Annotated in this window: 45 protein-coding genes; 23 read left to right on the top strand and 22 right to left on the bottom strand. The window is 71.5% G+C overall.

All coding sequences use genetic code 11. The features are described 5' to 3' along the window. Positions 1-92: 92 nt before the first annotated feature. On the bottom strand, positions 93-1340 hold the full coding sequence (locus AB0H86_RS40970; RefSeq protein ID WP_362450818.1) for a glycosyl hydrolase family 18 protein: 1248 nt from the start codon (positions 1338-1340) through the stop codon (positions 93-95). A 332-nt stretch (positions 1341-1672) separates the two neighbouring features. Here AB0H86_RS40970 and AB0H86_RS40975 point away from each other — a divergent pair, with 332 nt between their 5' ends. Continuing rightward, positions 1673-2845: an acyl-CoA dehydrogenase family protein gene (locus tag AB0H86_RS40975; RefSeq protein ID WP_362450820.1), complete on the top strand. Its 1173-nt coding sequence runs from the start codon at positions 1673-1675 to the stop codon at positions 2843-2845. 639 nt (positions 2846-3484) lie between these two features. Here the strand turns inward: AB0H86_RS40975 and AB0H86_RS40980 are convergent. Beyond that, entirely contained in the window at positions 3485-3919 is a 435-nt protein-coding gene (locus AB0H86_RS40980; protein WP_362450822.1) for a hypothetical protein, read from the bottom strand. Positions 3920-4191: 272 nt separating this feature from the next. Between AB0H86_RS40980 and AB0H86_RS40985 the strand changes: the two genes are divergently transcribed. The 4 genes from AB0H86_RS40985 to fxsA all read left to right on the top strand — a co-directional run bounded on the left by AB0H86_RS40985 (position 4192) and on the right by fxsA (position 8336). Continuing rightward, a complete protein-coding gene (locus AB0H86_RS40985) occupies positions 4192-4632 on the top strand; it encodes an Lrp/AsnC family transcriptional regulator (RefSeq protein ID WP_362450823.1) in 441 nt (146 codons plus the stop codon). A gap of 78 nt (positions 4633-4710) precedes the next feature. Beyond that, entirely contained in the window at positions 4711-6312 is a 1602-nt protein-coding gene (locus tag AB0H86_RS40990) for an amidohydrolase (RefSeq protein ID WP_362450825.1), read from the top strand. Positions 6313-6899: 587 nt separating this feature from the next. Next, positions 6900-7700, top strand: a complete 801-nt coding sequence (locus AB0H86_RS40995) for a polyprenol monophosphomannose synthase (RefSeq protein ID WP_362450827.1) — start codon at positions 6900-6902, stop codon at positions 7698-7700. A gap of 72 nt (positions 7701-7772) precedes the next feature. Further along, complete coding sequence (gene fxsA, locus AB0H86_RS41000; protein WP_362450829.1) at positions 7773-8336, top strand: FxsA family membrane protein; 564 nt, start codon at positions 7773-7775, stop codon at positions 8334-8336. 180 nt (positions 8337-8516) lie between these two features. Here the strand turns inward: fxsA and AB0H86_RS41005 are convergent, their stop codons facing one another. The 4 genes from AB0H86_RS41005 to AB0H86_RS41020 all read right to left on the bottom strand — a co-directional run bounded on the left by AB0H86_RS41005 (position 8517) and on the right by AB0H86_RS41020 (position 12000). Further along, complete coding sequence (locus AB0H86_RS41005; protein ID WP_003977404.1) at positions 8517-8891, bottom strand: RNA polymerase-binding protein RbpA; 375 nt, start codon at positions 8889-8891, stop codon at positions 8517-8519. A gap of 268 nt (positions 8892-9159) precedes the next feature. After that, positions 9160-10515 carry an MFS transporter gene (locus tag AB0H86_RS41010; protein ID WP_362450832.1) on the bottom strand — a complete coding sequence of 452 codons (1356 nt, stop codon included), beginning with the start codon at positions 10513-10515 and terminating at the stop codon, positions 9160-9162. A gap of 64 nt (positions 10516-10579) precedes the next feature. After that, complete coding sequence (locus AB0H86_RS41015) at positions 10580-11347, bottom strand: glycerophosphodiester phosphodiesterase (protein ID WP_362450835.1); 768 nt, start codon at positions 11345-11347, stop codon at positions 10580-10582. Further along, positions 11344-12000: a hypothetical protein gene (locus tag AB0H86_RS41020; RefSeq protein WP_362450837.1), complete on the bottom strand. Its 657-nt coding sequence runs from the start codon at positions 11998-12000 to the stop codon at positions 11344-11346. Before AB0H86_RS41020 ends, AB0H86_RS41015 begins: the two co-directional genes overlap by 4 nt. A 98-nt stretch (positions 12001-12098) precedes the next feature. On the opposite strand from AB0H86_RS41020, the gene AB0H86_RS41025 reads away from it, so the two are divergent. Beyond that, entirely contained in the window at positions 12099-13604 is a 1506-nt protein-coding gene (locus AB0H86_RS41025) for a PLP-dependent aminotransferase family protein (RefSeq protein ID WP_362450840.1), read from the top strand. 105 nt (positions 13605-13709) lie between these two features. On the opposite strand, the gene AB0H86_RS41030 is transcribed toward AB0H86_RS41025, so the two are convergent. Together AB0H86_RS41030 and AB0H86_RS41035 are read right to left on the bottom strand one after the other, a co-directional pair. Beyond that, positions 13710-15332: an ATP-binding protein gene (locus tag AB0H86_RS41030; RefSeq protein ID WP_362450843.1), complete on the bottom strand. Its 1623-nt coding sequence runs from the start codon at positions 15330-15332 to the stop codon at positions 13710-13712. 37 nt (positions 15333-15369) lie between these two features. After that, entirely contained in the window at positions 15370-15564 is a 195-nt protein-coding gene (locus AB0H86_RS41035; RefSeq protein WP_362450845.1) for a hypothetical protein, read from the bottom strand. 261 nt (positions 15565-15825) lie between these two features. Here AB0H86_RS41035 and AB0H86_RS41040 point away from each other — a divergent pair, with 261 nt between their 5' ends. The 5 genes from AB0H86_RS41040 to AB0H86_RS41060 all read left to right on the top strand — a co-directional run bounded on the left by AB0H86_RS41040 (position 15826) and on the right by AB0H86_RS41060 (position 21387). Next, positions 15826-16218 (top strand): ankyrin repeat domain-containing protein, encoded by a 393-nt coding sequence (locus AB0H86_RS41040; RefSeq protein WP_362450847.1) that lies wholly within the window; start codon positions 15826-15828, stop codon positions 16216-16218. A gap of 300 nt (positions 16219-16518) precedes the next feature. Next, positions 16519-17937, top strand: coding sequence for a HEAT repeat domain-containing protein (locus AB0H86_RS41045; RefSeq protein WP_362450849.1), 1419 nt, complete (start codon positions 16519-16521; stop codon positions 17935-17937). Positions 17938-18170: 233 nt separating this feature from the next. Further along, positions 18171-19304, top strand: coding sequence for a glycosyltransferase family 1 protein (locus tag AB0H86_RS41050; RefSeq protein WP_362450852.1), 1134 nt, complete (start codon positions 18171-18173; stop codon positions 19302-19304). Continuing rightward, positions 19301-20485 (top strand): glycosyltransferase, encoded by a 1185-nt coding sequence (locus AB0H86_RS41055; protein ID WP_362450854.1) that lies wholly within the window; start codon positions 19301-19303, stop codon positions 20483-20485. Before AB0H86_RS41050 ends, AB0H86_RS41055 begins: the two co-directional genes overlap by 4 nt. Continuing rightward, entirely contained in the window at positions 20482-21387 is a 906-nt protein-coding gene (locus AB0H86_RS41060; protein WP_362450856.1) for an SGNH/GDSL hydrolase family protein, read from the top strand. The genes AB0H86_RS41055 and AB0H86_RS41060 overlap by 4 nt, the downstream gene beginning before the upstream one ends. A gap of 88 nt (positions 21388-21475) precedes the next feature. Here the strand turns inward: AB0H86_RS41060 and AB0H86_RS41065 are convergent, their stop codons facing one another. The 5 genes from AB0H86_RS41065 to AB0H86_RS41085 are packed head-to-tail and all read right to left on the bottom strand — an operon-like array spanning position 21476 to position 25893. Next, entirely contained in the window at positions 21476-22345 is an 870-nt protein-coding gene (locus AB0H86_RS41065) for a biotin-dependent carboxyltransferase family protein (protein WP_362450857.1), read from the bottom strand. Beyond that, positions 22342-22959: a 5-oxoprolinase subunit PxpB gene (gene pxpB / locus AB0H86_RS41070; RefSeq protein ID WP_362450859.1), complete on the bottom strand. Its 618-nt coding sequence runs from the start codon at positions 22957-22959 to the stop codon at positions 22342-22344. The genes AB0H86_RS41065 and pxpB overlap by 4 nt, the downstream gene beginning before the upstream one ends. Further along, positions 22956-23714, bottom strand: coding sequence for a 5-oxoprolinase subunit PxpA (locus AB0H86_RS41075; protein ID WP_362450861.1), 759 nt, complete (start codon positions 23712-23714; stop codon positions 22956-22958). The genes pxpB and AB0H86_RS41075 overlap by 4 nt, the downstream gene beginning before the upstream one ends. A gap of 35 nt (positions 23715-23749) precedes the next feature. Beyond that, the gene (locus AB0H86_RS41080) at positions 23750-24571 is read right to left on the bottom strand and encodes a putative hydro-lyase (RefSeq protein ID WP_362450950.1); all 822 of its coding nucleotides are present in this window, start codon (positions 24569-24571) and stop codon (positions 23750-23752) included. 20 nt (positions 24572-24591) lie between these two features. Further along, positions 24592-25893 (bottom strand): MFS transporter, encoded by a 1302-nt coding sequence (locus tag AB0H86_RS41085; RefSeq protein WP_362450863.1) that lies wholly within the window; start codon positions 25891-25893, stop codon positions 24592-24594. A gap of 169 nt (positions 25894-26062) precedes the next feature. On the opposite strand from AB0H86_RS41085, the gene AB0H86_RS41090 reads away from it, so the two are divergent. The 5 genes from AB0H86_RS41090 to AB0H86_RS41110 all read left to right on the top strand — a co-directional run bounded on the left by AB0H86_RS41090 (position 26063) and on the right by AB0H86_RS41110 (position 34209). Further along, positions 26063-26758, top strand: a complete 696-nt coding sequence (locus AB0H86_RS41090; protein WP_362450865.1) for a GntR family transcriptional regulator — start codon at positions 26063-26065, stop codon at positions 26756-26758. 133 nt (positions 26759-26891) lie between these two features. After that, complete coding sequence (locus AB0H86_RS41095; RefSeq protein WP_362450867.1) at positions 26892-28418, top strand: hypothetical protein; 1527 nt, start codon at positions 26892-26894, stop codon at positions 28416-28418. A 2-nt stretch (positions 28419-28420) separates the two neighbouring features. After that, positions 28421-28678 carry a hypothetical protein gene (locus AB0H86_RS41100; protein ID WP_362450869.1) on the top strand — a complete coding sequence of 86 codons (258 nt, stop codon included), beginning with the start codon at positions 28421-28423 and terminating at the stop codon, positions 28676-28678. Beyond that, complete coding sequence (locus tag AB0H86_RS41105) at positions 28675-29565, top strand: hypothetical protein (RefSeq protein WP_362450871.1); 891 nt, start codon at positions 28675-28677, stop codon at positions 29563-29565. The genes AB0H86_RS41100 and AB0H86_RS41105 overlap by 4 nt, the downstream gene beginning before the upstream one ends. 36 nt (positions 29566-29601) lie before the next feature. Further along, the gene (locus tag AB0H86_RS41110; RefSeq protein ID WP_362450874.1) at positions 29602-34209 is read left to right on the top strand and encodes a hypothetical protein; all 4608 of its coding nucleotides are present in this window, start codon (positions 29602-29604) and stop codon (positions 34207-34209) included. Positions 34210-34319: 110 nt separating this feature from the next. Here AB0H86_RS41110 and AB0H86_RS41115 read toward each other — a convergent pair whose 3' ends face one another. From AB0H86_RS41115 to AB0H86_RS41150, 8 genes are all read right to left on the bottom strand, one after another. Continuing rightward, positions 34320-35870: a GMC oxidoreductase gene (locus AB0H86_RS41115; protein WP_362450877.1), complete on the bottom strand. Its 1551-nt coding sequence runs from the start codon at positions 35868-35870 to the stop codon at positions 34320-34322. A 35-nt stretch (positions 35871-35905) separates the two neighbouring features. Beyond that, positions 35906-37474: an amino acid permease gene (locus AB0H86_RS41120; RefSeq protein WP_362450880.1), complete on the bottom strand. Its 1569-nt coding sequence runs from the start codon at positions 37472-37474 to the stop codon at positions 35906-35908. 108 nt (positions 37475-37582) lie between these two features. Beyond that, positions 37583-39049 carry an aldehyde dehydrogenase family protein gene (locus AB0H86_RS41125; RefSeq protein WP_362450883.1) on the bottom strand — a complete coding sequence of 489 codons (1467 nt, stop codon included), beginning with the start codon at positions 39047-39049 and terminating at the stop codon, positions 37583-37585. Next, a complete protein-coding gene (locus tag AB0H86_RS41130; protein WP_362450885.1) occupies positions 39030-40172 on the bottom strand; it encodes an aromatic ring-hydroxylating dioxygenase subunit alpha in 1143 nt (380 codons plus the stop codon). Before AB0H86_RS41130 ends, AB0H86_RS41125 begins: the two co-directional genes overlap by 20 nt. A gap of 11 nt (positions 40173-40183) precedes the next feature. After that, positions 40184-41338 (bottom strand): N-methyl-L-tryptophan oxidase, encoded by a 1155-nt coding sequence (solA, locus tag AB0H86_RS41135; protein WP_362450888.1) that lies wholly within the window; start codon positions 41336-41338, stop codon positions 40184-40186. Positions 41339-41359: 21 nt separating this feature from the next. Beyond that, positions 41360-43870 (bottom strand): FAD-dependent oxidoreductase, encoded by a 2511-nt coding sequence (locus tag AB0H86_RS41140; protein ID WP_362450891.1) that lies wholly within the window; start codon positions 43868-43870, stop codon positions 41360-41362. Positions 43871-44074: 204 nt separating this feature from the next. Next, entirely contained in the window at positions 44075-45160 is a 1086-nt protein-coding gene (locus AB0H86_RS41145; RefSeq protein ID WP_362450894.1) for an S-(hydroxymethyl)mycothiol dehydrogenase, read from the bottom strand. A 215-nt stretch (positions 45161-45375) separates the two neighbouring features. Further along, positions 45376-46203 carry an IclR family transcriptional regulator gene (locus AB0H86_RS41150; protein WP_362450897.1) on the bottom strand — a complete coding sequence of 276 codons (828 nt, stop codon included), beginning with the start codon at positions 46201-46203 and terminating at the stop codon, positions 45376-45378. Positions 46204-46517: 314 nt separating this feature from the next. Between AB0H86_RS41150 and AB0H86_RS41155 the strand changes: the two genes are divergently transcribed. Beyond that, entirely contained in the window at positions 46518-46841 is a 324-nt protein-coding gene (locus tag AB0H86_RS41155; RefSeq protein ID WP_362450900.1) for a bifunctional 3-phenylpropionate/cinnamic acid dioxygenase ferredoxin subunit, read from the top strand. 91 nt (positions 46842-46932) lie between these two features. Then, positions 46933-48117 (top strand): FAD-dependent oxidoreductase, encoded by a 1185-nt coding sequence (locus AB0H86_RS41160; protein ID WP_362450903.1) that lies wholly within the window; start codon positions 46933-46935, stop codon positions 48115-48117. 143 nt (positions 48118-48260) lie between these two features. On the opposite strand, the gene AB0H86_RS41165 is transcribed toward AB0H86_RS41160, so the two are convergent. Next, complete coding sequence (locus tag AB0H86_RS41165; protein WP_362450952.1) at positions 48261-48896, bottom strand: hypothetical protein; 636 nt, start codon at positions 48894-48896, stop codon at positions 48261-48263. 418 nt (positions 48897-49314) lie between these two features. Here AB0H86_RS41165 and AB0H86_RS41170 point away from each other — a divergent pair, with 418 nt between their 5' ends. The 5 genes from AB0H86_RS41170 (at position 49315) to AB0H86_RS41190 (ending at position 57618) form a co-directional block, all read left to right on the top strand. Beyond that, entirely contained in the window at positions 49315-52302 is a 2988-nt protein-coding gene (locus tag AB0H86_RS41170; RefSeq protein ID WP_362450906.1) for a nitrate- and nitrite sensing domain-containing protein, read from the top strand. Further along, positions 52299-52736 (top strand): roadblock/LC7 domain-containing protein, encoded by a 438-nt coding sequence (locus AB0H86_RS41175; RefSeq protein ID WP_362450909.1) that lies wholly within the window; start codon positions 52299-52301, stop codon positions 52734-52736. Before AB0H86_RS41170 ends, AB0H86_RS41175 begins: the two co-directional genes overlap by 4 nt. Before the next feature lie 9 nt (positions 52737-52745). Then, positions 52746-53141, top strand: coding sequence for a DUF742 domain-containing protein (locus tag AB0H86_RS41180; RefSeq protein ID WP_362450912.1), 396 nt, complete (start codon positions 52746-52748; stop codon positions 53139-53141). A gap of 219 nt (positions 53142-53360) precedes the next feature. Next, complete coding sequence (locus tag AB0H86_RS41185) at positions 53361-57032, top strand: hydantoinase B/oxoprolinase family protein (protein ID WP_362450915.1); 3672 nt, start codon at positions 53361-53363, stop codon at positions 57030-57032. Further along, positions 57013-57618, top strand: coding sequence for an ATP/GTP-binding protein (locus AB0H86_RS41190; RefSeq protein ID WP_362450918.1), 606 nt, complete (start codon positions 57013-57015; stop codon positions 57616-57618). The genes AB0H86_RS41185 and AB0H86_RS41190 overlap by 20 nt, the downstream gene beginning before the upstream one ends. The last annotated feature ends 53 nt before the right edge of the window (positions 57619-57671 follow it).

The following is a 57671-nucleotide window of genomic DNA, read 5'->3' on the forward strand; positions in this document are numbered from 1 at the left end:
TCCTCCGCCTTGCAGCTGCACGCACCACACCCCGCTCACCGGCGCTTAGCAGGCACCGCCGATTTCCTGCGACTTGATCGGCCGGACAGGTCCTAGTTGATCGCCCTGATCAGCTCACCGTCGGCGGTGTCCCCGCTCAGCTCCCAGAAGAACGTGCCGCCCAGACCCTGCGCGTCCTTGTACTTCATCTTCCCCTTGATCGTCTTCGGGGTGTCGTAACTCCACCAGTCGCTGCCGCACTTGGCGTAGGCGGTTCCGCCCACGGTCCCGGTCGGCGGGCACGTGGTCTTCAGTACCTTGTAGTCCTCGCTGCCGGCCTCGTACGTACCCGCCGCCGGGCCGGTGGCCGTGCCGCCCGGCTTCGCCTGCGTGACGCCGGTCCAGCCACGCCCGTAGAAGCCGATGCCGAGCAGCAGCTTCGAGGACGGGATGCCAAGGCTCCGGAGCTCGGCGATGGTGGCGGCGGTGTCGTAGCCCGCCTGCGGGATGCCCGGGTAGGACGTCAGCGGGGAGTGCGGCGCCGTCGGGCCGGTGGCGGCCCAGGTGCCGAAGTAGTCGTACGTCATGGGGTTGTACCAGTTGACGTACCGTGCCGCGCCCGCGTAGTCGGCCGCGGCGATCTTGCCGCCGGGTGTGGCGTCGGCGGTGATCGCCGCGGTGACCAACTGCCGCTTGCCGAACTTGGCGCGCAGCGCGGCCATCACGTCCCGGAAAGCGTACCGACCGCTGGTGTCGCAGGTCAGGCCGCAGGCGTTCGGATACTCCCAGTCGATGTCGATGCCGTCGAAGACGTCCGCCCACTTCGAGTTCTCGACCAGGTCGTAGCAGGACTGGGCGAAGGCGGCCGGGTCCTTGGCCGCCTCGCCGAAGCCGCCCGACCAGCTCCAGCCGCCGAACGACCAGATGACCTTGAGGTCGGGGTGGAGCCTCTTCAGCTTGCGCAGCTGGTTGAGGTTGCCGCTGAGCGGCTGGTCCGCGGTGTCGGCGACGCCGTCGACGGACTCCTCGGCGGTGAACGGCTTGTCGGTGTCCGCCCAGGCGTCTCCGAGGGCACATTTGCCGTCGGTGACATTGCCGAACGCGTAGTTGATGTGGGTGAGTCTGTCGGCGGAGCCGGAGGTCTCGATGTTTTTGACGTAGTACTGGCGGTCGTAGATGCCCCAGTCGGTGAAGTAACCGACGACCTTTGAGCCGGCCGCGCCGGCCGAGGGGGCATCGGCGGCGTCGGGCGTGGCGGTGGCGGTGCCCGCACCGGCGAGCAGGGCCGCGCCGAGTGCGGCGCAGCACGAGGCGGACAGGAGGGCCCGGAGCCGGGCGCGGGAGTGGAGCGGGGTGGACATCGGGTGTCTCCTCGCAGGGGACAGGGAGGGGATCGCACGCCGATTGGCATGAACGCGGGGAAGCGTTGGAGCGAAACAGTAAGAGGACTAGACCAATCGGTCAATGGTTCATACCAATTTCGGGGGGTCAGGTGCGCCGGAATCTCTTGAAGTAAGCGGTCGTTAACTGGTGACGGGATGCCTCCGATCGGGCATACTCACAGCGCACAGCCGCTGGTCAGCAGCTTCCGCGACCCGGGAGTGCGAGCATCGGTCGGCACCCAGTGAGACCCGGCGAGCCGCCCCCACGACGGGTGAGTCCGCCAGATCCCGACAGGGAGGAGAGCGTCGCCATGCCCGACAGCGCCCCGCAGCCGGTGGAACGGCAACTGCCCACGGACGAGGCCCGGGACCTGATCTCGCTCGTGCGTGACATCGCACAGCACGAGATCGCCCCGAAGGCGGCCGAGGAGGAGGACACCGGGCGCTTCCCGCGCGAGGTCTTCACCCTGCTCTCCGCGTCCGGCCTGCTCGGCCTGCCGTACGACTCCGAGTACGGCGGCGGCGACCAGCCGTACGAGATCTACCTCCAGGTCCTCGAAGAACTCGCCGCCGCCCGCCTCACCGTCGGTCTCGGCGTCAGCGTGCACACCCTGGCCTCCTACGCGCTCGCCGCCTACGGCACCAAGGAGCAGCAGGTCGAGCACCTGCCCGCGATGCTCGGCGGCGGTCTGCTGGGCGCGTACTGCCTCTCCGAACCGTCCTCGGGTTCGGACGCGGCCTCACTGCGCACGAGAGCCGTACGGGACGGCGACCACTGGGTCATCACCGGAACCAAGGCCTGGATCACGCACGGTGGAGTCGCCGACTTCTACACGGTCATGGCGCGCACGGGCGAGGAGGGTCCGCGCGGGATCACCGCGTTCCTCGTGCCCGGCGACGCGGACGGTCTGAGCGCGGCGCAGCCCGAGAAGAAGATGGGCATGAAGGGCTCGCCGACCGCCCAGGTCCACCTCGACGGCGTGCGCGTGTCCGACGACCGGCGCATCGGCGACGAGGGGCAGGGCTTCGCGATCGCCCTGGCCGCGCTGGACTCGGGGCGGCTCGGCATCGCGGCCTGCGCGATCGGCCTGGCTCAGGCGGCACTGGACGAGGCGGTGGAGTACGCCACCGGGCGGCGGCAGTTCGGTCGGCCGATCGCCGACTTCCAGGGGCTGCGCTTCATGCTCGCCGACATGGCCACCCAGATCGAGGCCGGCCGGGCGCTGTACCTGACGGCGGCACGGTTGCGGGACACGGGCCGGCCGTTCGCCAAACAGGCGGCCATGGCCAAGCTGCACTGCACCGACACCGCGATGAGGGTGACCACCGACGCCGTCCAGATCCTCGGCGGGTACGGCTACACCGCCGACTTCCCGGCCGAGCGGTACATGCGTGAGGCCAAGGTCCTGCAGATCGTCGAGGGCACCAACCAGATCCAGCGGATGGTCATCGCCCGTCATCTAGCGGGTCCCGAGACCCGCTGAACTGGCCCGCGGTCACCTGGGGCGCCGCCAGCCGGACCCACTCCGGGTCGGGGCGCCCCGGCAGAGTGCGACCGCGGTCGGCCCAGGTGCGCAGCAGTTCGCGGTAGATGGGCGGGTCCTGAATCGGCGGCGGCGCCGGCGGAACCGATTCTGCGGCCCTGGCGACCGGGGCGGGAACGAAGAGCCGGCGCTGACGCCCGGTCGCTGTGTAGGTGGGGGGCATACCAGGGCAACGCGGAGGTCGGCGGACAGGTCACCGGTCCTGGGAATCGGGCGTGCGTTCACGGTCGTCCGGGGGGCGCGGCACGGGGGTGGACGAGGGGCTGAGGTGCTGTGTCCGACCTCGGACGAGGGCTTGATGTGGCCCTGGGGCTACGGGGCCTACGGGGCCGGGGCCTACAGGGCCTTCGGCTTAGGGCGGGTGCCTGGACGTTCGGTGCGCGGGTGCTCGGCGTGCACGGGTGCACGGGTGCACGGGTGCTCGGCGTGTCCGGGCGTTCCTGTGCCTGGGTGTTCGGATGCCCGGGGTTCGGATGTTCGCGTGTTCGCGATGCCCGGGCGCGCGCCGACGACCCCGCACCACGGCAGCCTGCGGGCCGAGGTGCGGGGTCGGGCACGGAGATGGGGCGGGCTGTGCGCTCAGGCGGCCTGGCGTCGCAAGACGGCCACCCGGATGGGGCGCGAGCCCGGGCCGCCGACGTGCGAGAAGGGCTGCGTCCGCCAGTCGAGTCCCTGAGGGAGCGTCAACAGGAGGGCGGTGTCCTGCTCCTGGAGCTCCTCCGACTCGTCCGCCGGCTCGGCGTCGGACGCCCTGCGGCCGGTTCCGGCGCAGACGGTGAGCCCGAACGGGTTCCACGGCGAGGCGCACAGCGCGTGCTCCGGCAGGACCTCCTCGTCCGCCAGCAGGGCGATGGGCTGCGCGCAGTCCGGGCAGATCACCCGGTACATCTCGAAGGTGTCGTAGGCGTCGAGTTCCTCGTCGAGGGCGTCGGGTTCAACGCCCTCCGGCTCGGGCTCGACGACCAGCTGCGGCCGCTTGGGTGCGGTACGACCAGGGCGCTTAAGACTCTGCAATGGATTCTCCCCCTCGGGCTGGGTCGTGCCGGCACTGCGGCCTCGACCACAGCAAGCACTTCCCGTCCCGTCTCGGCGGTAATCACGAGAACATCACGGAGCCTGTCCGTGGCGTGTGGTGTTCGTCACATGCCATCCGCAGGTGCCCGACGCGTTCGCTTTGTCCCCTCCCCAGGGGGCCCGCAGGCTGCTCCCGGCCACATCACGAACCGGGTATGACCTGCGCCGCTCAGGTATCCGAGGAGATCAGGAGCACTGTAGGTTCTTGCGCCATGGAGGAGCTCGACCGACAGATCGTGCAGCTGCTCGTCAAGGACGGGCGGATGAGTTACACAGACCTGGGCAAGTCCACCGGCCTGTCCACGTCGGCCGTGCACCAGCGGGTGCGCCGACTGGAACAGCGGGGCGTGATCCGCGGTTACGCCGCGGTCGTCGACCCCGAGGCCGTCGGGCTGCCGATGACCGCGTTCATCTCGGTGAAACCGTTCGACCCCAGCGCCCCCGACGACATCGCGGAACGCCTCGCCGGTGTCCCCGAGATCGAGGCCTGTCACAGCGTCGCGGGCGACGAGAACTACATCCTCAAGGTGCGCGTGTCCACACCGCACGAGCTGGAGGAACTGCTGGCGCGGCTGCGCTCGCTGGCGGGGGTGTCGACCCGGACGACGGTGGTGCTGTCGACGCCGTACGAGGCACGGCCGCCCCGCATCTGACCCGTCGGCGGGCCGGACGGCGCGCGCCGGGCCGACCTGGGTGCGAGGCGGCGCGCGTGAGGCGCGAAACTGTCCCTCATGAGTGAACGCACCGCCGAACCGACCACCGTCCTGCTGCGCCGAGGCGAGGTCCACAGCCCTGCCGACCCCTTCGCGACGGCGATGGTCGTGGAGCGGGGGTACGTCGCCTGGGTCGGCTCCGAGGGCGCCGCCGACGCCTTCGCCGACGGCGTCGACGAGGTGATCGACCTCGACGGCGCCCTCGTCACCCCGGCGTTCACCGACGCACATGTGCACACCACCTCCACCGGTCTGGCCCGCACCGGCCTGGACCTGTCCGAGGCCCTCTCCCTGGACGCGGCCCTCGCCCTTGTACGGGACTTCGCGACCGCGCGCCCACGCGATCGCGTCCTGCTCGGCCACGGCTGGGACGCCTCCCGCTGGCCGGACGGTCGCCCCCCGACACGTGCCGAGCTCGACGCGGCCACCGGTGGCCGAGCGCTCTACCTCAGCCGGATCGACGTCCACTCGGCGGTCGTCACGACGGCCCTGCTCGACCTGACTGGCGGCCTCGGCGCCGTGGACGGCCCGCTCACCGCCGACGCCCACCACGCGGTACGTGCTGCCGCCCTCGCCGCCGTCACACCCGAGCAGCGCACCGAGGCCCAGCGCACCGCCCTCGCCCGGGCGGCCTCCCTCGGCATCGGAACCGTTCACGAATGCGCAGGGCCGGAGATCTCCTCCGAGGACGACTTCACCGGGCTGCTGAGGCTCGCGGCCGAGGAACCCGGTCCGCGGGTGGTCGGTTACTGGGCCGAGCGGGACATCGAGAAGGCGCGGGAACTCGGCGCGGTCGGCGCGGCCGGAGACCTGTTCGTCGACGGCGCCCTCGGCTCGCACACCGCGTGTCTGCACCAGCCGTACGCCGACGCCGGCCACACCGGCACCGCCTACCTGGACGCGGCCGCCGTGGCCGCCCATGTCACCGCCTGCACCGAGGCGGGCCTCCAGGCGGGCTTCCACGCCATCGGGGACGCGGCCGTGACCGCGGTCGTCGAGGGCGTCCGCGCCGCCGCCGAGAAGGTCTCTCTCGCCCGCGTCCGCGCCGCCCGCCACCGTGTGGAGCACGCCGAGATGCTCACCCCGGAGACGATCGCCGCCTTCGCCGAACTCGGCCTGACCGCCTCCGTCCAACCCGGCTTCGACGCGCTGTGGGGCGGCGAGGACGGCATGTACGCCCACCGCCTGGGCGCCGACCGGGCTCGCACCCTGAACCCCTTCGCGGCCCTGCTGCGGGCCGGTGTCCCGCTCGCCTTCGGCTCGGACAGCCCGGTCACGCCCATGGACCCGTGGGGCACGGTCCGTGCGGCGGCCTTCCATCGCATCCCCGAGCACCGCGTCTCCGTGCGCGCCGCGTTCACCGCGCACACGCGGGGCGGCTGGCGGGCGGTCGGACGGGACGACGCGGGCGTCCTGGTGCCGGGAGCGCCCGCGGACTACGCCGTGTGGCACACGGGCGAACTGCTGGTCCAGGCCCCGGACGACCGGGTCGCCCGCTGGTCGACCGACCCCCGCTCCGGCACCCCCGGCCTGCCCGACCTGACCCCCGGCCACGACCTTCCGGTCTGCCTGCGTACCGTGGTGGGCGGACGGACAGTGTTCGTACGGCCGAGCGAGTGATCTCCGGGGGTGGCGCACCCCCGATCGGCCCGCGACGCGCCGTGGCGCGAGCTGCGCAGCCACCGCGCTGACCAGGGCATTGATGGAAGATGCGCAGGTCAAACGGCTGTTGACAGCCAACGGTTGCGTGCCGGTAGGTTCGGCCGAGTCCACCACCGGACGCCCGACCGGGGAACGTCCGCGCACGCGCCGTGGCGCCGCTGGGTCAGGGACGGTGTGCCGCACCGGGGCACCGTCACTGGGAGCCAGGCTCAGCGCCCGCGCCACGGCGAGGGAACGTTCCGGCCGGTCGGGAAGGTGTGACCCGGGTGGGGCCCGGGCGCTCAGTAGACAACGGCTTTCGGTCGACTCGCAGCCAGCGGGTCCCAGGTCGGCCCGAAGGGCGCCGGGCCCCCATCCGCAGTACCCACAGCCCCGGCACGCACAGCCCCAGTACGCACAGCCCCCGATACGGCACGCACCGTACGCAAAAGGCGATTCCTACCCCGCTTTTGTGGAAACAACACCACCATACGAACGTTCCGTCACGTCCTCCCAGGCCGTGGCCACTATGGTGGACCTCTGCGTACGGAGATGAAGGGGCAGCAGTGAACGACGGCGACGGGACCCTCGCGGCACAGGACCGGGGGAGGCGGTTCGGGCCGCTCGGTTCGGCTTTGGTGATCATCCCGACCTACAACGAGGCGGAGAACATCAAGGCGATCGTCGGCCGGGTTCGCAAGGCCGTCCCTCAGGCGCACGTGCTGGTCGCCGACGACAACAGTCCGGACGGCACGGGCAAGCTCGCCGACGAACTGGCCGCCGGTGACGACCAGGTCCAGGTGCTGCACCGCAAGGGCAAGGAGGGCCTCGGCGCCGCCTATCTGGCGGGCTTCCGCTGGGGCCTGGAGAAGGGCTACGGCGTCCTGGTCGAGATGGACGCCGACGGCTCCCACCAGCCCGAGGAACTGTCCCGCCTGCTGACCGCCCTGAAGGGCGCCGATCTGGTCCTCGGCTCCCGCTGGGTGCCCGGCGGCCGGGTCGTGAACTGGCCCAAGTCCCGCGAGTACATCTCCCGAGGCGGCAGCCTCTACTCCCGCATCGCCCTGGACCTGCCGCTGCGCGACATCACCGGCGGCTACCGCGCCTTCCGCCGCGAGACCCTCGAAGGCCTCGGCCTCGAAGAGGTCGCCTCCCAGGGCTACTGCTTCCAGGTCGACCTCGCCCGCCGCGCCGTCAGGGCCGGCTATCACGTCGTCGAGGTGCCCATCACCTTCGTCGAGCGCGAACTCGGCGACTCGAAGATGAGCCGGGACATCCTGGTGGAGGCGCTGTGGCGGGTTACCACCTGGGGTGTGGGGGAGCGGGTCGGCAGGATAGTGGGCCGCACGAAGCCGTCGGGGTCGTAGACCCGCGATCTCACAGCCGCGGTTGGTCGTCCCCTTATCCCGTGCTGAGCCGGTTCCAGGCACACTGGACGCATGACGACTGGCGCTCCGACCCCCACCTCTCCCACCCGGCCCCGGCGCTCGGGGCTGCGCACGTTCCTGCCGCTGGGCATCGCCGCCTGGCTCGTGCTGGAGATCTGGCTGCTCATCATGGTGGCGGGCGCGACGAGCGGGTTCACGGTCTTCCTGCTGCTGGTCGCCGGCTTCGTGCTCGGTTCGGTGGTCATCAAGCGGGCGGGCCGACGCGCCTTCCAGAACCTGAACGAGGCGCTGCAGCGCGGCGGAGCCCCGTCGGACTCGTCGAACGGCGGCGGCAACGGCCTGATGATGCTGGGCGGTCTGCTTCTGATGATCCCCGGCCTGATCTCCGACGCGGCAGGTCTGCTCCTGCTGGTCCCGCCGGTCCAGAAGGCACTCAGCCGCTACGCGGAGCGCACCGTCGAGCGCAAGCTCCGTGAGGCGGTCCCGGGCACCTTGGGGGACGCTTTCCAGCAGGCCCGTATGCGCCAGCCGGACGGAAAGGTGGTCCAGGGCGAGGTCATCAAGGACGGACCGGGAGACGCCCCGCGGGACTTGCGCCCGCCGCTGACGCCCTGAGCCGACGCTGGTGGCACCGCCCTCACAGCTCGCCGCCTCGGGCACGAATAGCACGGGCAGACGAACGGCACGGGCAGACAAAGAGCACGGGCACACGAAACCGCGGGCGCCGTACGTGAGTTTTCACGTACGGCGCCCGCGGTTACTTGTGTGTTGTATCCCGCTCAAACCTTGCCGGGATTATGCCGACTTCCGGCTGTCCCTCGGATGAACTGCGATGTTCATCGCGCCGGAGCGCAGAACGGCCAGGCGCTCCTCGAGGACCTCTTCGAGTTCCTCGCGGGTGCGCCGCTCCATCAGCATGTCCCAGTGTGTACGCGCGGGCTTGGCCTTCTTTTCCTCAGGGCCATCGCCGTCGACGAGGAGTGCCTGGGCCCCGCAGACCTTGCACTCCCACTCCGGCGGAATCTCCGCCTCGACCGAGAAGGGCATCTCAAACCGGTGCCCCTTCTCGCATGCGTACTCCACGGCCTGGCGCGGGGCCAGGTCGATACCGCGGTCCGTCTCGTAGCTGGTCACCACGAGGCGCGTGCCGCGAAGAGCTCGCTCACTCATGAATCGTGCCTCCCGGGCTTGTCGCCCACAGGACAGGTGTCGCTGTCGTCGTCATCCGGTCAACGTCCGGTCGGCGGTAAAGATTCCCGTTCCGCGTCCCGTTCCGGGTCGTGCGTCGCCCGTCGTAGCCGCCCCTTGTTGTACCCACCAGCGCCCGGTTTGTCACATCTGCTAGCAGATGTCACCCAGCGTTTCGGCATCTTTGACGCGCAGTAACGGTACGCCTGGCAGGCCAAACGCGTACACTACAGCGCTTTGCCTCGGAACGCTAAATCGTCTCCGGAACCGGATTGCCCGCGTCGCCGATCGCCCGCCGTACCGGAACCCTCGCGAGCAGCACGAACCCGATGACGAAGAAGGCCACCAGCGAGATGATCGCGTCCCGATAACTGCCGGTCACCTGGTAGGTGATCCCGAACAGAAGAGGGCCCAGCCAGCTCATGCCCCGGTCGCTCATCTCGTACGCCGAGAAGTACTCGGCCTCCTTGCCGGGCGGGACGAGATGCGAGAACAGTGACCGGGAGAGCGCCTGGCTGCCGCCGAGCACCAGCCCGATCCCGGCGGCCAGCACGAAGAACCACACCGGAGCCCCGGCCGGCAGGAAGTACCCGGCCGCCAGTGTCACCGTCCACGCGACCAGTGAGCCCAGGATCGTGCGCTTGGCCCCGTAGACCCGCGCCAGTCGCCCCATTCCCAGCGCTCCGGCCACCGCGAGCACCTGGACCAGCAGTATCGCGCCGATGAGGGTCGACTGTCCGAGGCCGAGTTCCTCGGAGCCGTAGACGGACGCCTGGGAGATCACGGTCTGGATGCCGTCGTTGTAGACGAGGTAGGCCAGCAGGAAGGCGAGGGTGAGCGGATGGCGGCGCATGTCGCGGACTGTCGCGGCGAGTTGCCTCAGGCCGGGAGCCGTGGTCGCCCCGTCGGACCGCGCGGTGGAGCGGCGGTCGCGCAGGCGCCGCAGCGGGACGAGGGTGAAGGCACCCCACCACAGACCGGCCGAGGCCAGGCAGATGCGGACCGCGGCGCTCTCCGAGAGGCCGAAGGACTCGTGGCCCGAGTAGAGGACGAGATTCGCGATCAGGACCAGCGAACCGGCCGCGTACCCGAAGGCCCAGCCCCGCGAGGACACCGCGTCGCGCTCCTCGGGCGGAGCGATCTGCGGCAGATAGGAGTTGTAGAGCATCATCGCCACGGACTGCGCCGCGTTCGCCACGATCAGCAGCAGACCGCCGAGGAGATAGCGGTCACCGTCGAGGAAGAACATGGCCGTCGTCGCCGCTGCCCCGGTGTAGGCGGCGGCCGCCAGAAGGGGCTTCTTGCGACCGGTGCGGTCGGCGGCGGCGCCCACCAGGGGCATCACCAGGACCGCCACGATCACCGACAGGGACACCGTGTACGCGAAGAAGGACCCGGCCCGCACCGGGATCCCCAGAGGATGCACGAATCCGTCCGGGCCCGCCGCCGACTTGGCGACCGAGGTCAGATAGGGGCCCAGGAACACGGTGAGCACGCTCGTCGAGTAGACGGAGCACGCCCAGTCGTAGAAGTACCAGCCGCGCTGCTCGCGCCGCCGTTCGCCGGCCTCGTCGGACGTGCCCGTGCGCACGGTGTCGGTGCCCACCCGTGCCCCTCGCTTCCCCGTGGAGGTGCCGCGCGAGGGCGGCGGGCGGGCGACGGCCCGGGTGTCAGACCCAGTCGCCCCGGTCCTCCATGACCTTGCGCAGTGTGTCGATGTGATCGGTCATGATGCCATCGACTCCCAGGTCCAGAAGCCGGTGCATGTGTTCGGGTTCGTTCACCGTCCACACGTGCACCTGGAGTCCGAGCGCGTGTGCGGTTCGCAGGAAGCGGTGATCCACCACCTGGATGCCGGACTGCGCCTGAGGCACCTGCGCGGCGACCGCGGACCGGCGCACCACGGCCGGCAGCCCCCAGGAACGCAGCCGCAGATTGAGCACACCACGGGTGCCGTACGACGTCGCCAGGCGCGGCCCGGCCAGCCGCTGGGCCCGGACCACGCGTGCCTCCGCGAAGGAGCCGAGGCAGATCCGGTCCCAGGAGCCGGTGCGCTCGATCAGCTCCAGGAAGGGGACAAGGGCCGGCTCCGCCTTGACGTCCACGTTCCAGCGCACCTCGGGGAAGGCCTCCAGGAGTTCCTCGAAGAGCGGCACCGGCTCCCTGCCCGCCACGCGCGCGTGCCGTACGTCCTTCCACGGCAGGTCCGCGATCCGGCCCGCCCCGTCCGTCATGCGGTCCAGGGTCGCGTCGTGGAACGCGACGAGCCTGCCGTCGGCGGTGGCGTGGACATCGGTCTCCAGGTAGCGGTAGCCGGCCTCGACCGCCCGCCGGAACTGCGGAGTGGTGTTCTCCAGGCCGTCGGCCGCACCGCCGCGATGGGCGAAGGCTATGGGGCCGGGATGGTCGAGGTAGGGGTGGCGTATCCGGGTGCTCACGGTCGCAGTATCGCTCGCCTCGGTGGCCCGGTGGCAACGACCGTGCTGCCGGATTCCGAGGGGACGGCGAACACCCGCAGGAAGAGCTGGGCGAGCGGGCCGATGGACACCGCGTACAGAAGCGTGCCGACGCCGATGGTGCCGCCCAGGAGAAACCCGGTCACCACCACCGCCACCTCCACGCCCGTCCGCATCAGCCGGATCGAACGGCCGGTGCGCCGGTGCAGGCCCGTCATCAGGCCGTCCCGGGGGCCAGGACCGAACCGGGCGGCGATGTAGAGACCGGTGGCCGCGCCGTTGAGCAGGATGCCGCCGAGGAGAAGGGGGATCCGTACCGACAGGGTGTGCGCCTCGGGGGCCAGGGCGAGGGTGCCGTCCATGGCGATGCCGACCACGAAGACGTTGGAGACCGTGCCCAGTCCGGGGCGCTGGCGCAACGGGATCCACAGGAGCAGCACCGTGGCGCCGACGATGATCGAGACCACCCCGATCGTCAGGCCGGTGAGCTCGGCCAGGCCCTGGTGCAGCACGTTCCAGGGCTCAAGGCCGAGGCCCGCCTCGACGAGGAGGGCGGAACTCGCCCCGTACAGCGCGAGACCGACATACAGCTGGATCAGTCGCCGCCCGACGCGGCCCGGGCTGTTCCTGGTCAAGTGGTCCCCCTGTGGTGGTAGTGGCCTGACTCATGACACCCTGTGGCTTGGGTGGAAACATCATCCATGGCCAATTCGGGGAAGGTGGACTGATTTCCATGGCGCAGTGGACCTCGGCGATGGGCGCGGTGCAGCTGGCCCGGCTGCTCAACTCCCAGCAGGACCGTCCGGCCGGCCCCGGCAGCCGGCGCCCGCCCGCCTACCGTGCGCTGGCCGACGGCATCCGGCTGCTGGTCCTCGAAGGACGGGTGCCGGTGGCCGCCCGGCTGCCCGCCGAGCGCGAACTGGCCCTGGCCCTGTCCGTCAGCCGTACGACGGTCGCCGCCGCCTACGAGGCGCTGCGCGCCGAGGGATTCCTCGAGTCCCGGCGCGGGGCCGGTAGTTGGACGGCGGTCCCGGCGGGCAACCCGCTGCCCGCCCGTGGCCTCGAACCCCTGCCGCCCGACGCCCTCGGCTCGATGATCGACCTCGGCTGCGCGGCCCTTCCCGCGCCCGAGCCATGGCTGACCCGTGCCGTCCAGGGCGCCCTGGAGGAGCTGCCGCCGTACGCCCACACGCACGGCGACTACCCGGCCGGGCTGCCCGCGCTGCGCTCGATGATCGCCGAGCGGTACACCGCGCGCGGGATCCCGACGATGCCCGAGCAGATCATGGTCACGACCGGAGCGATGGGCGCCATCGACGCGATCTGTCATCTGTTCGCGGGGCGTGGCGAGCGCATCGCCGTCGAGTCGCCGTCGTACGCCAACATCCTCCAGCTGATGCGGGAGGCGGGCGCCCGACTGGTGCCCGTCGCCATGGCCGAGGGGCTGACCGGATGGGACGTGGACCGCTGGCGGCAGGTCCTGCGGGACGCCGCGCCCCGGCTGGCGTACGTGGTCGCCGACTTCCACAATCCGACCGGAGCCCTCGCCGGCGAGGGCCAGCGGCGGCAGTTGGTGGAGGCGGCCCGGTCCGCGGGCACGGTGCTGGTCGCCGACGAGACCATGAGCGAGCTGTGGCTGGACGCGGACATCGCGGGCGTCATGCCCCCGCCGGTCTGTGCTTTCGACCCGGCAGGGTCCACGGTGATCACCGTCGGATCGGCCAGCAAGGCGTTCTGGGCGGGGATGCGGATCGGCTGGGTGCGGGCGGCGCCCGACGTCATCCGCAGCCTGGTCTCCGCGCGGGCCTACGCCGATATGGGCACTCCGGTGGTCGAACAGCTGGCCGTGAACTGGCTGTTCAGCACGGGCGGCTGGGCGAAGGCCGTGGACGTGCGGCGCGATCAGGCGCGGGAGAACCGGGACGCGTTGGTGGCGGCGGTGCGCAGGGAGCTGCCGACGTGGGAGTTCGAGGTGCCGAAGGGCGGGCTGACGTTGTGGGTGCGCGCCGGGGGGCTGTCGGGGTCGCGGCTCGCCGAGGTGGGGGAGCGGGTGGGCGTCCGGGTGCCGTCCGGGCCTCGCTTCGGGGTCGACGGGGCCTTCGAGGGGTATGTCCGGCTGCCGTTCACCGTGGGCGGTGCGCTCGCCGAGGAGGCGGCGGTGCGGTTGGCCGCGGCGGCGCGGCTGGTGGAGAGCGGGGTGTCCGGGGCCGGAGAGGCGCCTCGTACGTTCGTCGCGTGAGCGGGGTGGTTCTCGGCGGGCGGGCCTGACTCGCCCGCGCCGACGGGTGCCGCTGACCGTGGGCCGGGAACCGCCCCGGTGGCACGACACCTGCACCGGCGGCGGCTACGGCAGCTGGGCGGTCTTCGCTGCCAGGGGCTCCGCCGCCTCCGTCGGCAGTGTCTCCCCGTCCGCCGCTTCCGGCGACAGCGCCTCAGGGAGGTTCTCGCCGTCCGCCGGTGTCGTCCGCGGCGGCAGTAGCTCCAGCACCGCCTGCCGGTCCGCGTCGCTCGTCGCGTCGTCGTACGGGTCCGGGGTCGCCGGGACCTGGAGCCGATGGACGGGGCCGGCGCCCAGGCGGGCGTAGCCGCGGCCGGGCGGGACGTGGGCGACGGGGGTGGTGGCCGGGCGAACACCGAGGACGGCTTCCAGCTGGCTTCCCGTGGCCGGACCGAGGACCACGCGCGCGCGAGTGTGCTGTCGCACGGCGTCGCTGAGGGCGTCCGCGCTGTCGAACTGATCGGCCACCACCACCGTGACGTTCGCCGCACGGCCGTGCCGGAGCGGGACCTGGAGGAGCGACTGCGGGTCCTCGCGGCCGTCGGTGGCGGCGATGTGGGCGAACGCGCTCGGGCGGTCCAGGAGGATCCACAGCGGGCGCCTGGTGTCGTCCGGCAGTGGAAGGCCGGCCTGACGTGCGTTGTTCGCGGCGATCAGGCGGCGCTCGGTCTCCGTCGTCGCCCACTCCAGGCTGGCCAGCGCTCCGGCCAGCCCGCACTCGACCGCGAGGACGCCGTCCCGGCCGGTGAGGCAGGCGTACTCGCCGGTGCCGCCGCCCTCGACGATCACCACGTCGCCGTACCGCAGTGCCTGCAGGGCGATCGAGCGGAGGAGGGTGGAGGTGCCGCTGCCCGGCTGGCCCATGACCAGCAGGTGCGGCTCGGTGGAGCGGGGGCCCGTGCGCCAGACGACCGGGGGCACGTCACACTGCTCCTCACCGTAGGTGAGGGGGAGGGTGCGCTGGACCTCGGAGCGGTCGGTGATGCCGAGCACCGTCTCGCCGGGAGCGGTGACGAATCGCTGGGCGGCGATGTCGGTGGGCAGCGGCGGCAGCGCGGTGACCGAGAGCTGGTTGCCCTCCTCGTCCCAGGCGAAGTGGTACTCGCGGCCGCGGCCCGACTTGGCGGACAGCAACCGCTCGATGCGGGCCCGGGACTCGGCCTCGCCGTCGGTGAAGTACGCCGGGTAGCGGATCACGAGATGGGTCGTGCGGCACGTCCCGTCGAACTCGTAGGCGGGGAAGGCCGTCTCCCAGTCGCCGCCGTGCGCGTAGAGCGGGGCCGGGTCCTCGGCGCTCGAGAAGTACGGGACCAGGGCCTCGTACAACGACTGGAGCCGCTCGCTCTGGGACTCGTCGGGACCCTCGGGCTCCGCCGGTCCGCGATCCCGGCCCTGCCAGGCTGCCGCCGCCATCAGGGTGATGACGGCGAGCAGTGGGCCGTACGGAACGAGCGCCACGACCAGGACCACCGCCGCCACCAGGAAAAGCAGCGGCCCGCGCCTGTCCTTGGGGGTGTCGACCCATCTGCGCCGCCCGGCCGATGCCAGCCGGCGCAACCCGCGACTGATCGTGATCAGCGGGTGGAGGACGTCGGTGGCACTGTCGGCCGCCGTCCGGGCCAGCTCCCGGCTCCGGGCGATCTGTGCGCTGCCTGTGCTCAGGATGCGGGGGAGGGGGCGCCGGGCCACTGCTGTCTCCTGATGGTGCGTACGGGCGTGGGGAGCGTCAGAACTTGATTCCGCCCAGGAGGCCCGCGAGGCTCTCGCCGCCGGCCTTGATGCTCGGCGCGATGGCTGTACTCGCGAGGTAGAAGCCGAACAGGACCGAGACCATGGCGTGCGAGGCCTTGAGTCCGTCCTTGCGGAAGAAGAGGAAGACGATGATGCCGAGCAGGACCACGCCTGAGATGGACAGGATCATTTGGGATCTCCTGGTTGATGGGGACAGTCACCATGAGTACTTCCAGGATCACAGCATGTATCCATACTATAAAAGGTGCAACTGGGTGAATTCCTATTGATTTCGCCCAGGTGGCGGAGTGGTCTCGGCCTGGTTGAGCTGGGCTCTTGTGTCAGACCGGTTCTGCGGTGATCTTTGCCTCCGGCACATCGGGTCATGTGCGGCGCAAGCCAGTACCCTGGCGATTCACCTGAACGGTTGCATGGAGAGGCGGTCCGGCCGATGAGTGAAGCCCCCGACCCCGAGGTCGTGGAGCTCGCGACCAAGGTCTTCGATCTGGCCCGCCAGGGGCCGACCGAGGCGCTCGTGGCATATGTGGACGCCGGCGTTCCGGCCAACCTGACCAACGACCGCGGTGACTCCCTGCTGATGCTGGCCGCCTACCACGGTCACGCCGACGCCGTACGTGCCCTGCTCGCCCGGGGCGCCGAGGCCGACCGGATCAACGACCGGGGCCAGACCCCGCTCGCCGGGGCCGTCTTCAAGGGCGAGGAAGACGTCATCAAGGCCCTTCTGGAGGGCGGTGCCGACCCGGCGTCCGGCACACCGTCGGCCGTCGACACGGCACGGATGTTCGGTAAGACACATCTGCTCGAACTGTTCGGCACGCACTGACACATCTGCTCTGACCAGGGCAGACACAGAAAACGGGGGAGGCGGTAACCGGCCGCCGAAATTTCGGTCGCGGCGGATGGAACTGCCGGGTCATCATGACGTCGTGATTCACGGACGCGATGGCTGGGCAGGTGATGCCGCACCGCGCGGGCCGTGAGACGGTCCGCATGGGCCACTGACGAGAGGCAGAGGAAGATGGCTTACAGCAAGCAGGAAACGGCGGGCGCCCCGACGTGTTGTCACGCGGCCAGGTAATGCACGTCCCCGGTTGCGTCGACGCTTGATGTGAGGCTGTTTCCCATGTTCGATCCGGTCATAGCGCCCAGCGGTACGCTGCTCGGCCTGCTCCAGCGGGGCCGCGGCGACGGCACACTGCACGCGCTCACCGCACCGCGCGCCGAAGCGCTCGCGGCGCTGAACCACTGCGTGCTGCGCGATCCCCGCCACGACTGGCAGGTGGAGAACCGCTCCCTCTACTACGCCCGTCTCTTCCTCGACCTGAACGGCGAACTGGACGAGATCGAGGCCCATCTCCTCGACGTCGAGGACGTACTCGACCCCGAGGAGTCACGCACCGGCCTGGCCCTGGCGGTTCTCGGGCATCTCGCCTCGTACGGCAGGCGGGACGCGCTGGAACTGCTGCGCAGGTACGCGGGCTCCGGCTCCAACTGGGCCTGGGCCCTGGACGAGCTGGCGCTGCGCGACGACGACGCCGGACTGCGTGCCCTCGCCGCCCCCGTCCTCGCGCGGTTCGCGACCGACGCCGAGGGCGAGGCCGAACTCGCGGCCGCCGTGCGCGACGCCTTCGAACCCCGGCCCTGGCGGCTGTGGGCGGACGACCCGCGCGAATCGATCGCCACGCGCGTGCGTGCCGCTCACGAGACCGGCCATTTCGACCGCTGGCAACGTCAGATGCGACCCGGCGGGCCCCGCCCGGGGTGGAGCGTGCGGGCCGTGTTCGAGTGGGCCCAGCAAGGGATGGAACGCGGTGCCGCCCTCCATGTCCCCGCCGCCCGCTGTCTGGTGGCCGTCGCGGGGCCCGAGGACCGGCCGGAGATCGTCCGCGCCGCCCAGGACGGCACCGACGGTGCCCGCTGCACGGCCCTGCGCTATCTCGCCGACAGCAACGATCCGGACGCCCTCGACCTGATCGAGAATGCGGTGGCCGCCGGTACCACGGCCGTCGTGGACGCCGCCGTGGACGCCTTCGAGCGCATGCGCAGCATCGCCGCCGTCGAACGCGCGCGCGGCTGGGCCGGCCGCCCCGATCTCCTCGGCGCCGCCTCCGGCCGCATCCTCGCCTGCCTGGGCGGGGCCCAGGACAACGAACACGTCCTCGCGGCGCTCAGGGAGGCGGTACGGGGTGAAGGCCCCGACGCGCCGACCCTGTGGACCCTCGTCGACGGCACCGGGCGGCTGGGCATCGCCTGCGCGGCCCCCGTCCTGCGCCACATCTATCGCGAGACCGCCTCCTCCCACCTGCGCGGCCGGGCCGCCCGAGCCCTCGCAGCCACCGACCCCTCCTTCGCCACCGGCTTCGCCGTCGAGTGCCTCTGGGACTGCGAGGAGTCCACCCGGGAGATCGCCGCCCGGCACGCCGAGACCGGTGACGCCCGGGTCGTGGAGCGGTTGCGTCGGCTCGCCGCCGACCCGGCCGAGGAAGCCGAGGTCCAGACCGCCGTCCGCAGCCGGATCGGACCGGACGCGACCGCCATGTGACCGACGGGCTTTCGGGTGCGCCCGCTCGTGATCGCAGCCGGTTCAGGTGCGACCTCCGGCGAGTTTTCCGGGCTCGGGCGCACCCTCTGGGTGAACTCGGGATGACCTGCGGGTCGGGAGCGCATGGACGCGGTCTGACCTGCTCGGGTATGCAGCGCAACGCTCACAGGACGTTCCTCGTCCGGAAAGATCCACGTTGACGCGGGCACGTCCAGTACGGCGACAACACGAGTATGCGTGTCGTCATCGTGACCGAATCCTTTCCCCCCGATGTGAACGGCGTGGCCCACTGCGCGTTCCAAACCGCCCGGCACCTCGTAGATCGCGGTCACTCTCCGCTCGTCGTCGCGCCGGCCACCGCCGCCGGCACCGGGCCCGGGGTGGATGCCCTGGCGCCCTGCCCTGTCGTCCGTGTCCCCTCCCTACCGCTCCCGGGCTACCCCCAGGTCCGTGTCGCCCTCCCCAGCCGACGCGTGGCCGCGGCGATCACCGAGCACCGTGCCGACGTCGTCCACCTGGCCAGCCCCTTCGTCCTCGGCGTCCGCGGCATGGCCGCCGCCGCCCGGCTCGGCATCCCCGCCGTGGCCGTCTACCAGACCGACCTCGCCGGATACGCCCGCACCTACGTCCACGCGGGCGAGGCCGCCGCCTGGCGTCGCATCCGCTCCGTCCACTCCGCCGCCGACCTCACCCTCGCCCCGTCCAGCCCGGCCCTGCACGACCTGGAGGCGCACGGTGTGCCCCGGGTACGGCTGTGGGCGCGGGGCGTGGACACCGCCCGTTTCCGTCCCGAGCTGCGGGACGAGGCACTGCGCCGCGAACTCGCCCCGAACGGTGAACTGATCGTCGGCTACGTCGGCCGACTGGCCCCCGAGAAGCAGGTCGAGCTGCTGTCGGGCGTGTGCGGCCTGGACGGCGTCCGGGTCGTGGTCGTCGGCGACGGGCCGAGCCGGCCGCACCTGGACCAGGAACTGCCGGGCGCGGTCTTCCTGGGCCGCCGTACCGGCGACGAACTGGCCAGGATCTTCGCCTCCTTCGACGTCTTCGCGCACACCGGCCCCTTCGAGACCTTCTGCCAGACCGTGCAGGAGGCCATGGCGAGCGGCGTGCCCGTGGTCGCCCCCGCCGCCGGCGGCCCGCTGGACCTGGTCGCCGACGGACGCACCGGGTTCCTGGTCCCGCCACGCGACGCGGCCGCCGTACGGGACGCCGTCCGGTCCCTGGCCGTCGACCCCGGCCTGCGCACGGCGTTCGGCGCCACCGCGCGCGCGACCGTCGAGGGACGCACCTGGGCCGCCGTCGGCGACCAGCTGATCGAGCACTACGCGAACGTGCTCGCCGCCCGGAAGACGGTGATGGCGGCATGACGTCCTTGCGCATAGTGCGGCTGGCCAACTTCGTCGCGCCGTCGTCCGGTGGTCTGCGTACCGCGCTGCGCGAACTCGGCACGGGCTTCAAGGCCGCCGGACACGAGCCCGTGCTGATCGTGCCGGGTGAGCGCGCGACCGACCGCGAGACCGAGCAGGGGCGAGTGATCACCCTGCCCGGTCCGTTGCTGCCCGGCACCGGCGGCTACCGCGTCCTCACCGACCGGCGGCGGGTGGCCGGACTCCTGGAGGAGCTCGCTCCCGACCGCCTGGAGGTCTCCGACCGTACGACCCTTCGCTGGACCGGCAAGTGGGCGCGGCGCGCCCGGGTCCCGGCCGTGATGGTCTCCCACGAGAGTGCCGACGGTGTGCTGCGCACCTGGGGTCTGTCGGAGGGAGCGGCCCGGCGTGCCGCCGACGCCCTCAACGTCCGTACGGCCCACACCTATGCGCGCGTGGTGTGCACCACGGAGTTCGCCGAGCGGGAGTTCGTGCGGATCGGGGCGCGGAACGTCGTACGGGCGCCGCTCGGCGTCGACCTGGTGCAGCGGCACCCCGCGCTGCGCGACCCCGGGCTGCGCGCCCGGCACGCGCGCGGGGACGAGGTGCTGCTGGTGACGTGCACCCGGCTGTCCGTGGAGAAGCGGCCCGGCACCGCGCTGGACGCCCTGGAGGCGCTCGTACGGCGAGGTCGGCGGGCGGTGCTCGTGGTGGCCGGGGACGGGCCGCTGCGGCCCCGGCTCGAACAGCGGGCGCGGGAACGCGGGTTGCCGGTGACGTTCCTCGGACACGTCTCCGACCGCGGTGTGCTGGGTGCCCTCCAGGCGTCCGCCGACGTCTGTCTGGCAGCGGGGCCCGCAGAGACGTTCGGGCTCGCCGCCCTGGAGGCGATGGCCTGCGGTACCCCGGTGGTCGCCAGTGCCTCGTCCGCGCTGCCCGAGGTGATCGGCTCCGCCGGAGCCGTCGCGGCGGATCACGGGGGCGCCTTCGCGGACGCCGTGGAACTGCTCCTCGCCCGGCCCGTGGAGGAGCGCCGGGAGGTCGCACGCGCGCGGGCGGAGTGCTTCGGGTGGGGCACGGCGGTCTCGGCCTTCCTCCGAGCGCACGACGCGGTGACGTCCGTAGGGCCTCTCGCCGGGGGTGGCCCGGGCGGGCCCTTCGTGCCCGGAGGCGTGGCATGAGACCGCTGCGGTTCGTGGCGCTCGGTGACTCGCTGACCGAAGGTGTGGGCGATCCCGTCGGCGACGGGTGGCGCGGCTGGGCCGCGCTGCTCGCCGACGGGATCGCGCAAGGGCCCGGGGAGTGCGGTGAGTTCGGCGAGCCCGTGGAGTCGTTGGGCTCCGTGGAGTTCACGAACCTGGCGGTGAGCGGTTCGCAGACCCGTGACGTGCTGGAACGTCAGCTGCCCGCGGGGCTCGCGCTGCGGCCCGATGTCGTCTCGGTGGTCATCGGGGTCAACGACACCCTGCGCTGCACCTTCGACATCCAGGCCGTGGCCGCGCGCCTCGACACGGTCTACTCGGCCTTCACCGACCAGGGCGCCGTCCTGCTCACGGCCTGTCTGCCCGACCCCGGCGCGATGCTCGGGCTGCCCGGGGCCCTGGCGCGTCCACTGGCCCGGCGGCAGCGGGCGGTCAACGCCGTGGTCCACGCGCTGTCCGAGCGGCACGGGGCCGTACACCTGCACGCGTCCGAGGGCGCATGGCTCACCGACCGCGCGATGTGGAGCGCGGACCGGCTGCACCCCGGCGAGCGGGGACACCGGCAACTGGCGTCGCGTTTCCACGCGCTGCTGACGGCGCGGGGCCTGGCGACGGGGTCCGCGCCCTCGCCCGAGCCGGAGTTCCCCGTGCCCACCACGTCGGCGAGTCTGTGGTGGCTGGCCACCGCCGGCACCGGCTGGGTGGCCCGGCGGTGCACCGACCTGCTGCCACAGCTCCTGACGCTCGCCGTCGACGAGATGCGGCACCGCGCGCGTGGGACGAGCGCCCGGCTCGACCTGCGGGCCTCAGCGGCCGTGTCCGCGGCGCTCACCGCCCTCTCGGCCGCCTCCGCGGCGGAACAACGGCCGGACGTGGCGTAAGCGCTCCGGGGAGGGCCGTGTGACGCCGGTGAGGCGGCCGCGGGTGCGCGGGAGGCCGGGCGCGCGGTTCCCCGCGGCCCTTGCGGCGTCAGTGTCGGCGTACGGCCACGAAGCGCACCGGTGTGCCGGGCGCCGCCTGGGCGACGGCCGGCAGGTCGGCCGTGCGGACCACCGCGATCACGGGGTAGCCCCCGGTGGTCGGGTGGTCGGCGAGGAAGACCACCGGTCGGCCGTCGGGCGGCACCTGAACCGCACCCAGCACCATCCCCTCGCTGGCGAGTTCGCCGGTCAGGGACCGCTCCAGGGCGGGTCCTTCGGTGCGCAGCCCGATGCGGTTGCTGGCGGAGGACACCCGGAAGGTGCGCGCGGTGAAGGCGCGTAGGGCTTCCGGGGTGAACCAGTCGTCGCGCGGGCCCAGGGTCACCCGCAGGACGAGTTCGGCCGGGGGCGCGGGCTGCGGAGCGACGTCCACGCGCGCGTGGAGCTCGCCGGGGGGACCCAGGGGCAGCACCGCGTCGTTCGTGAGCGGTGGTGGGCCGAGGCCCGACAGCAGGTCCGTGGACCGGCTGCCGAGGACCGGCTCGACGGCCACGCCGCCGGAGAGGGCGACGTAACTGCGTACTCCGTGGACGGCCGCTCCGATGTCGAGCAGCGAGCCCGCGGGCACCCGCACCGGAGCGCCCCAGGCGGCCGGGCGCCCATCCAGCGTGACCGGGCAGGGCGCGCCCGCGACGGCCACGGTGACGGTCGAACGGGGCCGCAGCGTACAGCCGTTGAGCGTGGTCTCCAGGACGGCGGCCTCGGGACGGTTGCCGACCAGACGGTTGACGAGCGCCGCCGTCGGCCCGTCCAGGGCACCGGACCGGGGCACCCCGAGATGCGCGTGCCCGGGACGGCCCCGGTCCTGGACGGTGGTGAGTATCCCGGCGCGCACGACGACCAGGGCGCGGTCCGTCATGAGCGCCCCGCCCGGACGAAACGGACGCGGGTGCCCGGCGACAGCAGCGCGGCCGGGACCCGCGCGTGGTCCCACAGCACCGCGTCCGTGGTGCCGATCAGCTGCCAGCCGCCCGGAGACGAACGCGGGTAGACGCCCGTGTACGGGCCCGCGAGCCCCACCGAGCCCGCCGGGACCCTGGTGCGCGGAGTGGCCCGGCGCGGAACGTCGTAGCGGGCCGGCAGGCCGGTGAGGTAGCCGAAGCCGGGGGCGAATCCGCAGAAGGCGACGCGGAATTCGGTGCCCGCGTGGATCCGGGCCACCTCCTGCTCCGCGACGCCCCAGTGGGCGGCGACGTCCGCCAGGTCGGGGCCGTCGTAGCGGACGGGGACGTCCAGGACCTCCTGCTCGCGCGGGGGATTGCTAGGGATCTCGGAGGCGGTCAGTTCGGACGCCAGGCGCCCCGGGTCGTCCAGTCCGTCCAGGAGGACCGTCCGGGCCGCCGGGACGATCTCGCGAACGGTGAGCAGACCCGCCGCGCGGCGCCGCACCAACTCCGCGTGCAGGGCCTGCGCCTCGTCGCCGGAGGCCACCTCGACGAGCAGAGCGCCGTCGCCGACGTGCAGTGCCCTCATGCGAAGGCCTCCACCCGCACGCCCGAGGTCTCCAGCCGCTCCCGGACCCGGCGGGCCAGGCCCACCGCGCCGGGCGTGTCCCCGTGCAGGCACAGGGAACGGGCGCGTACCGCGATCCGTACGCCGGAGTGCGCGGTGACCTTGCCGGAGCGGGCCAGATCCACCGACCGTGCCACGACGGCCTCCGGGTCGGTCACCACTGCGCCGTCCCGGCCGCGCGGCACGAGCGTGCCCTCGTCGGTGTACGCGCGATCCGCGAACGCCTCCGTGACGGGTGGCAGGCCCGCCTTGTCCGCCAGGTCCAGGAGGCGGGAGCCGGGCAGCCCGAGCACGGGCAGCGTGGCGTCCGCGAGGAGCACGCCGGCCACGACCGCACCGGCCTGCTCCTCGTCGTGCACGACCCGGTTGTAGAGAGCGCCGTGCGGCTTGACGTACGACACCCTCGAGCCCGCAGCCCGCGCGAACACCTCCAAGGCGCCGATCTGGTACGCCACTTCGGCGGCCAGCTCGGCGGGCGGCACGTCCATCGAGCGCCGCCCGAACCCCGCCAGGTCCCGGTAGGAGACCTGCGCGCCGATCCGTACCCCGCGCTCCGCCGCCAACTCGCAGACCCGGCGCATCGTGGCCGCGTCCCCGGCGTGGAAGCCGCAGGCCACGTTGGCGCTGGTGACGACGGTGAGCAGCTGCTCGTCGTCGGTCAGCCGCCAGCGGCCGAAGCCCTCGCCCAGGTCGGCGTTGAGATCGATCGAGGTCATGGATCCTTCGTCTCTCCTTCTCAGGCCACGCGGTCTCAGGCCACGCGGTACTGCTCGTCGCGGGCGTCGGTGAGGAACATCTGGCCCGGCGCGTGGGTGATGGCGAACGGCGGGCGTGAGGCCATCACCGCCGCCTGCGGAGTCACACCGCAGGCCCAGAACACCGGGATGTCGTCCGGTTCGGCGTGCACCGGGTCTCCGAAGTCGGGGCTGCCGAGGTCGTAGATACCGAGGCTTGAGGGATCGCCGCAGTGTACGGGGCTGCCGTGCACCGCCGGAAGCAGACTGCTCTCCCGGATGGCGGCCGCCAGGTGCTGCGGCGGCACCGGACGCATGGACACCACCAGGGGGCCGCGCAGTCTTCCCCCCGGACGGCACTCGCGACCGGTCACGTACATCGGGACGTTGCGGCCCTGCTCGATGTGCCGGAGCGGGACGCCCGACTCGGACAGCGCCCACTCGAAAGTGAAACTGCAGCCGATCAGGAACGAGACCAGGTCGCCCCGCCAGTACGCGCGCACGTCCGTCGGCTCGTCGACCAGCTCGCCGTCCCGCCACACCCGGTAGCGCGGCAGGTCGGTGCGCAGATCGGCGCCGTCCGCGAGAACGGTGGTCCAGGAGCCGGCGTCGGTCACGTCGAGCACCGGACAGGGCTTGGGGTTGCGCTGGCAGAACAGCAGCATGTCGTACGCCCAGTCGGCGGGCACCGAGACCAGGTTGACCTGGGTGTGGCCCGCCGCCACCCCGGCGGTGGGGCCCGTCAGGCCCGCCCGGAAGCGGGTCCGGGCCTGTCGCGGGCTCCACGCGCGCGCGTGCGCGTCGACGAGGGTCAGGGGGCGGTCGTCCGTGACGACCAGGGGGCGGCCTTCCGTGCGGTTCACGCGAGTTCCTTTCCGCGCGTCTCCGGCAGCCCCAGCAGCGCCAGGGCCGCGATGCCGTAGCCGATCGCGCCGAAGACCAGCGCGCCGCCCACACCCCAGCTGTCGGCGAGGAAGCCGACCGTGGTCGGGAAGACGGCGCCGACGGCACGGCCCGTGTTGTAGGTGAAGCCCTGTCCGGTGCCGCGCACCGCCGTCGGGTACAGCTCGCTCAGGTAGGAACCGAAACCGCTGAAGATCGCCGACATGCAGAACCCGAGCGGGAAACCGAGCACCAGGAGCAGGGTGTTGGCGCTGTCGGGGATGTTCGCGTACGCCAGGATGCAGATCGCCGACAGCAGGGCGAAGAGCCAGATGTTGCGCCGGCGGCCGAGCCGGTCGGTGAGGTAACCGCCGGTCAGATAGCCGAGGAAGGCGCCGGAGATCAGGAACGTCAGATAGCCGCCGGTGCCCACGACCGACAGGCCGCGTTCGGTCTTCAGGTACGTCGGCACCCAGGTGGCGAGTGTGTAGTAGCCGCCCTGGACGCCGGTGGACAGCAGCCCGGCGAAGATCGTGGTGCGCAGCAGGCCGGGCTTGAAGATCGCCGTGAACGAGCCCTTCTCGGAGCTCTGTTCGCGCACCGCGATCGCCTTGGGCGCGTCCTGCACGCGGCGCCGCATCCAGACCACCAGCAGGGCCGGCAGCGCGCCGGTCCAGAACATGATGCGCCAGGCCAAGTCGTCGCCGGCGAAGGAGAAGACCAGGGTGTAGACGATCGCGGCGAGCGCCCAGCCCACGGCCCAGGAACTCTGGATCGCGCCCAGGGTGCGGCCCCGGTGCTTGGCGCTCGCGTACTCGGCGACCAGGATCGCGCCGACCGCCCACTCGCCCCCGAAACCGAGGCCCTGGAGGGCACGGAAGACCAGCAGTGTCTCGTAGTTGGGTGCGAAACCGCAGGCGACGGTGAAGACGGCGTAGGTGATCACCGTGATCATCAGTGCCTTGACCCGGCCGACCCGGTCCGCCACCACACCCGCCAGGGCGCCGCCGATCGCGGAGACCACCAGGGTGACGGTTGTGAAGAGGCCGGTCTGAGCGCTGTCCAGGCCGAAGTACGCGGCCAGCGCGACCATGCTCAGCGGCAGCGTGAAGTAGTCGTACGAGTCCAGGGCATAGCCGCCGAACGCGCCGGCGAAGGCGCGCCGGCCGCGCGGACCGAGTGCCCGCAGCCAGCCCAACGCCCCGTCGTCGGCGGGGCGTTCGTGCGATGTGGGGGATGCGTCGGAGGTCAGGGCCTGAGGTGGAGGGGTCGTGCTCATGGGCACCTCGCAGAGGAAGGAGGAGGGTGCGTGCGGAGCGAGCCGGGCCGTGCGGAAGCCGTCGCACCGTCGAGCGGGACGGCGCCGTTCGTAGCAAGGTAGAGGATCGTTGAACGATTCCTCAATACCTATGTTGTTTCGTTCTTGTATCTGCGGTTGAATTCCGGGCATGGCAGAGCAGCTGACGGGACTGGCGGACGACCGTGCCCTCCTGGGTCGTACCAGCACCGCGGAACGGGTCTCGGACATCCTCAGGACCCGTATCGCCGAGGGGTACTTCCCGCCCGGAACCCGGCTGTCGGAGGACAGCATCGGCGGTGCGCTCGGGGTCTCCCGCAACACCCTGCGCGAGGCGTTCCGGCTGCTCACCCACGAACGCCTGCTCGTCCACGAGTTGAACCGGGGCGTCTTCGTCCGGGTCCTGACCGTCGAGGACGTCGAGGACATCTACCGGACCCGCGGCCTCGTCGAGTGTGCTGTCGTACGGGATCTCGGTGAGCCGCCGTACGCCCTCGACGGACTTACGGAAGCCGTGGCCGAAGGGCAGCGGGCGGTGCGTGAAGGTGACTGGAAAGTGCTGGGGACGGCCAACATTCACTTCCATCGGGAGCTGGTGGCGCTCGCGGACAGCGACCGCACCGACGAACTGATGCGCAGCGTCTTCGCCGAGCTGCGGCTCGCCTTCCATGTGGTGGACGACCCGCGCCGGCTGCACGAGCCGTATCTCGCGCGCAACCAGCAGATCCTGCAGGCGCTGCGGGCGGGGGACAAGGGCGGGGCGGAGAAGCTGCTCGCGGTCTACCTCGCCGACTCGCTGGAACGCGTGGTCGAGGTGTACAGGCGAAGGGTGGGGGAGGGCACCTGAGCGGCGCGGGGAACCGCGCGGCCGGCCCACGACGGCCCGCGGACGAAACACCGCCGGTAGTCGCCCGCCCGACGGCCGGGGGCGATCCGCGTCGTTTGGGGAGTTGTCAGACCGAGGACCTAGTCTGTGCACCGTGACTTCGCCTGCTTCGACGGACAGCGTTCCGCCCCAGCTCAGCGCGGGGCCGCGCCCCGCACCGGGCCCGGCCGCCGACGAGGGGCTGGCGCGGCGGCTGCGCGCGCTCGCCTGCACCGCGCCGCTGCACGACCTGGACGCGCGCAAGGCCAACCTCGCCGGCGAGTACTCGATGTACGGCATGGCGGAGGTGGCTCTGTCCGCCATCGACCTGGTCACCCTGAACATGGACTTCGACACGGGCGCCGACCACGACCAGATAGTCGCCCGGCTCATCCCCCGCATCGCCGCCCAGGCGCCGCAGCGCCCGGTCCCGGAACACGAGCGCGTGGCCCGCTGGGTCCTGGAGAACCTGATCAACGTCGGCAGCGTCGACCGCGGCTTCCGGGCGGTGTACGGCACGTTCGCGTCGGACGGCACCTATGTGCGCCGTGACTACGACTTCAAGCTGATCGAGGAGGTGCCCGGCCCCGGCGGCTCGGTGTACCTCCGTACGACGGACGAGGCCGTCAACGTCCTGGTGGGCGCCCTCGACACCGACGTCACCAGCGCGCAGATCGCCGCTGAGGTCAAGCTGGAGGTGCTGATCAGCCGGGGCCGCCTCGCGGACGCCCAACTGGCCGCCGAACAGGCCCGGTACCGCACGGTCCAGTACTCGGAGACCCTGCGGCGGGCCCTGGACGCCACCCGGCGCAACGTCCGGGCGGTGGACTGGCTCACCACCGTGCCCGACATGATCGCCGAGGCCCTCGACCACGTGGCGGACCGGTACCGGCACGAGAACGCGATCCTCACGAACATCCGCAAGGCACGGGACGAGTCCGAGGACCCGGAGCAGAAGCGGCGCGCCGCCGAGCTGGTGGACATCGTGAAGGACTGCATCCGGCGGCACACGCAGTTGCAGTCCCGCCTGCTGGAGGCCGGCCCACTGTTCCGTGCCGAGCAGGACCGGCAGGCCTTCGCCACTCCGATGACGACATCCGGGACGGACCTGTACGGGCATCTGCTCGCCCCGGTCCTGACGTTGGCCCTGGAGCGGGCGGTCCGGGTCACGGACGCGTTCTTCGCACGCGGGACGGGTCTGCGCACACCGGTGTCGGTGCGCGTCGGCGACCTCGTCGACATACTGCTGACGCCGCCGATGGAGCGGGAACATCTGGGCGCGGAAATGCCGGAACCGGATCTCATCGCCACGCCGGACGACAGTCGGTTCAGCGAGCAACAGCTGGCGGCGGCGAAGGAACTGCTGGACCTGCCGGCGGACGCGCCCCGGAGACTTTCCGGACTGCTCGCCGAGGCGCGTAAGCGGGACACCGAACTGCCTTACCTGGTCGCCCTGTTGGCGGTGCACGCCGCCAGCCCGCCGGTCGGTACGGCTTATCGGCAGGGCGAGGAGAAGCTGTTGTTCTCCGTGGACGACGGGACGGAGCTGGACGACCCGGAGTTCGGCGGCGCCGACCTGATCGTCGGGACGGCCCTCCTGGACGCGGCGGGGATGGCGGCGGACCGGACGGAGGCGGCGTAGACGTGACGTACCTCTTCACGGACCAACGCGACATCAACTGCCGCGACATCAACTGCCGCGACATCAACTGCCGCGACATGAACTGCCGCGACATGAACTGCCGCGACATGAACTGCCGCGACATGAACTGCCGCGACATGAACTGCCGCGACATGAACCGCCGCGACATGAACCGCCACGACATCAACCGCCGCGATATGAACCACCGCCACACGAACCACCGGCACACGAACCACCCCGACAAGGAGCCCCGACCGTGACCGAGCACGTCGACTGGAGTGAGCCGGAAGCCGGCCCCGCGCCGACGACCGCCGCCGTCACCCCCGCCGACGCCGCCGACGCGGCGCGGCTCGTCGCCTTCGGGTTGCAGCCCAAGTTGCAGCCCGCGCGGGACCAGGAGTACACGGAGCTGCTGCGGCGCTATCGCGAGGACCCGCCGTTCGCACGGCTCGCCGACGCCGTGGCCGCCGGGCTCGGGCTGGTCGTGCTGGAGGTGTCCCCGCGCGCGGGGATGGCGGTGACGGCCGCCGAGGACTCCGTGTTCGCCGTACGGATGGGCGACTACGCGCGCCGGACGTCCGCCGACGGCGGGGACCGGTTCCTGCACGGACTGGCGCATCTCGCCGTCGCCGCCCTGGCGTTCCCGCGGCCCGAGGACCTCGCCGACGACGGGTACATCGGGCGCGTCTCCGTCAACGGCGTCGACGCGTTCGTACGACAGGCCTGTCGGCGCCTGGAGGAGCGGGCCGAGGAACAGGGCGAGAACACCGACCCGGCCACCGACGCGCCCGGTCTGGAGACCGCCTGGCGGATCTGGGTCAGACGCAGCGCGACCGGTGCCACCAAGGACGCGCGCCGGCTCGCCGGTTCCACCACCGGCATCGTCGGCAAGGCCGTCGCGTTCCTCACCGACTCCGGGTTCCTGCAGCGCACCGGCGACGACAGCGGCGGCACGTACCGGACCACCGCCCGCTACCAGCTCCAGGTGCGGGACATGGCCGGGACCGCCGCCATGGCCGAACTGCTCGAACTGGGCGTCGTGCCGGTGACCGACGGCACACCGACGCTGCTGCCCGCCGAGGACACCGACGAACTGGACCTGGTGGCCGACGCCGGGCTGCCCTTCCACACGCCTTCGTCGCCCTGACCCCCCTGACCTGCCGAAGAACGACGAGAGTCCGCCATGTACGAGCTGTCCCGGGTCCGCCTCTACTCCATCGGACCCGCCGGTGCGCGCTACGCCGACACCGTGCTTGACCTGCGGGGCGTGGGCGAGATCGTGCCCGAACCCGCGCCCGCCCAGGCGGAGTTCTTCCAGGAGGAGCCCGTCGGCCCGCCACGCCGGCCCGCGCCCGCCGGTGTGCTCTTCCTGGAGAACGGCGGCGGCAAGTCCGTCCTGCTCAAGCTGATCTTCTCCGTGATGCTGCCGGGCCACCGCAACACCCTCGGTGGCGCCAGCTCCGGAGTGCTGCGGAAGTTCCTGCTCGCGGACGACTGCGGTCACGTGGCGCTGGAGTGGCAGCACGTGCTCACCGGGGAGTGCGTGGTCGTCGGCAAGGCCAGCGAGTGGCGGGGGCGGCAGGTCTCCAACGACCCGCGGAAGTTCGCCGAGGCCTGGTACTCCTTCCGGCCCGGCCCCGGACTCAGCCTGGACAGCCTGCCCGTCGCGGAGTCCACCGCCGTACGGCCGTCCGCCGAGGGGCAGTCGGGCGCCCAAGGGCGGCGGCGGACCATGAAGGGCTTCCGGGACGCCATCACCGAGGCGGGCAAGGCCTACCCGCATCTGGAGGTCCACTGGGAGGAGATCCACGACCGCTGGATCGAGCACCTCGGGGACCTCGGCCTCGACCCCGAACTCTTCCGCTACCAGCGCGAGATGAACGCCGACGAGGGCGAGGCCGCCGGCCTCTTCGCGGTCAAGAAGGACTCCGACTTCACCGACCTGCTGCTGCGCGCGGTGACGGACACCCGTGACACCGACGGCCTGGCCGACCTGGTCAGCGGCTTCGGCAACAAGCTGGGTCGACGCGCCGAACTGATCGCCGAACGCGACTTCACCGCCGGGTCCGCCGACCTCCTCGGGCGGATCGTCGAGGCGGCCGAGGCCCGCTCCCGCGCACGGGACATCCACACCGGCGCCGAGCGCCGCACGAGGACCTCGGCGCGCCGGTTGTCTGCGCGTGGAGCCCGGGAGCGGGTGCGGGCGGCCGACCTCGCCCAGCGGGTGACCACTGCCGCGTCCGCCGTCACCCACACCGAGGCGGCCCGGGACCGCAGTGCGCTGATCGCCGCCGAACTCGCCTACCGACACGCCTCGTTGGCGCTCACCGCCGCCGAGAAGTCGGCCGCGGCACAGAAACGTGAGCTCGCCGACGCGCGCACCCTGCACTCCGCCTGGCAGGCCGCCGAGGCCGTACTGCGGCACCGCGCCGCCGCCGACCGGGTGGCACGGGTGGCCACCGCGATCCAGGAGGCCGAGCGGGACGCGGCCCCCGCGCTCGCCGCCCGCACCAAGGCCGCCGTCGATCTCGTACGGGTCCTGCACGCGGCGGCGGGGAGCGCCGAGACCCTCGCCAACGAGGAGGAGGAGCGTTCCGCCGCCCTCCAGGAGGTCGGCGAGTCCGCGCACCGGGACTCCACCTCCGCCGCCACCGAGGCGCAGCGCGCCCGGAGCGAGGTCGGGCATCTGCGGCAGCGCCTGACCGAGGTCGAACAGGAGACCGCCGAGGCGGTGCGCGCGGGCTGGCTCGACGACACCGCGCCCGACGCCGACCCGGCGCGCGCGGCCCTCGCCGCCAGCGACGCCGAGAAGACGGCGGTCGCCGCCTGGGACACCGCGCGCGAGGCGTCACGCCGGGCCACCGAGCACGCCCGCGAGGCAGCGTCGGTCGAGTCCCGCGCCGAGCTGACAGCGGCCCGCGCGGAGGACGCGGCCACCGCGGCGGAACGGTCCTACGAGGCCGAACGCCGCCTCGCCGAGGCACTGGCCCGGGAGGAGCGGCTGGCGGAGCTGCTGAGCCTGACCGGCGGCGACGCCCGCCCGTCCGCGATTCCATCGCCCCGGCAGGGCACCGACAACGGCCCCCGGGACGGTCTCACCCCCGAGGACCTGGACCGGTTCGCCGACGAGCTGCGCGAACTCCTCGACGACGCAGTCTCCTCCGCCGAACGGCAGCTCTTCGAGCTGCGGACCGCCGCCGCCGACGACTCCCGGATCCTCGGCGCGCTCGGTGACGGCGGGCTGCTGCCGCCCGGGCCGGACGTGCTGGCCACCGTGGAATTCCTCGGTGAGCAGGGGATCCCCGCCCTGCCCGGCTGGCGCTATCTCGCCCAGGCCGTCGACCCGGCCGACCACGCGCGCGTCCTCGCCGCCCGGCCGGAGCTGGTCGACGGAGTGATCATCACCGACCCGGCCACGCACGCGCGTGCCCGCGGGGCGCTGAGCGACGCCGCGCTGCTGCCGCGGTCCGCCGTGGCGGTCGGTACGGCCGCCGCCCTGCTCGCACCGACCCCGGCGCCCGACGCGGACGGCGGTGACGTCTTCCTCGTACCGCCGAACCCGGCCATGCACGACGAGCACGCCGCCGACGAGGAACGCCAGGCGCTGCGGGCCCGGGCCACCGAGCGGGACGAGGAGATCCGGGGCCTGGCGGCGCGGCTCGGAAAGGACCGGGAGCTGGCGGCCCGGCTCTCCTCCTGGCGCACCGGCTGCCCGGCGGGACGCATGGTGGAGCTGTCCCACGCCGCCCGGGACACCCGGGCGTTCGCCCAGGAGTCCGAGGCCGAACTGACCGAGGCGCGGACCGTGCGGGCCGAGGCCGACGAAGCCGCCGCCGAGGCCGCGCAGGTCCGCGACGAACGGCAGGAGACCGCCCAGAAGACCCGGCGGGCCGCCGACGCCCTCGCCGGGCTCGCCTTCCGGCTGCGGGAGCGGGCCGGCTGGCAGGTCAAGGTGCGCGAACTCGCCGACGAGGCGACCGAGTCGGAAGCCCGTGCCCAGACCTGCCTGGACCGTGCCCGCGCCGCCGACGAGGACCGCCGTGGCGCCCAGCGCGCCGCCGACGACGCCCGCCGCACGGCCCGTGCGCTGCGCGCCGAGCGCTCCGAGATCGCCGGCGCCCCCGACGACGTACCGGAGAGCCCCGCGGACGACCCCAGGGCGTCCCTGCCCGCTCTCCGCGAGGCGTATCGGGCCGCATCCCAGGTGTACGAGAAGGTCGGCGTCGGTGCCGATCTGCGCACCGAGCAGGCCCGGGCGGAGAGCGACGAGAGCGCCGCGCGGTCCGACCTGGACCGGCTGAGCAACAAGGTCCGCACGCGCGCGGAGCAGCTGCTCCAGTCGATCGACGGCTCCGACGGACCCTCCCGGCAGGCGGCCGTGGCGCGCGCCGACGAGCTGGTGCAGCTCCTGGAGACCCGGATGTCCACCGCGAGCGAGCAACTCGGACGCCTGCGGGGCGAGGCCGAGCGGCACGCGCCCGAGGACGGCGACGCGCATACCGAACTGCCCGAGGAACAGCAGCCCCGCGACGCCGAGCACGCGCAGGCACTGCTGCGTACGGCCACCACCGAACTGGCCTCGCGGACCGAGGCGTTGGGCCGGGCCCGGGAGGCGCACGCCGAACTCCTCGACGCGCACCGCGCCGCCGAGGACGGGGCCGGAGGCTTCGACGAGATCGCCGCGATGCTCCGCGACCTGCTGCGCGAACACACCACGGAGGAGGATCAGGAGGAGCCCGAGCCGTATCCGGGCAGCCTGGAGGAGGCGCGGCAGTCGGCCGCCGAGGCCCGGCGGTCCCTGCGCGGCTGTGCCGCCGAGCTGTCCGCCGCCGAGGGCGCCGTGCGCGAGGCGAGTGACATCCTCGTCCGGCACGCCAACTCCACCCGCTACGAGCAGGTCCGCACGCCCGCCCGACAGCAGATCCGTGAGCTGCCCGCGTCCGCGCTGCCCGAGCACGCCCAGAAGTGGGCCGACGCCTTCGCACCCCGACTCCGGGTCCTCACCGACGAGTTGGCTCAGCTGGAGCGGAACCGGGACTCGATCGTGGACCGGCTCCGGGGGCTGGTGGAGTCGGCGCTCGCCACGCTCCGATCCGCGCAGCGGCTGTCGCGGCTGCCGGAAGGGCTCGGCGAGTGGTCCGGGCAGGAGTTCCTGCGTATCCGCTTCGACGAGCCCGACCAGGCCACCCTCACCGAGCGGCTCGGCGAGGTCATCGACGAGGCGACCCGCGCGGCCGTCAAGAAGAACTTTGACCTGCGGCGCGACGGTATGTCCCTGCTGATGCGCGGGGTGGCCGCGGCGCTCCAGCCCAAGGGAGTCGCCGTCGAGATCCTCAAGCCGGACGCCGTACTGCGCGCCGAGCGCGTGCCCGTCGGGCAGATGGGTGACGTGTTCTCCGGCGGTCAGCTGCTGACGGCCGCCATCGCCCTGTACTGCACGATGGCCGCGCTGCGCTCGAACGACCGGGGACGCGACAAGCACCGGCACGCCGGCACGCTGTTCCTCGACAACCCGATCGGGCGCGCCAACGCCACCTACCTGCTGGAGCTCCAGCGAGCCGTGTCGGACGCGCTCGGTGTCCAACTCCTGTACACCACAGGCCTCTTCGACACGACCGCGCTCGCCGAGTTCCCGCTGGTCATCCGGATGCGCAACGACGCCGACCTGCGGGCCGGGCTGAAGTACATCAGCGTGGAGGAACACCTCAGGCCGGGACTGCCGGAGGCTCTCGCCGGGGAGGACGCGCACAGCGAGATCACGGCGACGCGGATGTTCAAGCGACCGGCGTAGAGCGCCCCTAGAGGTACGGCAGTGGGGAACTGCGGGCCGTTCGTGGCTGGTCGCGCCCACGCGGCGGAGCCGCACATCGCCACAGCCCCGCGCCCCTTTGGGGCGCTTGCCTACGCGTCCTCCTTCAGCAGATCGGCGCACTTCTCGCCGATCATCATCGTCGTGATGCACGGATTGACGCTGACGAGGTCCGGCATGACGGACCCGTCGGCGACCCTGAGCCCCGCGACCCCCTTGACGCGCAACCGCGCGTCGAGGGGGGCCGAGGTGTCGTCGTCCGCGCCCATCTTCACCGTGCAGGACGGGTGGTAGACGGTGTTGTGGGTCTTGTGGATGTAGTCGAGCAGTTCCTCGTCGGTCCGTGCGTCCGGCCCGGGGGCCAGTTCCGCGCCCGCCCAGCCGCTCAGGGCGGGCTGCTCCGCGATCCGCCGGGCGAGACGCAGCCCGTAGGTCATGACCCGCACGTCGTGTTCGTGCGTGAAGTAGCGCGGGTCGACCTTGGGCTTGTCCCGGTAGTCGCGGGTACGGAGCCGCACGGTGCCCCGTGATCTCGCCCGCGTCACGTTCGGTGTCAGACAGAACGCGTTCTCTGACGTCGGATAGCCCCAGCGTGCCGTGTTCATGTCGAACGGCACCGACCCGTAGTGGAACATCAGGTCGGGCCGGTCCAGGCCCTCCTCGGTGTCGTAGAAGATGCCCGCCTCCCACCACTGGCTGGACGTGGTGGTCATGGGCTGCCTGGCCTCCCACATGATCACGCCCTCGGGGTGGTCCTGGAGGTTCTCGCCCACACCGGCCGAGTCGACCACGACCTCCACACCGACCTCCCGCAGCTGCTCGGCCGGTCCGATTCCGGACAGCATCAGCAGCTTCGGGGTGTCGATCGCCCCGCACGAGACGATCACCTCGCGCCGGGCCCGTACCGTCCGGGTGTGGATCAGGTCCGGGTCCAGATAAGCGGCGCCCACGCACCGCCGCCCGTCGAGCACGAGGTTCTTGGCCCGCACCCCGGTCCGGACCTCCAGGTTCGGCCGCTTGCCCAGGATCGGGTGGAGGTACGCCACGGAGGACGACTGGCGGGTGTTGTTCTCGTCGGAGTTGATCTGGAACCAGTTGGCGCCCCGGACCACCGTCGAGCCCGTGTTGAACGGCGTCGTCGGGATCCCGGCCTGTGCGCACGCCTCCAGCAGGGCCGTGCCGCAGGGGTCGTCACTCTTCAGGGTGCGCAGTTTCACCGGTCCGGTTCGGCCGTGGTGGTCACCGGGGGCGTCGTTGTGCTCGAGCCGCCGGTACAGCGGGAAGAGGTCGGCGGCGCTCCAGCCCGTACAGCCCTTGGCCGCCCAGCCGTCGAGGTCCTCGGCCGGCGCCCAGAAGGCGATACAGGAGTTGTGCGACGAACAGCCGCCCAGCACCTTGGCCCGGGCGTGCCGCATGAAGCTGTTGCCGCTCGCCTGTGGCTCGATGGGGTAGTCCCAGTCGTAGCCGGACTCCAGCAGCCCCATCCAGCGGTCGAGTCTGAGGACGTCGTCGTCGCCGACGTCGCTCGGACCGGCCTCCAGGACGCACACCGTGACCGAGGGGTCCTCCGAGAGGCGGGCCGCCACCACGTTGCCGGCGGTGCCGCCACCGACCACGACATAGTCGAACTCATCGATGCTCATGAGTGTTGACCTCCTTCTGGCCGGACGCGGCCGGGCTACTCCGCCGCCGGGGCGGCGAAGGGGCCGGCCGGCGGGGCCGACTCCTGGAACTTGTGGTCGGCCAGCACGCCGGTCTTGTGCCGCTGGACGAACCAGTAGTAGGCGAAGCCGCCGCCCGCGATGACTCCCACGAACAGGACGGCGCCCCAGCGCAGGTACCAGTGGTAGGGAGCCGCGGCGTTGTAGACCGCCGACCGGGGCCAGATCAGGTTGATCGTCATGGCCGCGCCCCACACCACGGCGACGATGTTGACGAGCAGGCCCCAGCGGCCCAGCGAGAACCTGCCTCCGTCCGCCGGTTGCCACTTGCCGCGCAGCCGTGCCACCAGCATCGGCACGGTGACACCGAGGTAGGCCAGGTAGATCATGATGATGCCGATGCTGGTGACGACCGTGAAGATCTGCGGCTGGCGGATGTTGACCACGAGGATCGCCAGCGCGAGGATCCCGATGATCACAGTCGGCAGCACCGGCGTCTGGAAGCGCGGGTGGCACTTGGCCAACCGTGCCGACGCGGGCAGGTTGTTGTCTCGGGCCATCGCGAACGCCAGCCGGATCGCCGCCGTGTGGACCGCGAGCGCGCACACCGTGACCGCGATGAACACGCACCACAGCATCGCCTTGCCGGCCGTCGGACCGAGCACGTCGAGCACGATGTACTGCAGGCCGTCCGTGGACAGCTTGTCGCCCTTCAGGCTGGAGACGCTCATCAGCGCGAGAAGCAGGATGAGGCCGCCGAGGACGAAGGAGGCGACGATCGCCCGGATGATGGCGCGCGGCGCGTTGCGGGTCGGGTCGAGGGACTCCTCGCCGAGCGAGGCCGCGGTGTCGAAGCCGTACATGACGTACGCCGAGGCCAGCGAGGCCACCAGGAAGGCGCCCAGGTAACCGTTGCCGTAGGCCGCGCCGGTGCCGTTCGTCTCCGTGACGACCTGCGGACCGCGGGTGATGTGGACGGCGAACAGGATGATCAGTACGACAGTGGCGATCAACTCGATGAACACGCCCGCCGTGTTGATCCTCGCCATCAACTTGACGCCGAAGGCGTTCACCACTGTGGTGAACAGGATCAACACCGCGGCCAGGATGACCGCGTTGGTCGCCACGTCGTACTTGCCGGTGCCGTCACCCACGAACTGGAAGAACGAGGAGATCTGGGGCAGCGTCAACTGGTAGGCCAGCGCCACCGCCGCGATCGACACGACCGACGCGATCAGCATCATCCAGCCGGCCAGCCAGCCGAGGTGCGGATTGCCTATCTTCTTCGACCAGTTGTAGACGGAGCCCGCGACGGGATAGCGGGCGGCCAGTTCCGCGAAACACAGGGCGACCATGAACTGGCCGACGAAGACCATCGGCCACGACCACCAGTAGGCGGGGCCGCCGCTGGCGTAGCCGAAGTAGAACAGCTGGAAGGTTCCGGTCAGGATCGAGATGTAGCTGATTCCGGCGGCGAACGTGTGGAAGTTGCCTAGGGTGCGCTTGAGTTCGGGTCTGTATCCGAACTCGTTGAGTTCGGTGTCGTCGTTGCTCTGTGGGCCTGTCGGTTGCTCGGTGGTCGTCATGAGCGGACTCCTGGTGGGCCGGAGGAGGGGAAGGGAGCGGCTCGTTGCGGGTGCCGGGACCAATGAGGGGTGATACGCAGGGGGTGTGCGCGGGCTGTTGCGGATGGGTCAGTCGAACCAACCCTGCGGTGTCGGGGCCGTGTTGCGCCAGATGTGCTTCGTCTCGCGATACTCCGCGAGGCCCGACGGACCGAGTTCTCGCCCGAAGCCGGACTGCTTGAAACCGCCCCATTCCGCCTGCGGTACGTAGGGGTGGTAGTCGTTGATCCAGACCGTGCCGAGCCGCAGCCGCCCCGCGACCCGGGCCGCCTTGGCCTCGTCGCTCGTCCAGACGGCGCCGGCGAGGCCGTAGACGGTGTCGTTGGCGAGGCGCACCACCTCGTCCTCGCCGGTGAAGCGCTCGACGGTGAGCACCGGCCCGAAGGACTCCTCCTGGACCACCGACATCCTCGCGGAGCACTCGTCCAGCACGGTGGGCGGATAGTAGAAGCCGTCGTCGAGACCGGGTCCGGAGGGACGCTCGCCCCCGCAGCGCAGCACCGCCCCCTCCGCGAGGCCACCGGCGACGTACGCCTCGACCTTCGAGCGGTGCGCCGCCGAGATCAGCGGACCGGTCTGGGCCCGCTCGTCGAACGGCCCGCCCAGGCGGATCCCGCGGGCCCGGCGGACGACCTCCTCGACGAACCGGTCGTGCAGCACGTCCTCGACCAGCAGCCGGGCCCCCGCCGAGCAGACCTGCCCGGAGTGCAGGAACACGCCGGTCAGCGCCATGTCCACGGCCGTCTCGAAGTCGGCGTCGGCGAAGACGATGTTGGGGTTCTTGCCGCCGAGTTCGAGCGCGACCTTCTTCACCGTCCCGGCCGCGGCGGCCATGAGGCCACGGCCGGTCTGGAGCCCGCCCGTGAAGGAGACGAGGTCCACGTCAGGATGGTCGCCCAGCGGGGCGCCCGCCTGCGGACCGGCGCCGAGGACGAGGTTGGCGACGCCCGGCGGGAGCCCGGCCTCCGCCAGCAGCCGCGTGAGGTGGATCGCGGTGTGCGGGGTCAGCTCGCTCGGCTTGAGCACGAAGGTGTTGCCGGCGGCGAGCGCCGGCGCGACCTTCCACGCCGTCTGCAGGAGCGGGTAGTTCCAGGGCGTGATCAGCGCGCAGACGCCGACCGGCTCGTACACCACCCGGCTGTCGACACCCTCCGTCCCGGTGTCGACGACCCGCCCGGTCTCGCTCGCCACCAGCCGCCCGAAGTAGCGGAAGCAGTTCGCGATGTCGTCGATGTCGTACTCGCTCTCGACCAGCCGCTTCCCGGTGTCCAGGGACTCCGCGCGGGCGAGCGCGGCCTTGTCGCGTATGAGCAGGTCGGCGACCCGCAGCAGCAGGTCACCGCGCTCGTTCGGGGACGTGCGCGGCCACGGCCCGTCGTCGAAGGCCCGGCGGGCGGCGTCGATCGCCGCCACCGTGTCCTTGCCGTCCGCCTCGTCCACGACCCCCACCAGGGAGCCGTCGGCGGGGCAGCGGATCTCGCGGGTGCGCTCGTCGAGGGCACCGCGCCACGCGCCGTCAATGAACAGGTCCGCCATGGCCGCCTCCCAGCCTCTCCACGAGCCACTCGTGGAAGATCCCGATGTGGTGCTCGTTGGGGACCAACACACCACCCCTGCGGTAGGCGCGCGATGCCATCGCCGGCTGCGTCCGTTCACAGGCCTCGAAGTCCTGCTCGTTCACCCGGTGGAAAAGCTCCACCGACTTCGACACGTCCGCCCCCGACTCCACCACCTCCGGCGCGTACAGCCAGTCACACTCGACGACCGTGCGGTCCTCTGTCAGCGGGAACATACGGTGGATGATCACATGGTCCGGTACGAGGTTGATGAACACCGTCGGCTTCACCGTGATGGCGTAGTAACGGCGGTCCTGGTCCTGGGAGACGGCCGGCAGTTTGCCGAAGCCCTCACTCCCGTCGACCGTGAAGCCCTTGATCTCCTCACCGAACTCCGCTCCGTGCCCCACGTAGTACTGGGCGGCGTAACCATCGGCGAACTCCGGCAGGACATCCGTGAGCTCGGGATGGATCGTCGCGCAGTGGTAGCACTCCATGAAGTTCTCGACGATCAGCTTCCAGTTGGCCCTCACGTCATACACGATCCGCTTGCCGAGCGCCAGGTTCTCGGCACCGTAGTGCTCGATGGCGGCGGTGTCGCCGAGCCGTTCGACGGCGGCGTCCACGACCGTGTCCTCGAAGGACGGCGGCTCGTCGGCGAGGCACACCCAGGCGTACCCCAGCCACTCCCGCAGGGACACCTTGATCAACCCGTACGCGGCACGGTCGACGTCGGGCATCTTGATCAAGTTGGGGGCCGCGATCAACCTGCCGTCGAGGTCGTACGTCCACGCGTGGTACGGGCACTGGAGGCTGCGGCGGACCTCGCCCGACTCCTCCGTGCACAGACGGGCCCCACGATGCCGGCAGACGTTCAGGAAGGCGCGCAGGTCGCCGGTGCGGGTGCGGGTGATGATGACGTTCTCGCGGCCCACCTGGACGGTGCGGAAGGCGCCGGGCGCGGCCAGGTCGGCACTGCGGACCGCGCAGAACCACATCGACTCGAAGATGTGTTCCTGCTCCTGCCGGAAGAGCTCCGGATCGGTGTAGTAGTGGCCCGGCAGCGTCGCGATCAGGCTGGGGGCGATGGGGGTCGTCGTCACGTGGGTGCTCCTCAGACGGGCGCGGCGGCGAGGCGGGCGGGGTCGAACAGGCCGATGGGATGCTCGGTGCTGCCGGTCAGGGCCAGGTCGGCGAGGATCTCGCCGACGACGGGCACGAACTTGAACCCGTGCCCGGAGAACCCGCAGGCCACGGTCACCGACTCCGGATGCGCCCGGTGGCGGGCGATGACGAAGTGCTCGTCGGGCGTGGTGGAGTACATGCAGGTCGCGGCCTTGAGGAAGGTGCCGGGAAGATCCGGGACACAGCCGGCCATATGGTCGGCCATCGCCTTGATCTCGTCCGGGTGGACCGTCCGGTCGATGGTCTCCGGGGTGGTCTCCCGGCCCTTGCGGAAGAAGGCCACCTTGGCGCCGAGATCGGGGCCGTCGATGGACGGGAAGCCGTAGACCTGGACGCCGTCCGCGTCCTCCCAGATGTAGATGGGATGGTTCTCGGGGAGGAAGGGCCGGACCCCGCCGGTCGGCTGGAACCAGTACATGACCTGCCGCTCGATCGTGAACGGCACCCCCAGGTCGGTGAGCAGCCGCGGCGCCCACGCCCCCGGGCAGATCACCAGCTGTCCGGCCGTGTAGGTGTTCTCGGCCGTGTGGACACGCACACCGTCCCGGTACGGCTCCCAGCGTGTCATCGGTTCTTCGAAGTGCAGGTCGGCGCCCTGCCGGGTGGCGAGCTGGAGGTGCGCGGCGACCGTGTTCTCGGGGCGCAGCAGACCGGCCTTCCGCTCGAACAGAGCCACCTCGTCGTCCTTGGGCGTGAGGGTCGGGAAGCGGCGGCGGATCTCCTTGGCGTCCAGCATCTCGTGCGGCAGGTCCCACTGCCGGGCGGAGAGCAGTGAGCCGGAGACGGTCCGGGAGTCGGGGCGGCCGACCATCACGCCGCCCGGGAGGATCGCGATCTGGCGGCCGGTGGCCCGCTCCAGGTCCTCGTACAGCTCGTAGGCGCGCAGCAGCAGCGGGACGTACGCCGGGTCCTCGAAGTACGACTGCCGGGTGATCCGTGAACCGCCGTGGCTGGAGCCCCGGTTGTGCACCGGGCCGAACTTCTCCAGGCCGAGCACACGGGCACCGCGCGCGGACAGGTGATGGGCGGCGGCACTGCCCATGCCGCCGAGACCGATGACGATCACGTCGTAGGTGGGGGACATCGCATGCCTCCTGAGGGTGCGTCAGCGCCGGATGCGGGTCATCTTCGGGTCGAACAGCGGCTCCTCGGCGACCGTCGCGGGGACCTTCTCGCCGAAGTACTCGATGTGCACCGAGGTGCCGGTGGTGAGACCGGCCGGCAGCCAGGCGTACGCGACGCACCGGCCGAGTGTGTAGCCGTACGACGCGCTCGTCACGTAGCCGGCCGGGGCGCCGATGGGGGCACCTCCCGCTCCAGCGGAGTCGAGCGTGGGGGCGTACACCGGTTCCTTGCCGAGGACCACGGCGGCGGGGTCGTCCAGGAGCAGGGGGGTGAGCTTGCGGGTGAGGGGCGCGTCGGTGAGTGCCGCGCGCCCCACGAACTCCTTGTCCGTGCGGACGGCGAAGCCGACACCCGCCTCGTACGGGTTGTGTTCGTCGGTCATGTCGGTGCCCCAGGCCCGGTACCCCTTCTCCAGACGCAGGGAGTTGAAGGCGGAGCGCCCGGCCGCGACCACGCCGAGGCCCCGGCCCGCCTCCCACAGGGTGTCCCAGAGGCGCAGGCCCAGGTCGGCGGTGGTGTACAGCTCCCAGCCGAGCTCGCCGACGTACGACAGGCGCATCGCCGTGACCGGGACGTGCCCCAGGTACGTCTCCTTCGCGCGGAAGTAGCCGAAGGCCTCGTGCGAGAAGTCGTCGCGGGTCAGCGGCTGGACGAGGTCACGGGCCAGGGGGCCCCAGACGCCGATGCAGCAGGTGCCGGAGGTGATGTCCCGGATGTGGACGTCGTCGGGGGCGTGCCGGGTGAGCCAGTCGAGGTCGGCGGGGGAGTTCGCGCCGACCTGGAAGCGGTCGGGGGTGAGACGGGCGACGGTGAGGTCGGAGCGGACGCCGCCGGTTTCGTCGAGGAGGAGGGTGTAGGTGACCGCGCCGGGCTTCTTGCGGAGGTTGTTGGTGGTCATCCGGTTCAGGAAGTCGAGGGCGCCCGGGCCGCTGACTTCCAGGCGCCGCAGGGGGGTCATGTCGTACAGGGCGACCTTCTCGCGGGTCGCCCTCGCCTCGGCGGCGGCGATGGGGGACCAGTGGCGGGCCGACCAGGCGTCGCGTTCGGGCAGCGCGTCGAGCGTGTCGACGAGCGGGGCGTTCGCCTCGTACCAGTGCGGGCGCTCCCAGCCTCCGCCCTCCAGGAAGTAGGCGCCCAGTTGCTGTTGGCGGGCGTAGAAGGGGCTGACGCGCAGCGGGCGTGGCCGCTCCATGGGCTGGAGCGGGTGGAGGACGTCGTACACCTCGACGAACTGCTGTGAACCGCGTTCACGGATGTACGACGGTGAACGCTGCGCCTCCTCGAATCGCGTGAGGTCGCACTCGTGCAGGTCGAGGGAGGGGCGCCCGTCGACCATCCACTCGGCGACGGCCTTCGCCACACCGGCGGAGTGGGTGACCCACACGGCCTCGGCCAGCCAGAAGCCGCGCAGCTGACGCGACTCGCCGACGACCGGCATACCGTCCGGGGTGAAGGAGAAGACGCCGTTGAAGCCCTCCTCGATCTCGGCGTTGCGCAGAGATGGGAGCAGCCTGCGGCAGTCCTCCCAACTCGGCGCCCAGTCCTCCTCCGTGAAGGGAAACGAGGAGGGCATGTCCATGTCCCGGGCGCGGGCCTCGTCGTACGGCAGGATCGCGAACGGGTCGACCGGCATCGGCCGGTGGGCGTAGGAGCCGATGCCGATGCGGTCGGTGTGCTCGCGGAAGTACAGGTCGCGGTCCTGGAAGCGGAGGATCGGCTTCGAGGCTTCCGTGGTCGCCCCGCTCAGCTCGGGGAGCGGCTCGGTCCTGGCGTACTGGTGGGCGAGCGGTTGCAGCGGTACGTCGATTCCGGCCATACGGCCGATGACCGGGCCCCAGAAACCGGCCGCGGAGACGACATGGTCGGCGGGAAAGGTGCCCTGGTCGGTGACCACGGCGGTGACCCGGCCGTCCTGCTTCTCGATCCCGGTGACCGTGTGACGCTCCAGGAACCGGGCGCCCCTCCTGGTGGCCCGTTCCCTCTGGGCGTGGGACGCGAGAAGCGCGCGGGCGAGGCCGTCGTCGGGGGTGTGGAAGCCGCCGAGCACCACCGACTCGTCCAGGAGCGGCCAGAGTTCCATGCAGCGGGCGGTGTTGACGACCTCGCCTCGGATTCCCCAGGCGGCGGCGTAACCGGCCCTGCGGTGCAGTTCGGCGAGGCGCTCCGGGGTGGTGGCGAGTTCCAGGCCGCCGACCTGGTTGAAGCAGGGGACGCCGCCCACTTCGAGCGAGACGAACTTCTCGACCGTGTACTTGGCGAACTCGGCGAGGGTCTTCGACGGACTGGTCTGGAAGACCAGGCCGGGTGCGTGCGAGGTGGAGCCCCCCGGGGCGGCCAGCGGGCCCTGTTCGAGGACGGTGACGTCGGTCCAGCCGCGCGCGGTCAACTCGTCGGCCAGGGAGCAGCCGACGATGCCGGCGCCGACGACGACCACGCGCGGTGAGTGCGGGCGGCTTGCGGGCGTGGAACCCTTTTCGGGCGTGCTGGACATGCCCCTCCTTGCCGGGTTGGCAACTGCTGGTCGGGAAGCGTGCGCCGGGTCGGTCGGCGTCGCCGCGCGATCTGGGACGCCGGGTGTGGTGCCGGGATGCGGGGTGCCGGGGTGCGGGGTGCCGGGGTGCGGGGTGCCGGGATTGTGCGGCTGATCAGGCGCGGTCCTGTGCGGTCGTACGGGCGTCGTGGGCCGCGTCGACGATCACAGGACCACCACCGAGCGCAGCACCTCGCCCCGGTGCATCTTGGCGAAGGCATCCTCCACCTGGTCCAGCGCGATGGTCTCGGTGACGAACGCGTTCAGATCCAGGAGCCCGTACAGGTACTGGTCGATGAGGAACGGGAAGTCGCGGCTCGGCAGACAGTCGCCGTACCACGACGACTTGATGGCGCCGCCGCGTGAGAACACGTCGATCAGCGGGAGGTCGACCTTCATCTCGGGGGACGGCACACCGACCTGGACCAGGAGGCCCGCGTGGTCGCGCATGTAGAAGGCCTGTTTGAAGGTCTCCGGGTGGCCCACAGCGTCGATCGCGATGTCCACGCCGAAGCCGTCGGTCAGGGCCCGTACCGCCTCGACCGGGTCCGTGCCACGGGAGTTGACGGTGTGCGTGGCGCCGAACCTCTCCGCCTGGTCGAGCTTCTTGTCGTCGATGTCGACGGCGATGACCTTCATGGCACCGTTGAGGCAGGCGCCCGCGACGGCCGCGTTGCCGACGCCGCCGCAGCCGATGACGGCGACCGAGTCGCCGCGGCCCACCCGGCCGGTGTTGACCGCGGCCCCGTAACCCGCCATCACGCCACAGCCGATGAGGCCCGCGGCCTCCGGACGGGCGGCCGGGTCGATCTTCACGGCCTGACCCGCCGCGACCAGGGTCTTCTCGGCGAAGGCGCCGATGCCGAGGGCGTTGCTGAGTGGGGTGCCGTCCAGCAGGGTCATCGACTGGGTGGCGTTGCGGGAGTCGAAGCAGTACCAGGGGCGGCCCCGGCGACAGGAGCGGCAGGTGCCGCAGGGGGCACGCCACGCCAGCACCACGTAGTCGCCGGGTTCGAGGTCGGTGACCCCCGCGCCGACCGCTTCGATCGTGCCGGCCGCCTCATGACCCAGCAGGAACGGGAAGTCGTCCGTGATCGCGCCCTCGCGGTAGTGCAGGTCCGTGTGGCAGACCCCGCAGGCCTGCACGGCGACGAGTACCTCTCCGGGACCGGGGTCGGGGACGACGATCGTCTGCACCTCGACGGGTGCGCCCTTCTTCACAGCGACTACGGCACGAACCTCATGTGGCACGACCTAGCTCCTCTGCTGTTGCGCAATGCACGATGGGTTGCGCGATGAGGAACATAGTGGGAACGCTAACGAGCGGCCGTCAAGGGGTGCGAGTTAACCCTTGGCAAAGGGAACCTGTGGGGCGAAACCTGCCGGACACACAACGGCGCGGGACCAGGAGATTCCCGGCCCCGCGCCGTGCGGAGAGCGCCCTCGGGGGGCGTGCGGAGGGTACGTCAGAAGCCGTATCCCATCCGGCGCGACAGTTCCGCCCCGGCCGCCACCGTGCGCTTGGCCAGCTCCGGCAGCCGGTCGCTGTTCATCCGGTACACCGGCCCCGAGACGCTGATGGCGGCGATCACCTTGCCGTCGTGCGCGCGGATCGGGGCCGCCGCGGCGGCGAGGCCCAGCTCCAGCTCCTCGATGGTGACGGCGTACCCCTGCTCCACCACCGCCTCCAACTCGCCCCGCAGCGCGGACGTGCCGGTGATGGTCCGCTCCGTGAAGCGCGGCAGGGAACGCGCGAGCAGGCCCTCGCGCAGGGTGGGCGGCAGGTGGGCCAGCAGCACCTTGCCGCTGGAGGTGGCATGCAGCGGGGTGCGCCGGCCCAGCCAGTTCTGCGCGGTCACGGACGCGGGGCCGCGGGCCTGCATGATGTTGACCGCCGCGTCGTCGTCCAGGACCCCGATGTTCACCGTCTCGCCCAGCTCGTCGGCGAGTTCCCGGCACACCGGGACGCCCTCCTGGGAGACGTCGAGCCGCACTGCCGCCGCCCCCGCCAGACGTAGTACACCCGCCCCCAGGTAGTACTTGCCGCGGTCCTTGGCCTGGGCCACCAGGCCGCGGTTCTCCAGGACGCCGAGCAGCCGGAAGGCGGTCGACTTGTGTACGTCCAGTTCCTCGGCGATCTCGGTGACCCCCACCTCGCCGTGCCGGGCGAGGATCTCCAGCACGCTCACGGCGCGGTCCACCGACTGGACGGCGCTGGCCGGTCCTCTGCCGCTCTTCTCCGGGTTCGCGGCCTTCTCCTCGCTACCGTCGGACTGCTTCTGCGTGCGGGTCATGGCTGAACTCTCACCACCTGTGGGCCCAGTTCGGGCCGCATCTGCGGGAAACCCTTGACGCGACGGTCGTCCCGCCCGGATTCTGTTGCGCATGGCGCTCGCTCGTGCGTCATGTGAAACATCATGTTACCGAAGCGTCCGGCACCCGGAAGGGGGCCGACAGTCCGGACCGACGCCGGTCCGGCACCTCTCGACTTGCTGGACCAGTGTCGCCCCAGCACGCCGTGACCTCAGGACCGATGCCGGTCCGAGTCTCTGTTCCCGCCTGGACCACACAGGTCCGGACCGCGTGTCCCGGACCGAGAGGGGGGCCCGTGATACCTGTCTGCCGCCTCGAAGACCTCCCCGAGGGCGAGTCCGTCCGCATCGAGACGACACCGCCCATCGCCCTGTTCCGCACCGACGACGGCGAGCTGTACGCCATCGACGACACCTGCACCCATCAGGACGCCTCACTTTCCGAGGGCTGGCTGGAGGGCTGTCTGGTCGAATGCCCGCTGCACGCGGCTTCATTCGATCTCCGTACGGGCCGACCGAACTGCCTGCCGGCCCGGCGGCCCGTGCGCACCCACCGCGTCACCATCGACGACGGCGTCGTCCACGTCCACCTCACCGCGGAGGAGGGGACCGCCGCATGAGCGCCGTGACCCACTGGCCCACGCCCCCTGGAAACGCCTCCTTCCGTACGACGGCCCCGTACACGCCGCCGAGCGACAGGGGCCGTACCGCATGAGGACCCTGACCATCGTCGGCGCCTCCCTCGCCGGCCTGTACGCGGCCCGGGAACTGCGCGCCCAGGGCTTCGACGGGCGACTGGTGATCGTCGGCGACGAACCACATCGCCCCTACGACCGGCCTCCCCTCTCCAAGGACTTCCTCACCGGCCGCGCCGACGAGGACCGACTCGTGCTCGCGGACGACGAGGAGACCACCGAACTCGACGCCGAGTGGCTCCTCGGCACCCGAGCCCGAGGCCTCGACGTCCGCGGCCGCACCGTCCTGCTCGACGACGGCCGCACCGTGTCCACCGACGGCGTCGTCATCGCCACCGGCGCCTCGGCCCGCCGCCTTCCGGGCGACAGCCTCGGCGGTGTCCACACGCTGCGCACCCTCGACGACGCCCGCGCACTGCGCGACGAACTCGCCGGCGGCCCGCGCCAGGTCGTCGTCATCGGTGGCGGTTTCATCGGTGCCGAAACCGCCTCCTCCTGCGCCGCCCTCGGCCACACCGTGACCGTCGTCGAGGCCGCCGCCCTCCCACTCGTGCCGCAACTCGGCGCCGAGATGGCCTTCGTATGCGCCGCGCTGCACCGACGCGGCGGAGTGGACCTGGTCACGGGCACCGGGGTGGCCGGACTGCGCGGCACCGTCTCCGTCACGGGCGTCGAACTCGCCGACGGTCGGACTGTGCCCGCCGACGTTGTGATCGTCGGCATCGGGACCACCCCCAACACGGGCTGGCTGGCGGGCTCGACACTCGCCCTCCACGACGGTGTGCTTTGCGACGACGGCTGCGCGACGGCGCTGCCGCAGGTGGTCGCCGTCGGCGACGTCGCCCGCGTCGGCGGCACCCGGGCCGAACACTGGACCTCCGCGACCGAGCAGCCCCGCGTCGCCGTGGCCAACCTGCTCGCCGGGCGCACGCTGGACACCGTGCGGTCGCTGCCCTACTTCTGGTCGGACCAGTACGGCGCGCGCATCCAGTTCGCCGGCCGTCGACAGGACGGCGACACCGTCCGCCTCACCGAGGGCGAACTGACCGACGGAGCACCGGCCGAAGGCGGTTTCCTGGCCCGGTACGAGCGGGACGGCCGCACGACCGCGGTGCTCTCCGTGGACCGCCCGCGCCCCTTCATGAGGGCGCGGCGCGAAATCGCACGGGAGGAGGGCCGGATGCGGTCGGCCGCACTCTGAGAACCACCGGGTCCGCCGGCGGGCCCGGTCGGCGCGCGGTCCCGGCATCGGCACTGGCACCCGGCAGACGGTTCATCGGGCGGCCGCCTCCTCCTCGCGCGGGTCCTACGGGTCCTACGGGTCCCTTGGGTCCTGCGGGTCTCCTACGGGTGCGCCACCTGCCCGGCACCCTCCCGCCGGCGTATCCGCTCCTGGGTCCGCTCGGTGGCCCGCGCCTGGCGTCGGGCCTTGCGCCGCTCCCGGCGCAGGGCGCGCGCGGTGCTGCTGGGTGTGGACACCACGCCGTTGCGCTGGTACCACACCTGCCGGGTCACCCAGACGTCGAGCGCGCCCCAGGTGGCCAGCACGGTGCTGGCCACAGCGCTCAGCACCATCGGGAACGCCGGCCAGGAACCCGCCATGGTGCACAGGAACGCCACCATCGCCTGGATCAGCGTCACCGCGATGATCAGTACCGCCCGGACCGCCGACGTCCGCACCGGATCGGGCAACCGGCGATGTCGCGCCGGCTCCTCGACCCACAACGGCTGGTAGTACGGCTGCTCCTCGGCCACGCCGCTCGCCCCGGACGGGGCTTCGGCGGCCGTAGCGGCCGCGCTCTCCCGCGCTGCCGAACCGCCCTCCGAGGCCGTTCTGACTCCGCGTCCGCCCCTGGTCCCGGGTCCGTCCGTCGGAATGTCGTGATCCGACGCCTCGGGTGCCTTTCGTGTCGTCGGATGCGTCACCACGTCATCCGCCCCGCCGTCCGACGGCGCCTCGTGCCGCTCCGCCGTGCCCATCAACATGTCACTCCCCACCGCCAGCAGACCACTTGCCCGTGTCCGAAGACCCGGTTCTCCAGTGGCTGCCCGGCTTGCGCTGCTTTACGCCGCCCGTTTGCGGGATGCGGCTCCTGTGGCCGATTCCGCCCCCAACTCCCATAGAGAAGGACGAACAACGTGCCTCCAAGATTCCCAAGGAACGTAAAAATCCAGCCAACTGGCCAGCCGACCCGCTCCGTCCGTCCCGGCGGTTGCCGGGCAAGGGCAGGAGGCAATCTCCCCCAATGAGCGGACAACTCCGCATGTCTCGCCGCTGGTGCGGAAGTTCAGACTCCGGACCGGTCTTCGAGTTAAGTGCGTGTCGGTAGTAGGCTCGCGCCGTTTGTTGACGCACATGTGTACCCCCTGTCGAAAGGGGGTCGAGCTGGGGGAGGCCATGCGCTTTCGCGGGAAATCGATCCGCCGGAAGATCGTGGCGCTGCTTCTCGTGCCGCTGGTGTCCCTGATGGCGATCTGGGGCTTCACCACGGTACTCACGGGCCGGGAAGTGGCCCAGCTGTTCCATGTCTCGTCCATCATCGAGAAGGTCGGCTACCCCACCGAGGACACCGTCCGTGTCCTGCAGCAGGAACGCCGCCAGACGCTCGTCTACCTCGCGGATCCCCGGGCGTCGGACGCGCTGTCCGCGCTCCGCACCACCCGGGACGCCACCGACGACGCCGTCACCAAGCTCCGCGCGAACGCGACGAACCCCGATCTCCGCGACGACCTGGACGCCGACGACGACGAACGCGTCACTGCCGTCCTGGACGCCTTCGACGGCATCGACTCGCTGCGGCGCAGCGTCGAGGACGGCACCGTGACCCGGTCCCAGGCCCTCGACCTCTACAACCGGCTCGTCGACCCCTGCTACGCCCTGCTGGCCTCGCTCGACGGCGTCGACAGCGTGGAGCTGGACAAGCAGGCCCGCGCCCTGGTGAACATCACCCGCGCCCGTGAACTGCTGTCCCGTGAGGACGCCCTGCTCGGTTCCGCCCTCGTGGTCGGGAAACTCTCCCGCGAGGAGATCCGGGACGTCTCCGACCTCGTCGCCCAGCGCAGCCTGCTGTACGACGTCAGCCTGCCGGTGCTGCCCCCGACGGAGCGCGAGCGCTACGAGACCTTCTGGAAGAACGCGAACTCCGCCCCTCTGCGGTCCGCCGAACAGTCGGTCATCTCCTCCGACCCCGGCACCGCTCGTGCCGTCAGCGCCAAGAGCTGGGACGCGGCCGCCGGCAGCGTGCTCGACGACCTCGCCACCCTCAACGATCAGGCGGGCGACCGATATCAGGACCGGGTCCGCCCGGACGCCATCGGTGTCATCGTCAAGGCGTCCGTCGCCGGTGTTCTCGGTCTGGTCGCCCTGCTCGCCTCGCTCCTGCTGTCCGTGCGCGTCGGCCGCACCCTCATCCGCGACCTGCGGCTGCTGCGCCTGGAGGCCCACGAGGCGTCCGGCGTACGGCTGCCCAGCGTGATGCGCCGCCTCTCCGCGGGCGAACAGGTGGACGTGGAGACCGAGGTCCCGCGACTGGAATACGACAAGAACGAGATGGGTGAGGTCGGCCAGGCCCTCAACACCCTGCAGCGTGCGGCTGTCGAAGCGGCCGTCAAGCAGGCCGAACTCCGGGCCGGCGTCTCCGAAGTCTTCGTGAACCTCGCCCGCCGCAGCCAGGTCCTGCTCCACAAGCAGCTCACCCTGCTCGACAGCATGGAACGCAGGACCGAGGACACCGACGAACTCGCCGACCTGTTCCGCCTCGACCACCTGACCACCCGGATGCGCCGACACGCCGAGGGCCTGGTGATCCTCTCCGGCGCCTCCCCCTCCCGGCAGTGGCGCAAGCCGGTGCAGCTCATGGACGTCGTCCGGGCCGCCGTGGCCGAGGTCGAGGACTACGAGCGCATCGAGGTCCGTCGGCTTCCCAGGGTCGCCGTCACCGGCCCGGCCGTGGCGGACCTCACGCACCTCGTCGCCGAACTCCTGGAGAACGCCACGGTGTTCTCCCCGCCGCACACCGCCGTTCAGGTCCTGGGCGAGCGTGTCGCCAACGGCTTCACCCTGGAGATTCACGACCGCGGCCTCGGCATGGCGGCCGACGCGCTCCTGGACGCCAACCTCCGGCTCGCCGAGACACCGGAATTCGAACTGTCCGACACCGACCGGCTGGGTCTGTTCGTGGTCAGCCGGCTCGCCCAGCGACAGAACGTCCGGGTCTCCCTGCAGCCGTCGCCGTACGGCGGTACGACAGCCGTCGTCTTCATCCCGGACACCCTGCTCACGGACGACGTCCCGGACACCAACGGCATCGGCTTCCGCCTCGACCGGCCCCAGCCGCCCAAGGCAGCCGAACGGGAAGAGGCCCGTCGCGCCCCGCTCTCCGCGGCGCCGGCGCAGATGCCGGGGTTGGCTCCCGCGGTTCTGGACGGCCCGGTCGAGTTGGAGGCCCCAGTCGACCTGGACGCTCTCGACGACTTCCCGGGTGCTCTCGACGACGAGGGAAGCGAACGCGGCGGGCTGTTCCGCCCACGCCGTTCCACCACTCGTACGGACGACACCACGGTGGGCCGCCAGGGTGGGGAACACGAGCAATCGCACGACGCTCCCGGCATCGGCGGTACGCGAGCGGCCGACACGAACGATGTGAACGCCCCGGTCCCACTGCCCCGTCGAGGGGCCCCCAAGCTGGTCAGCTCGCACGGGCGCCCGGTCACAGAGCAGCGGTCGCGCCGTGAGGAGGCCGACGCGGAGGCCCCGGTGGGCCCGAGCAGGTCGCGCTCGCAGGCGCCGCCGCTGCCCGCCCGCCGTCGCGGAGCAGGCCAGCAACACCGTGCGACCGGTGTCGCCGACCGCCTCGACGAACAGCGCACCGAGGCCTCGACATCTCCGGCGTCCTCGAGCCGTGAGCGCGGGGAGTCGCCCGAGGCGCCCGCGCTCCCCAAGCGCACCCGTCGCGCCGAGATCGCGTCGAGCGGCCCGAGCGGCCTGGGCGCACCGGGCGAGCCCTCCCGCGACCCCGGCGGCCGCTCGGCGACACGGGAACTCGGCTCCGGACCCGCCGGGCAAGGGTTCGGCTCCGGCCCGGCGAGAATCGGCTCCGGTTCCGCGAGGCGCGACGCGGCTCCCGCGGACCGGGACGCCCCGTCCGGCACGGCCCCCCTGCCTCGCCGCGTACGGCAGGCCAACCTGGCTCCGCAGCTGAGGAAGGGCCCCGAGCCGCGCAACGACGCCTCGTCCGGGCTCGACGAACGGGACGCCGACGAGGTACGCAGCCGCATGGGCTCGCTCCAGCGTGGCTGGCAGCGGGGCCGTGAGGAGAACGCCGCGGGTGACGACACCCAGAGCGGCACAGCACCACAACGAACGACAAAGGGGGACGGTCGATGACCGCACCGAAGCCGACCGGCCACACCGCGATCGAGAAGTCCGGCGAGCTCAATTGGCTTCTCGACGACCTGGTGGACCGCGTCGCGAGCATCCGCAAGGCCCTCGTGCTGTCCGGCGACGGGCTGCCGATCGGGCTCTCCGCCGACCTGACCCGCGAGGACAGCGAGCACCTGGCCGCCGTCGCCTCCGGGTTCCACAGCCTCGCCAAGGGCGTGGGCCGCCACTTCGAGGCGGGCAGCGTCCGCCAGACGGTCGTGGAACTTGACGACGCCTTCCTGTTCGTCACAGCCGCCGGCGACGGCAGCTGCCTGGCCGTGCTCTCGGACGCCGACTCGGACGTGGGTCTGGTCGCCTACGAGATGACGCTCCTGGTGAAGCGGGTCGGCGCACATCTGAGTGCCGCTCCGCGCACCGATCTGCCTCAGGGCGGGTAGTGGGATGACATGAGCGCAGACGGTCAGGGAAGCAGCCACTGGTTCGACGACGAGGCCGGACCGGTCGTCCGTCCGTACGCCATGACACGGGGCCGCACCACCAGTGCGGCCCAGCACCGCCTCGATGTCATCGCGGTGGTCGTCACGGAGAGCCAGGCGGACGACCCGGAAGGTGACCACACGCTCTCCCCGGAGCAGGTGGACATCGTCGACCTGTGCCGTGAGGCCCCGCAGTCGGTCGCCGAACTGTCCGCCGAACTCGATTTGCCCATCGGAGTGATACGGGTCCTCATAGGGGACCTGGTGGACGCGGAGTTCGTCCATGTGAACCGGCCCGTGCCCCCGGCGGAACTGCCGGACGAGAGCATCCTGCGCGATGTGATCAACGGACTCAGGGCGCTGTGACCTTGCTCCCCGTCCCGAAGGAGGCGGTTCTGTGGGCGCCGTGAGGCGCTCACGGAAGGCGGTCGGGGAGATCGTGTGCAGGGCGGAAGGCAGCTGGTCCGGGGCGGCCCCGCCGAGCGGAATGCGCCGGTCCGGACCAGGCGCCGAACCAGCCCTCCCGATATGATCTGACCGATCGTCGACGACCATCCGCGGCAGGCCGACCGGCAGCCCGCGGACATGGTCCCCACCAGCGCGATCGGGGAGACGGACGTGAGGACAGGCTGGCAGTTCTGGGTCGACCGGGGCGGCACCTTCACCGACATCGTCGCGCGACGCCCTGACGGTCGGCTGCTGACCCACAAGCTGCTGTCGGACAATCCGGCGCGGTACTCCGACGCGGCGGTCGCGGGAGTCCGCGCGCTGCTGGGCGACTCCCCGGACCCTGTCGAGGCCGTCCGTATGGGCACCACGGTCGCGACCAACGCCCTCCTGGAGCGCAAGGGCGAGCGGACTCTCCTGGTCATCACCCGCGGCTTCCGGGACGCCCTGCGCATCGCCTACCAGAACCGCCCGCACATCTTCGCCCGCCGTATCGAACTGCCCGAGCTGCTCCACGAACGGGTCGTCGAGGTCGACGAGCGCATCGTCGCCGACGGCACCGTCCTGCGCGCCCCCGATCTCGACGCCCTCACCGGTCCCCTCGAACGGGCGTACGCCGACGGGATCCGGGCCCTCGCCGTGGTCTGCATGCACAGCCACCTCCACCCCGCCCACGAACAGGCGATCGGGCAACTCGCCGCCCGTATCGGCTTCCCGCAGGTCTCGCTGTCCAGCGAGGTCAGCCCGCTGATGAAACTCGTCCCGCGCGGGGACACCGCCGTCGTCGACGCCTACCTGTCGCCGGTGCTGCGCCGCTACGTCCGCCGCGTGGCCGACGAACTCGAAGGCGTGCGGCTGATGTTCATGCAGTCCAACGGAGGGCTCACCGAGGCCGGGCAGTTCCGCGGCAAGGACGCCATCCTGTCCGGCCCCGCCGGCGGCATCGTCGGGATGGCACGCATGTCGCAGCTGGCCGGCTTCGACCGCGTCATCGGCTTCGACATGGGCGGCACCTCCACCGACGTCTCGCACTTCGCCGGCGAGTACGAACGTGTCTTCACCACACAGATCGCAGGGGTCCGGCTGCGCGCCCCCATGCTGGACATCCACACCGTCGCGGCCGGCGGCGGCTCGGTCCTGCATTTCGACGGCTCCCGCTACCGCGTAGGGCCGGACTCGGCGGGTGCGGTCCCGGGGCCCGCCTGCTACCGGGGCGGCGGCCCGCTCGCCGTCACCGACGCCAACGTCATGCTCGGCCGGATCCAGCCCGCACACTTCCCCAAGGTGTTCGGGCCCGACGGGGACCAGCCCCTCGACGACACGCTTGTCCGCGACCGCTTCGCCGCCCTCGCGCGCGAGATCCACGAGCGGGCCGGAGACGAGCGCACCCCCGAACAGGTCGCCGAGGGCTACCTGCAGATCGCCGTCGCCAACATCGCCAACGCCGTCAAGCGGATCTCCGTCCAGAAGGGCCACGACGTCACCCGCTACGCCCTCACCACCTTCGGTGGCGCGGGAGGCCAGCACGCCTGCTTGGTCGCCGACTCGCTCGGCATCCGAACCGTCCTCGTGCCGCCCATGGCCGGTGTCCTGTCCGCCCTCGGAATCGGCCTCGCCGACACCACGGCGATGCGCGAACAGTCCGTCGAGACCACCCTCGAGACCTCCTCGATGGCCGGAGTCCTCAAGACCGCCGACGACCTGGAGAGCGCCGCCCGGGCCGAACTCCTCGCCGAGGACGTCCCGCAGGAACGCGTCCAGGTCACCCGACGCGCCCAACTCCGCTACGACGGAACCGACACCACCCTCACCGTCGAGCTCACCGAGCCCGCCGCGATGCGGCACGCATTCGAAGAACGTCATCGCGCCACGTACTCCTTCACCCTCGACCGCCCGATCGTCGTCGAGGCCCTCTCCGTCGAAGCCACCGGCATCACCGAACCCCCCGATCTCTCCGCCCTGGCCACCCACCAGGACCGCGCCACCACCTCCGGCACCGTCCGCCTCCACACGGGCGGCACCTGGCGCGACGTGCCCCTCCATCGCCGCGAGGATCTGCCCCCCGGCGAAACCGTCACCGGTCCGGCGATCATCACCGAGGCCAGTGCGACGACCGTCGTCGACGACGGCTGGCGGGCCGCGACGACCGACGACGGGCATCTGGTCATGGAACGCGCGGCGATTACGCAGAGTTCCGAACTCGACACACAAGCCGACCCGGTTCTGCTTGAGGTCTTCAACAACCTCTTCATGTCCATCGCCGAACAGATGGGCGCTCGCCTGGAGTCCACCGCCCAGTCCGTCAACATCAAGGAACGCCTGGACTTCTCCTGCGCCCTCTTCGACCCCGACGGAAACCTGGTGGCCAACGCCCCGCACATCCCCGTCCACTTGGGCTCGATGGGCACGAGCGTCAAGGAGGTCATCCGGCGACGCGGCACACGGATGCGGCCGGGGGACACCTACGCGGTCAACGACCCGTACCACGGCGGCACCCACCTGCCCGATGTCACCGTGATCACCCCCGTGTTCGACTCCAGGAGCCCCAAGAACACGGAGAGTCACCGGATCCTCTTCTACGTCGCCTCCCGCGGCCATCACGCCGAGATCGGCGGTGTCGCCCCCGGCTCGATGCCGGCGAACAGCCGCACGATCGAGGAAGAAGGCGTCCTCTTCGACAACTGGCTGCTCGCCGAGAACGGGCGCTTCCGGGAGGCTGAGACCCTCAGCCTGCTCACCGAGGCGCCCTACCCCTCCCGCAACCCGACGACCAACCTCGCCGACCTGCGTGCCCAGATCGCCGCCAACCAGAAGGGTGTCGACGAAGTCGCCCGCATGATCGGGAACTTCGGCCTCGACGTCGTCCAGGCGTACATGAAGCACGTCCAGGACAACGCCGAGGAGGCCGTCCGACGGGTCATCGACGCACTTGACGACGGCGAGTACGCCTACGAGACCGACTCGGGCGCCGTCATCCACGTCTGCGTGCGCGTGGACCGCGAGAAACGCTCGGCGACCGTCGACTTCACGGGCACCTCGCCCCAACTGGGCACCAACTTCAACGCGCCCTACGCGGTGGTCAACGCGGCCGTCCTGTACGTCTTCCGCACCCTGGTCGCCGACGACATCCCACTCAACGACGGCTGTCTGCGCCCCGTCGACATCGTCGTACCGCCCGGCTCGCTGCTCGCGCCGCGACCACCGGCCGCGGTCGTCGCCGGCAACGTCGAGACCTCACAGGCCATCACCGGTGCCCTGTACGCGGCACTCGGCGTGCAGGCCGAGGGGTCCGGCACCATGAACAACGTCACCTTCGGCAACGACCGCCACCAGTACTACGAGACCGTCGCCTCCGGATCCGGCGCGGGCGACGGCTTCCGCGGCGCACCCGTCGTCCAGACCCATATGACCAACTCGCGACTCACCGACCCCGAGGTCCTGGAGTGGCGACTGCCCGTACAGGTCGACGAGTTCGCCGTCCGGTACGGCAGCGGCGGCGCCGGACGGTGGCCCGGCGGCGACGGAGCGGTGCGCCGGATCCGCTTCCACGAGCCGATGACCGTCTCGACGCTGTCCCAGCACCGCAGGGTGCCGCCGTACGGCATGGCGGGCGGCGAACCCGGAGCGCTGGGCGCCAACCGTGTGGAGCGCGCGGACGGCACGGTCACCGAACTCGGCGGCAGCGACGCGGCGGACGTCGGTCCCGGTGACGTACTCGTCATCGAAACCCCTGGCGGCGGAGGCTACGGCCCGTCGTCCCACCACCCCCATCAAGCAGGAGAAGAGATCGATGATCTTCGGGCGTTCTGAGCGCGGCAAGCCCCCGGTCGAGCCCGTCACGTTCAAGATCCTGGTGGCCGGAGGCTTCGGCGTGGGCAAGACCACCCTCGTCGGAGCGGTCAGCGAGATCAGGCCGTTGCGCACCGAGGAGTACCTCACCGAGGCCGGGCGCCCGGTCGACGACATCAGCGGCGTGGAAGGCAAACACACCACCACCGTGGCGATGGACTTCGGGCGCATCACGCTGCGCGAGGACCTGGTGCTGTACCTCTTCGGCACTCCCGGACAGGAGCGGTTCTGGTTCATGTGGGACGAGCTGTCGGAGGGCGCGCTCGGCGCTGTCGTGCTCGCCGACACCCGCCGTCTGGAGGACTGCTTCGCCGCGGTCGACTACTTCGAACGGCGTTCCATACCCTTCGTCGTCGGCGTCAACTGCTTCGAGGGATCCATCCGTTACCCGGAGGACGACGTACGCCAGGCTCTCGACCTAGACGACGACGTACCGGTGCTGCTGTGCGACGCCCGTGACCGGGAGTCCGTCAAGGAAGTCCTCATCGGTGTCGTCCGGCACGCGATGGCCTACACGGCGCGGCACCGCCAGACCGTCAAGACGTGAGGTGACCGCGGCCCGTACCCCCGCCGACCGGGGTACGGGCCGCGCTGTGTGTG

This window comes from Streptomyces sp. NPDC050997 (assembly GCF_040660135.1).
Lineage (GTDB): Bacteria > Actinomycetota > Actinomycetes > Streptomycetales > Streptomycetaceae > Streptomyces.

Coding starts and splice junctions, on each gene's coding strand:
- AB0H86_RS41090 (WP_362450865.1), top strand. CDS start 26,063: ATGGCAGAGCAGCTGACGGGACTGGCGGACGACCGTGCCCTCCTGGGT.
- AB0H86_RS41160 (WP_362450903.1), top strand. CDS start 46,933: ATGAGGACCCTGACCATCGTCGGCGCCTCCCTCGCCGGCCTGTACGCG.
- pxpB (WP_362450859.1), bottom strand. CDS start 22,959: ATGAGGGCACTGCACGTCGGCGACGGCGCTCTGCTCGTCGAGGTGGCC.
- AB0H86_RS41115 (WP_362450877.1), bottom strand. CDS start 35,870: ATGAGCATCGATGAGTTCGACTATGTCGTGGTCGGTGGCGGCACCGCC.
- AB0H86_RS41065 (WP_362450857.1), bottom strand. CDS start 22,345: ATGACGGACCGCGCCCTGGTCGTCGTGCGCGCCGGGATACTCACCACC.
- AB0H86_RS41150 (WP_362450897.1), bottom strand. CDS start 46,203: ATGACCCGCACGCAGAAGCAGTCCGACGGTAGCGAGGAGAAGGCCGCG.
- AB0H86_RS41055 (WP_362450854.1), top strand. CDS start 19,301: ATGACGTCCTTGCGCATAGTGCGGCTGGCCAACTTCGTCGCGCCGTCG.
- AB0H86_RS41125 (WP_362450883.1), bottom strand. CDS start 39,049: ATGGCGGACCTGTTCATTGACGGCGCGTGGCGCGGTGCCCTCGACGAG.
- AB0H86_RS41075 (WP_362450861.1), bottom strand. CDS start 23,714: ATGACCTCGATCGATCTCAACGCCGACCTGGGCGAGGGCTTCGGCCGC.
- AB0H86_RS41110 (WP_362450874.1), top strand. CDS start 29,602: ATGTACGAGCTGTCCCGGGTCCGCCTCTACTCCATCGGACCCGCCGGT.
- AB0H86_RS41120 (WP_362450880.1), bottom strand. CDS start 37,474: ATGACGACCACCGAGCAACCGACAGGCCCACAGAGCAACGACGACACC.
- AB0H86_RS41175 (WP_362450909.1), top strand. CDS start 52,299: ATGACCGCACCGAAGCCGACCGGCCACACCGCGATCGAGAAGTCCGGC.
- AB0H86_RS41050 (WP_362450852.1), top strand. CDS start 18,171: ATGCGTGTCGTCATCGTGACCGAATCCTTTCCCCCCGATGTGAACGGC.
- AB0H86_RS41165 (WP_362450952.1), bottom strand. CDS start 48,896: ATGGGCACGGCGGAGCGGCACGAGGCGCCGTCGGACGGCGGGGCGGAT.
- AB0H86_RS40970 (WP_362450818.1), bottom strand. CDS start 1,340: ATGTCCACCCCGCTCCACTCCCGCGCCCGGCTCCGGGCCCTCCTGTCC.
- AB0H86_RS41035 (WP_362450845.1), bottom strand. CDS start 15,564: ATGATCCTGTCCATCTCAGGCGTGGTCCTGCTCGGCATCATCGTCTTC.
- AB0H86_RS41140 (WP_362450891.1), bottom strand. CDS start 43,870: ATGTCCAGCACGCCCGAAAAGGGTTCCACGCCCGCAAGCCGCCCGCAC.
- AB0H86_RS41025 (WP_362450840.1), top strand. CDS start 12,099: ATGGCGCAGTGGACCTCGGCGATGGGCGCGGTGCAGCTGGCCCGGCTG.
- AB0H86_RS41185 (WP_362450915.1), top strand. CDS start 53,361: ATGGTCCCCACCAGCGCGATCGGGGAGACGGACGTGAGGACAGGCTGG.
- AB0H86_RS40990 (WP_362450825.1), top strand. CDS start 4,711: ATGAGTGAACGCACCGCCGAACCGACCACCGTCCTGCTGCGCCGAGGC.
- AB0H86_RS41085 (WP_362450863.1), bottom strand. CDS start 25,893: ATGAGCACGACCCCTCCACCTCAGGCCCTGACCTCCGACGCATCCCCC.
- AB0H86_RS40975 (WP_362450820.1), top strand. CDS start 1,673: ATGCCCGACAGCGCCCCGCAGCCGGTGGAACGGCAACTGCCCACGGAC.
- AB0H86_RS40985 (WP_362450823.1), top strand. CDS start 4,192: ATGGAGGAGCTCGACCGACAGATCGTGCAGCTGCTCGTCAAGGACGGG.
- AB0H86_RS41170 (WP_362450906.1), top strand. CDS start 49,315: ATGCGCTTTCGCGGGAAATCGATCCGCCGGAAGATCGTGGCGCTGCTT.
- AB0H86_RS41040 (WP_362450847.1), top strand. CDS start 15,826: ATGAGTGAAGCCCCCGACCCCGAGGTCGTGGAGCTCGCGACCAAGGTC.
- fxsA (WP_362450829.1), top strand. CDS start 7,773: ATGACGACTGGCGCTCCGACCCCCACCTCTCCCACCCGGCCCCGGCGC.
- AB0H86_RS41005 (WP_003977404.1), bottom strand. CDS start 8,891: ATGAGTGAGCGAGCTCTTCGCGGCACGCGCCTCGTGGTGACCAGCTAC.
- AB0H86_RS41190 (WP_362450918.1), top strand. CDS start 57,013: ATGATCTTCGGGCGTTCTGAGCGCGGCAAGCCCCCGGTCGAGCCCGTC.
- AB0H86_RS41045 (WP_362450849.1), top strand. CDS start 16,519: ATGTTCGATCCGGTCATAGCGCCCAGCGGTACGCTGCTCGGCCTGCTC.
- AB0H86_RS41180 (WP_362450912.1), top strand. CDS start 52,746: ATGAGCGCAGACGGTCAGGGAAGCAGCCACTGGTTCGACGACGAGGCC.
- solA (WP_362450888.1), bottom strand. CDS start 41,338: ATGTCCCCCACCTACGACGTGATCGTCATCGGTCTCGGCGGCATGGGC.
- AB0H86_RS41060 (WP_362450856.1), top strand. CDS start 20,482: ATGAGACCGCTGCGGTTCGTGGCGCTCGGTGACTCGCTGACCGAAGGT.